The sequence below is a fragment of the Vaginisenegalia massiliensis genome, assembly GCF_900604935.1.
In the GTDB taxonomy this organism is placed as follows: domain Bacteria; phylum Bacillota; class Bacilli; order Lactobacillales; family Aerococcaceae; genus Vaginisenegalia; species Vaginisenegalia massiliensis.
This window is the reverse complement of record NZ_UWPC01000011.1, coordinates 1-57671: the sequence shown is the minus strand read 5'-3', so window position 1 is coordinate 57671 and position 57671 is coordinate 1. Positions and strand designations below refer to the sequence as shown.

Here is a 57671-nt window from a genome sequence, read left to right as displayed (position 1 = left end):
ACATTTTAAATCATCCTTCAATTTTGGCTGTAGGAGGTTCATTTATTATTTCAGAAAAATTGGTATCCCAGGATAAGGGGATGACTGCTAGTAAACATTTGGCAGAATTAAAGAATCTATTAGGATAGTTAAAAGAGCCACATAATCATAAAAAATACCCGATTATTTCTTGAAGATAAGAATAATCGGGTATTTGTGTGTCTAAATAGATAATTAGTGACGGAAAACAATTTAAAGACGGGTGATTTTTAATGCTGACCTAATTCTTTCTAAAGATTGAGAGCTTTGCTCCTCATTTCTATACATAATAATTGTATAAATTATATCCATAACTGTAAGATACAGAATTCGAGAAGTTAAACTTTCGGTACGAAATTTTGATTCTTCTGAAAAGATTATAAATGTTTCATCTGAGTAGTCTATTAAATGACTCGTTGGGTTTCCGGTTAAAGAAATAATTTTGCAACCTGTTTCCTTCAATATTTTAGCTAGTTGTAAAGTTTCTTGTGTATCACCGGTGTGTGAAAAGAGGAAGGCGCAATCATGCGGGCCTAATTTTGTTGCATATGAGAGTTGGATGTGATAATCCGCAATATAGTTGCAGTAATACTGAGATCTAATAAACTTGTGATAAGCATCAAAAGCAACAACAGAGGATCCGCCTTGACCAAAAAAATGAATTGATTTAGATTGATCCAAAAGTTGAAGTGTACCTTCTAAAGTTTGCTTATCTAAAGAATTAATTAAATTAGCTAATGACTCTTGGTTAAAATGAATAATTTTTTGCGCAACATCCCATGAAGAATCTTGACTAGTTATATCAGAAAATGCTGAGATTGTATTTTGATGTTGCGTTTGCGCGTCAGAATTACTTGCCAATTCAATTTTAAATTTCTGAAAACCTGTAAAACCTAATTTTTTAACAAAGTTAAAAATGGTTGTTTGGGATATTCCAGATTCAACTGAAAGTTCGGATATAGTCTTATTGATTAGGTCCTTTTCGTTTAATGAAAGAAAATAATCAGCTAAATTTTGTTCTGAAGATGAGAATTTTGATTTATGTTGCTTAATTAGATTGCGTAAATAAGCATTTTTCATCTGGTAAATCCCTCCTTTTAAAATACAGTATAACGCTTTCAGCTCTAAAAATAAATGATTTTTGAAAAAAATTCTTTTTTGAAAGCCTTTACTAAAAAATATTTTAATGGTATTCTTTGGTGGAAGGATAAAGAAAGGAGAAGAGGATGAAGATTCTATGAAATGATCATCGAAAGAGTCATAGAATAATACAAGTTAGAGGGTGATGTAATGACAAAGAATAAAATCGCAATTGTCAATTCTAGTAGTTTTGGAAAAATTTTTCCACATCATATTTCCCAATTAAAAAAAATTGGAGAGGTGAATCATTTCCGTTTTGATCAAGATATTCCAGGAAAGGACTTAGCTGAAGCTTTAAACGGCTATAATATGATCATTTCGAGTGTAACACCTTTCTTTACTCAAGAGTTTTTTGAACATAAAGACGAATTAAAAATAATCTCTCGCCACGGTATTGGTTTTAATAATATCGATTTAGAAGCCGCAAGAAAACATAATACCATTGTTTCTATCATTCCTGCTTTAGTGGAACGAGATGCTGTTGCTGAACAGAATATCACGAACTTATTGAATGTTATGCGTAAAGTCAGTCAATCAACAGCTCGTGTTAAGGAAGATAAGTGGAGTGATCGAGCATGTTTTGTTGGACACAGTTTATATAATAAAACTGTTGGAATCATTGGTATTGGAAATACGGGTTCATGTGTAGCACAGACTTTACGCTATGGCTTCCGCTGTAGGGTCATCAGTTACGATCCAAACAAAAGTAGTTTAGACATGGCTCAGTTTGGTGCTGAAAAAGTGTCTTTTGAAGAATTATTAAATCAGTCGGATGTTATATGCTTAACAGCTAATTTGACAAAAGATTCGTATCACATGATTGATCAAAAGGCAATCTCACAAATGAAGAATCATGTTTATATCTCGAATAGTGCGCGTGGAGCTTTGGTTGACGAAGAAGCTATCATCACAGCATTAGAGAGTGGGAAAATTGCTGGTTACGCTACAGATGTCTTAGAATCTGAACCGGGTTCAAAAGATCATCCATATTTAAGTTTCGACAATGTTATAATGACCCCTCATACGGCTGCCTATACAATGGAATGCCTTGAAGCGATGGGTGATAAATGTGTTCAAGATATTGAGGATATGGCACAAGGGAAATTGCCAGTTCGTTCAATTCAAGCAGAGAGTTGCTTCATAAAATAATTATTTATAGATAAGGAGGAAAAAACATGCAAACATTAACTATGACTCAAAGTTTGTTAATTGCCTTATGGACTGCAGCAGTTATGTCTAGATGGTTAGGAGGAGGAGCGACTTTAACTTTACGTTTTTCTCCATTAATGACAGGTTTAATTTGCGGTATCGTGATGGGTGATGTAGTAGAAGCTATGAAAATAACAGCTGCTTTGCAATTGATTTATATGGGAGTTTTCTCACCTGGGGGAACAATGCCACAAGAACCAGCCATTGCTGCCGCTATCGCAGTACCAGTTGCTTTGCTTGGGAATATGAAGCCTGAGGCGGCTATTGCAGTGGCGGTACCAGTTGGTCTTTTAGGATCATATTTATATCAATTCCGTTTCTTCTTAAACACTTTTACAGGGCGAATGATTGATAAAGCGGTTGAAAATCTTGATCATAAGGCAATTGGTCGCTCAGTTATCTGGATTCCAACCATTACTTCATTTGTGCTCTTTGTTCCATTAGTCTTCGTTGCACTATACTGGGGTGCTCCAGTCGTTGCTGATTTTATTAAAGGTTTAGAAGGTACTGTCTTTATTCATATACTAGAAGTCTTAGGTGGTGGATTAGCAGCTATCGGGATTGCTACAACAATCTATGTTATCGGTCGTAAAGACCTGCTTGTCTTTTTCTTTCTTGCCTACTTCTTATCGGTTATCTTTAAACCACTTGAAGTAACGATGGTTACTTATGCTGTTCTAGGGGCAATTTTTGCAGGAATTTATGTGTTATTAAAACAGGCACCTACTGTTGCGTCAGCTAGTGCAAATACACTAAATGATGATGACGATGATGATTTTTAATAGATAGGAGGAGAAAAGCATGACTGAAGTAAAAAACACTACATATTTACCGGAAGAAATTACTCAAAAAGATGTGACAAAAGCATATTTAAGATGGCACTTTGCTAATGAGATTCCACATTCATTTGATCGTTACTTAGCTCCCTCATTACTATATGCAATGACACCAATTTTGAGAAAATTGTATAAGTCTGATGAAGCATTAAAAGCAGCATATAAACGTCAACTTCTATTCTTTAATACTCAGTTGACTTGGGGTGGTGGCGTTATTACTGGTTTAATGTCATCAATGGAACAAGCTCGCGCTCAACAAGAAGTGAATGGTGAAGAAATTACCATGTCTGATGATTTGATGTACAATACCAAAGCAGGTCTTATGGGAGCTTTAGCTGGAATTGGAGATGCAATTGACTCAGGAACAGTTCAATATATCTTTATTGCAATAGCGGTGCCTTGGGCTCAACAAGGGTCTGCTTTAGGTGCACTCTTCCCATTTATTGCTTTTGCGTTGTATCAATTGGCTGTGGGATTATTCTTTTCACGTCAAGCTTTCAAAATGGGCCGGAATGCAACAAGTTTGATGGCTGATTCAAGTATTAAAAAAGTAATTGAATTTTTATCCGTACTTGGTTTGTATATGATGGGTGTTTTAGCAGGTAATTATATTAAACTTAGTTCAAGTTTAGCCTTTACAATTTCCGGAAAAGAATTTGTCATGCAAGAAATTTTGGACAAGATTATACCAGGGATTATTCCTCTATTAACGGTTATGGGTGTTTATTGGTTCTATAAGAAACATGGATTAAATGTCATGAAGGCTATGCTCTGGTTAACAGGAGTACTAGTTGTGCTTGCAGCAATCGGAATATTATAAGAAAGTAGGAGTTAGAATGGGAGAAATTAATTTAGCTCGGGTTGACGAGCGCTTAATTCATGGACAAGTAATGATCACTCTGTCACAAAGATCGGGAGTAAATTCGATTTTTGTGGTGGATGATGTCGTAGCTAAAGATAAATTCATGAAAGATTTGTATAAGAGTGCTGGTGGCCGCACAGGTCAAAAAACAATTGTCATGTCGACAGATAAAGCTAAATTTTATTGGGATGAATATCAATTCAAGGATTATTCTGCCATTCTAATTAGTAAAAATGTAGAAACAATCTATGAGCTAGTTAAACATGGCATTCCAGTAAAAGAATTGAACTTAGGTGGTATAGCTCGTAAAACTGATGAAGATAAACAGGTAACGAAGACGGTCTATCTAAATGAGGCAGATGCTCGTAAATTAAAAGATATGAAAGAAAATTATGGTGTAGTTAATATTTATTTTCAAGCGACACCATCTGCAGAGAAAACAGGACTAGACTCAGTGTTATCAATGTTTAATTTATAGCAGGTGATTGAAATGGACTTAAATGAGTATCAAGCAGACTGGTTTTTACGATACGGACACATTTGTAGAAAACGACAGACAGATCAGCAAAAAGCAAGATTTATTCACAGTTTGTTGATTGATTTGCAACAAATACGGTCTGATATTCGCATAGTTGAAGCCAGAAATGTTGATTCAAATGGGGTTTTGAGTCGTAACATATATGTGGGAGATGTCAAAAACGCTTCTGTAATTTATGCGACTTATTATGATACTCCACACTATCATTTAGGTCCGTATTTCTTTATGAACCGAGCCAAACAATCCAGACAAACATTGGTTTTGAATTTCATTAGTAGTTTGGGGCTTATATTAATAGGAGTAGTATTTACACTAAAAATAGCCATTCCATATATGAGTCGTGATGAACACTTATGGTATACATGGGGAATAATGGCCACAAGTTATTTTGGAATTACGTGGTTAATTGGTAAATTGGCAACAGGAATTCCTTCACGGTATACGCTTATTCGCAATACATCGAGTCTTTTATGGTTATTAAATTTTATTTCCTTAAATAAAAGCAGCCATATAGCATTTGCATTTTTAGATAATGGTGTAACAAATGAGCATGGTTTACAGAGTTTACTTATTTCGACTCAGAGAAGAGCAAAGATTGTGCACTTTGATTCAGTTGGAGCGAATGCTCCGCTGTATGTAGAAACGAATGGGAGATTACAAGTTTTGGATGAGGCAATTCATCAATATCAACACGGATTAATAAGGGTGATGGCAGGTCAAGCCGAAGGCCAAACTATCAGACTTAGTCAATCAATGTTGAAAGATACTAACTTGAATCAAAATAACTTGAATCTTTTAACTAAATTATTTACAAAGGAGGATGAAAAATGATTGGAATTGTAATTGCTACTCATGGGAAAATGAGTGATGGCATGAAAGATGCGGTCAATACTATTGTTGGCTTATCGGATCAAATTGTTACTTGCAATTTGGTAAATGGTCAATCTGTTGAATCCTTAGGTCAAGATATAAAAGTAGCCATAGAATCAGTAGATGAAGGACAAGGCGTTATTGTGTTTACAGATTTAGTCAGTGCCAGCCCATATAATCAGACAATAATGGCAATTAGTCGCCTTCCAGAAACAAAAAAAGCGGAGGTTTATATTTTAGGTGGAGTAAATCTGCCGATGGTATTAGAAGCTGTAAATCATCGCTTATTAAACACGGATATTTCAATTGCCGTTCAGTCTATCATGCAGCAAGGTGCAACTAGCATGGGCACGTGGAATGTTTCCCAATTGGAAGAGTCAACAGATGTGGAGGATGATGACTTCTAGAAAGGAGTAATCAATAATGAAAGAATTAATTATTAAACCAGGGCCTCAATATTATCACTATGATGAAGGTGCAATTGATACTATTCCGAAGATGTTGAGAGAATATCATGCTAAACGAGTGCTGGTAATCCATGGAACAGTTTCCTGGCATAAAGCTCAAAAGTTCTTTGAGAAAGTTTTGAGTTCAACTGATTTTGAGTTTATTTTAGAACAATACAATGGCGAATGTTCATTTGATGAAGCTGAGAGGATTTCTAAACTTATTAAAGACAAAGCAATAGATTTTGTTATTGGCGTTGGCGGAGGGAAAATGTGTGATTTGACCATGTTAGCGTCATCTTATACTATGACTCCATTTGGAGTGGTTCCAACTCTTGCGAGCAATTGTGCTCCTTGGGCTGCTCTGTCAGTTATGTATAAGGAAAATGGTATGGCTGAAGGTCGTTCTGCACATCAAAATCATAATGCAGCATTCTTGATTACAGATCCTTATTTGGTTGTGGATTCCCCGGTTCGCTACTTCATTGCAGGCATCGCGGATACTCTGGTGAAATGGTATGAATCCGATCTGGTCACTTCCCAAATAGAAATAAAGGATGCTCCCTTGATTCAGATGGGACGTTTTGCAGCGAAAATTTGCCAAGATGCAATTTTGAATGATTCTTTAGCTGCCGTTGAAGATATGAAAAATGGGCAAGTAACCAGTGCATTCATCAATGTTTCTGAAGTAGTTATTGTTATCTCTGGTTTGGTTGGCGGGTTAGCAGGTAAATATGCCCGCAATACAGCTGCTCATACAGTTCATGATGCACTTTCAGCTGTATTACCAGGGCTTCATGATTATTTGCATGGTGAGAAAGTGGCGTATGGGACTTTCTATCAATTAGCTTTAGAAGGAAAATGGAGTGAAATTGATCGATTGATTCCATTTTATAAAGCTTTAGACTTACCTTTGTCTTTGACTCAAATGGGCGTATATCCCTTTGAAGATAATCAAATGGAAGAAATAGTGACAATAATGAATGCTAAAGAAAAAATTCACTTACTACCCTTAGAAATTAATGAAGCAATTTTGAAGCGAGTTTATGTTGATTTAGAAAGTTATTTAACAAAGTATATTGTTTAATAGAGAGGTGAGTCCACATGATGAAATGGACGTTTAGATGGTATGGGCAGGATGATCCTGTTAGTTTGGACAAAATTCGTCAAATTCCTAATATGTATGGTGTTGTTGGAACTTTAGTTGGGAAATTGCCAGGTGATATTTGGACGATTGACGAGATAAAAGGACTTCAACAAGAAGTAGAAGCAAAAGGTATGAAATTAGCTGGAATTGAAAGTGTTTCAGTTCATGATTCGATAAAGGCTGGGACTTCAGACCGTGATATTTATATTGAGAACTATAAAGAAACTGTACGGAATCTTGGTAAATGCGGTGTTGGGGTTATTTGTTATAGTTTTAAACCTATTTTCGGTTGGGCAAAAACCAACTTAAACTATCAATTGCCAGATGGGTCATTTACTTTGGAATATGACGATGCAGTTGTTCAACAAATTGAACCAAAACAAATGTATGGTTTGATTTCAGGTCAAACGTCAGGATTTCAATTATCCGGTTGGGAGCCAGGTCGGTTAGAACGCTTTAATGAATTAGAAGCAATGTATGAAGGGATTACAGAGGATAAATTATTTGATAATCTTAAATACTTCCTTGAAAGAGTTATTCCTGTGTGTGAAGAAGTAGGAGTTAAGATGGCGATTCATCCGGATGATCCACCGTTTGATATGTTTGAATATCCACGCATTACTAAAAATAAAGAAGATATTCTTAAAATTGTAAATGCAGTTGATTCACCATGTAATGGTGTGACTTTCTGTACTGGATCATATGGAGCGAATCCAGAAAATGACTTAGTGGATATGATTCATGCCTTGAAAGGGAAAATCCATTTTGCACATTTACGAAATGTGAAGATTTTAGGTCATCGTCACTTCCTAGAGTCTGCTCATTTAAGTAGTGAAGGATCTTTAGATATGTATGAAATTGTTAAAGCATTAGATGAAATTGGCTTTGATGGTATAGCTCGACCTGATCACGGTCGAACAATTTGGGGTGAAGTAGCGCGTCCAGGTTATGGACTATACGATAGGGCTATGGGCATTACCTATTTGCAAGGTCTTGAAGAAGCAGTCGAAAAGGCTAAGCATTAATGTGCTATAAACACTAATTTATAAATAAAATTGAAAATTAAAAAGGGCAAACCAATGTTGAAAGATCTAATCCAGAGATGATTTGGAAATAGTCTTTAGCAGGGGTTTGCCATATTTTTTGTATGCTGAAAAAGATATTTACGGATTAAATTATTTCCTTTTTTAAAATTATCATTCTTATTTTTGGCTCAGTCGTTCAGCGAAGGGGATATCAACTGGAGCCCAGTCAAGATTCATCAACCCATCTTTATCAATCCATTTAGCTTGAATGTGTTCAGTTAATTGAAAATAATCTTGAGCGAGGCTGGCTAAATAAACTTGCATTGTGACTCTACCGAAGTCATAAATATGTGAGTTTTCCCCTAAGTAGGAATGAATAGTGAGTTCGGCATGGAGTTCTTCCTTTATTTCGCGGATTAAGGCTGATGGAGCATCTTCTCCTTTTTCAATTTTGCCGCCGGGAAATTCCCACAGATTAGCTAAAGCCCGTCCAGGGCCACGCTGGCAGCAGAGGATTTGTCCTTGGTCATTTATTATTGCCGCGGCCACAACATGGATTTCTTTAATCATATTTTTCATCTCCAGGATCTATAATCTTATATAACGATTCATTATAATGATCTTATCATAAGATTGGTGGGGGTTAAAATGGAAAAGGAAACGACGGCTGAATATTTATCCTACCTCGAGGATTCGATTAAATATGGATTTATACATAATATACAATATCAACACACGGGTTATGCTCCTAAGCTATTACTGAATGATGGAGCAACGGGTCAAACAGTATTAACAGATATTCAGAATGAACTGAAAAAAGCCAATACTTTTTGTTGGAATGTAGCATTCGTGACAGAAGCGGGTATCGCGATGATTAAGTCTCAGATACTAGATTTTGCTCGTCGAGGCGGTCAAGGAAGAATATTAATTTCACCCTATCTAGGCTTTAATTCTCCCAAAGCGTTAACAGAGTTATTAAAACTACCCAATATTCAAGTCCGAATGACTAAGGCAGAATTGAATAGTCATGCCAAACTCTATTTGTTTGATCACGGATTAGAAAAGGCTATTATTATTGGTTCATCCAATCTAACACATAATGCCTTGAAGCTGAATTATGAATGGAATATAAAATTATCTTCTGCTCAAGATGGGGACTTTATTCAGCGAGCTCAAGCTGCTTTCAATCAAATCTGGGAACAGTCCGATTTGTTAGATCCGATTCTCATAGAGCAATATGCTAAGCAAATATTTAAACCAACTGTTTTTAGCAAAGATATATTACAAGAAAAGCAAGTTGAATATCAGCGCCAAATCCAACCCAATAGGATGCAAAGGGAAGCCCTTAAAGGGATTGCGCAGCTACGGAAACAAGGGGCTAAGAAAGCTCTCGTTATATCTGCAACGGGAACAGGTAAGACCTATCTGTCCGCCTTTGATGTTCGATCCTACCGTCCAAACCGCTTTATTTTCATTGTTCACCGCGAACAGATTCTAGCTAAAGCAAAAGCGGACTACCAAAAGGTCATTGGGTTTAGAGATGAGGAAGCATGTATTTATCGGTCAGGACAGGATCTTTCTTCCTATCGCTATGTTTTTGCTACTATTCAATCTCTTTCACGTATGGAAAACCTCAACAAAATTGATCCAACTTGGTTTGATTATATTTTAATTGATGAAGTTCATAAGGCGGGAGCTCCGACTTATCAGAAAGTAATGAATTACTTTAAACCAAACTTTATCTTAGGTATGACAGCTACCCCCGAACGGACTGACGGCCAAAATATTTATGAATTATTTGATTATCAGGTGGCATACGAGATTCGTTTACAAGATGCGTTAAAAGAAGAAATGTTGTGTCCATTTCTATATTTTGGCGTGACGGATATTTTAGTTGATGGTCATGCCGTTGACGAGGAGACTTCTTTTGCTGATTTAACCTCACATGCCCGGGTGCAACATATTTTGGATAAAGTCACTTATTATGGCCACGCGGGAGACCAAGTGAAAGGCTTGATTTTTTGCGCGAATAAGGCTGAAGCCAAAGAAATATCACACCAGTTGAATGGCTATGGATACCGAACAATAGCCTTAACAGGAGATGATAGTCAATTAGTTCGTCAGCAAAGGGTGAATGAGTTAGAAACAGGCAAGCTAGATTATATTTTGACAGTGGATATTTTTAATGAAGGAATTGATATTCCGAGTATTAATCAGGTTGTCTTGTTACGGAATACAGAATCTAGCATTATTTTTGTGCAGCAGCTAGGTCGAGGTCTTAGAAAACATCCGAGCAAGGATTTTGTGACAATCATTGATTTTATTGGAAATTACCGAAATAACTATTTAATTCCGGTGGCCTTGTTTGGCGATCAGTCAATGAACAAGGATAATTACCGGCGCGAATTAGTCAATCGTAACCAATTAATGGGTTTAACTACCATTAACTTTGAAGAAATTGCCAGTAAACAAATTTTTGATTCGATTAACCGAGCAAATTTAACCAACTTGCAGATTTATCGTGAGGCTTATCATGAGCTAGCTAATCGCCTTGGTCGTGTTCCTCTTTTGACGGATTATATGCAACAAAATAGTTTAGATCCAGTCGTATTCTTTGAAAAAGGGTATGGCCATTATGGACAACTCTTAAGTAAATTCGGGATAACAGATTACCAGTTTGAACAAGACTATGGTGATAAAGTGTTAACATTTTTAGCTAAAGAATTACTTGAAGGCAAAAGACCCCATGATATCTTATTGTTGCAGCAATTAAAAGCGTGTGGTGGACATTTGAACCGGCAAAAATTCTGGCATGATTTACAGGTAGACGGTTTATACGTTGATGACAAGATTCAAAACGCTGTTGAAAATTTTGTCAGCTTAAGCTTTTTCAAAGAAGCTGACCAACTTAAATACGGTCAAGAAATTTTGCTAATGAATCATGAAGACTATTATTTATCTCCAGAGCTACTAAACTGTTTAACAATACCAGCCTTTGCTGTGCTGTTTGATGATTGTTTGCAGGCTGGGTTACTGCGATCTAAAAGATATCGAGCGGGTTATCAGCAGGACCAGATTGAAATTGGACAGAAATATTCGCGTAAAGATGCTTGTCGCCTGTTGGGTTGGGAACGAGACGAGTCGTCAACGATGTACGGTTACAAGACCAAGCATGGAACGACTCCAATATTTGTTACCTATCATAAGCGAGAAGATATTTCGCAATCGACTCAGTATGGAGATGAGTTCATTAATGAACAGATTTTTCATTGGTATACACGGAGTAGACGACATCTAGAATCAAAAGAAGTTGTGGAAATTGTTAATCATCAAACAAATGGGAATCAAATTCACCTGTTTGTCAAGAAAGAAGATGGAGAGGGACGTGACTTCTATTATTTAGGCCCTGTAAGTTTAGTCCCAGATTCTGCTCAGAATAGTCAGATGTTTGACAAGGGGCAACCGGTTTCCGTTGTCACGATGGATCTAAAATTAAGTCATCCTATGACATATGATTTATACCACTATTTAGTGGAAGCTTAAATAAATTTGGAATAAGACTGTATTGTGAAGATCACAAATAAATTATTTAGCTGAAATAAGATAACTAGAGCAAAAGAATTTGGTGCATTCTTTTGCTCTTTTTTATATGAAAAAAATTCAGATTATATTGCTTTACATTATTTTTACATTGAATTTACTGAGAATTAATGAATCCGCTTTATACTGGTTTTATTGACAGATAAAGGAGTGTAATAAATGAAATTATCAACTTTTGCATCTAGCGCCTTGCTTTTAGCCTTGGTTGCTGGCCAAACAGTCGTACATGCCCAAGACGTTAAGATTAAAGACGTGAAACACTTTGATGTTGAAGTCGGCCAGGATATGTATGTTCCTTATAAAGGTAAGACAGAACAATTTAAAGATGGTTTTGTAACGGGCTTCGGTTCAGCTATTACCTTTAAAGGTTTGGACAAAGATGGCAACCCAGAATTTTGGGGCTTAACTGACCGTGGTCCTAACCTTGATGCGCCAAATTATGAAAAAGGTGAAGACGATGTCTTAACCAGTAAAATTTTCCCAAGTCCAGATTTCACCCCTGAAATTGGTTTGATCTCGTTAAAAGATGGTAAAGCGACAGTGACCCAAACGATTCCTTTGCAAGATAAAGAGGGTAAGAATATTACAGGTAAACCGATTGAACCAGGTAAAGTAGGTTCTTCTAACGAAGTCGCGCTTGATGAAGAACTAAACGATTTAGGCTACGATGAACATGGTATGGATACAGAAGGAATTGCGGTTGATAAAGATGGTAATTTCTGGATCTGTGATGAATATGGACCATTTATGACCCAATTCGATAAAGATGGTAAGCAAATTAAGCAATTGGCTCCGGGTAAAGGCTTGCCTGAAATCTTAGCCCAACGGATTCCTAACCGTGGTTTTGAAGGTTTAACCATTACGCCAAGTGGTAAAGTTGTCGCAACTGTTCAAAGTGTGTTAGATGTTGAGGGAGAAACCTCTAAAACAGCGATGTTTACTCGTGTGGTAGAGTATGATCCTCAAACTGAGAAGGTTCGTATGTTTGCTTATCCAGTTAATAAAGATGACTATAAGAAAATCAAAGATTGCAAAATTGGGGATATCTTTGCTGTTTCAGATACGAAGTTCCTAGTCATCGAGCAAGGTAAAGATGCTCAAGGCGAGATGATGAATAAAGTCTTCTTATTCGATACTGAGAAAGCGACTGATTTAACCGATAAGAAGGTAGACGATAAAGAGTTAGAATTCGTTGAGAAAGTTGAAGATCTTGGTGATATTACCATGGGTACTAAAACTGAGTTAGTAGACCTTCGTAAAGAAGGATGGACAGCTGAGAAGGCAGAAGGTTTAGCCTTATTCAATGACAACAAGACCCTTATTGTAGTCAATGATAATGACTTCGGTATCAAAACGGTAACTAAAGACGAGTCTTTAAAAGATCCAGACATTACCGACTATACGTACAAGCCAGAAGATAAGACTTTTTCATACAAGGTCAAAGATGTGAAACCAGAAATTAGTATGGAAGCTAACGATGAGAAATCTCAAGTTTGGACAATTGAATTCGACCAAGTCATTAAATAATAGAAGAATCTAAGTGAATCAAGATCCTCATACCGTCTAGTGTGCCTGTGAGCAACTAGACGGTTTTTTGTTAAATAAACTCAAATCAAACACACATGAATAGCGTATAATAGTCTTAACATCGAAGAAAGTAGGGAAGAGAAATGACACAACGCATTCTATTTATGGAAGATGAAGATACCATCCGAGAAGTTTTGAGTGAGTATCTAAAGATTGCGGGCTATCAAGTTACTCAAGCGGCGGATGGCCAAGTTGCCTGGCAATTCATTCAAGATCAAGAATTTGATTTAATCATTTTGGATATCATGGTTCCCCATATTTCTGGTTTAGAGATTCTTCAGCGTTTACAAGAGCAAGCCAATGATTGTCCAGTGATCATGCTAACGGCTTTAGGCGACGAGAAGATTCAAGTTGAAGCCTTTAATCATTATGCGGATGATTTTATCATTAAGCCGGTGTCGCCACTCATTCTGCTAAAACGGGTGGAGACCGTCTTAAGAAGAGCAGCCAATCGTAAGAAACCAGTAGAGCCAGCGTCTTCGACACAAGCTACAGATAGACCTGATTTGGTGCTAGACGATTTGGCTTATAAAGCCACCTATCAAGGGCGAGATTTGGACTTGACCCTGTCGGAATTTCTGCTCCTACAGTTGATGCATGCGCATCCGGGGCAGGTCTTTACTCGCGATCAATTAATTAATCATGTGTTTGGCCAAGATTATATCTGTACCGATCGGATAATTGACACCCACATTAAAAATTTACGTAAGAAATTACCGATAGCCTGCATTAAAACAGTCATTGGCTTGGGTTATCGTTACGAGGTGACTTATGAAACTAAATAAGAAGACCTTAGTCTATAGTTTCGTATTGACCCTCAGTTTGGCTACTTTTATTTTGACCTATTTAATTTGGCTCTTACCTAATCTCTATCTAGATAATGTAGTTAAATCCAATACTCAAGCCAGTCAAGCTTTTCACGAAGCCTATCTTGAACACAAAAGCTTTCCTGTAGACAAAGCTCCCAATATGTCCGGTTCTTTAACGGTCTTTTGCCCCCGTGATAAGCAAGAAATACAAATTGGCTCTGCCTATGGAACCTTAACTCTTGTCGTGAAAGATCCCCAGATGCGGTCTTTTCTTAACTATTTAAAAACCGTCGACTTTAGCGATCCGGATTTCAAATTTGATCCTACTTACAGCTCGAAGGAATTCTCCCAAAAACTTTTAAATCAGTTGGAACGGGAATTCGAGGTTAAGCTAAGCCGGAGCAAGATGAAATTCGACGATAGCAAACAGCAAAATCAGATTATTCGCAAGAAAAACTATGTTTTACTAGTCAGTTCAGTTGATGACAAGAAGGCCCTCTATTCAAATACAATTGGCTTTAGCCAGACCAAGGATGGTTTGCGTTTATCTTACACCCCCTTTTCAATGTCCAAGATGGATGATATTCAACAAGTTGTCTGGGGCAGTTTGCCGATGATTCTATTAACGTTAGTCCTATTTACCTCATTAGCGAGCTTGTTCTTTGCGCGCACTATTATTGAACCGATTCAACGCTTGGCCACTCATGCTCAACAATTAAAAACCAGTCAGTTACAAGTCAGAGCGCCTTTACAAATGAAATCAAAAGACGAGATTCAGGACTTGGCTGCCAGTGTAGACGAGATGTATCAGAGTTTGCAACGGACCTATCAGGCTTTACAAGTAGCTTATGATAAACAAGAATTATTCTTGCGAGCTTCGTCACATCAGCTTAAAACCCCAGTCGCGGCGTCCTTATTACTGATCGATTCCATGATTGATGGGATTGGTAAATTTAAAGATCATGAGGTTTATCTACCTAAGTTGAAGGAACAAATTCAGTCCTTACAGCGTCTGATTGATGAATTGCTCATCCTAAATCGACCGGCTAATGATCAAGAATTTCAACCTGTGGCTTTGAATGATTTACTGGCTGGCTTGGTTGATTCCTATCAGATTTCTGCTCAAGCTAAGGGATTAACCTGGCAAGTCAGTCTAGATCAACAAATCATCACCACTCAAGTGGATCTATTAATCAAACTCATAGACAATCTAGTTGCTAATGCCGTAGAGCATTCGCCGAAGCAGTCGGCTATTCAGGTGTCCTTAGCAAAGGGTGTCTTAACGATTCAAAATGATGGGCAGATTGATGAAGCGATGTTGGATACGATTTTCCAACCTTTTACAACAAGTAAGAGTCATCTCCAATCAGGCGGTTTGGGTCTTTATATTGCGCAACGATTTAGTCAGACGCTAGGTTTTCATCTGAGTGTACGCAATCTTCCTGGTCAAGTTGAAACGCGACTTGATTTTAATCAAGCTCACATTGACCACAAATCAAGTTCACAAGGCTAGACTATACTAAGTTTATAGAAAAGGAGGAAGAGATGAATGATTCATATTGATCAACTTAAAGTGACTTATGGGCAACAAGTTGCCCTGAATATTCAAGAGCCGATTGATATTTTGCCAGGACAAAAAATTGGCATCATTGGTAGCAATGGAGCAGGTAAATCAACTTTGATTAAAGCTTTGCTTGATCTGATTCCCTATCAAGGGCAAATTAGATGTACACTAAAGCCTAGTCAAATGGCGGTCCATTTACAGTTCAATGAATACGTTGAGACGATGTCTTGTCGTCATATCATGGAGACCATTCTCCAAACCACTCTTAAGGATAACGCTGACTTAAGAGAACTAGTGGCCTATTTTGAAATGGAGGATCAACTTAATAAGAAGTATAAGCATCTATCGGGTGGTCAAAAACAACGTTTTACCTTAATTATGGTTTTGTTTCATAAGGCGCCAGTTACTTTCTTTGATGAGATGACTTCGGGTTTGGACTTCGAGACTAGACAGAAACTCATGACCAAGATTCAAGATTGGTATCAAGATTCTTCTGCTACATTCTGCTTGGTTTCGCACTACTATGAAGAACTCGAACAACTCGTCGATATCATCTTGTTATTGGATCATGGTCAAGTGGTGGCTTATGGCGACAAACAAGCCTTGTTCCAAAAATATTGTGGTCGTCGGGTCGTCTTGATTGATCGTACACCGAATAATGAGCAAGTCGTTCAATCCCATCCTCAAATTGTGTCCGCATCGCATCAGATCGCCATGCCAGTCAATTCAATTCAAGAAGAATCAGAATTAATTCAAAGTCTGATTCTTGCGGGAATAGATTATCAGTGCACGAGTCATGATATTGAATTAATGACCTTAAATGCTAAAGCAGCCTATAAGCAAAGAAAAGAGGTGCCTTATGCAAGCTAGATTATTAAAGTATGAAATTCGTAATATTTTGGGTAACTTCTTTATTCCTTTATTTGGGATTATTTTTCCAATCTTTATGGGAATTATCATTCCGGCGTCGGTCGTTGAAGAGGTGCCTAAATTAATTCGGCAAGAAGTGTTGAATTCGATTATTTTAAGTATGAGTTTGATGATTCCCCTTTGTGTAGGCTTTATCGGTTACGCTGCTTCCTACGCGCAAGAGAATGAAAAGCAAATTCCCTTGCGTATGAAGTTGTTTGGGATTTCGAATAAGCGCTTTATAGTGACCAAAGTCTTGGGCCAATTCTGCGTTATTTCAGTGACCTTCTTGGTTTACTTTGTCACCATGCATTTTGTACATGGGTTTACCATTAGTAACTTTAAGGGAATGCTGATCTTCTTCGCTTTTATGTATTTGTTTACAGCTGCCTTTTTGATGATTTCTCATGCAATTGCCGATTTAATTGGCAAGTTTGGTCCCACCTATGGCTTGGTCATGTGTATTTACTTCTTCCTTTTATTTATCTCAGGCTCCATGGGGATGCGGTACGAGGATTTCCCACCATTCTTACAGAAAATCGCCGATCAGATTCCGCTAACCCCCTTTGGACAACACGCTTATGATATATGGCGTGATAAACTAACCAACTATAGTAGCCTCATCCAAACTACGATTTCCTTATTGGCAGTAGGAGCCTTGTTACTTATCTGGTCAAATTATAAGAAGAAACAAGCCATTTAATCATAGCCTTGAGCCGACATTTGAAATGTCTGCTTAAGGCTTTTTTTGTGTGAAAGGGGCATAATCAACATAATAGTATGTCATGTTGATTTTAAAAAATTCACAATTTGAAGTCTCCTTAAATTCGTATGAAAGCTTGCTCTTATCCACTTTTCTTTTTTGTTAGCGAAGCGTCTTAATTAATTATTCATAATCGAGCCTATATAAAGCTTTTTATAAAAAAGTGTTATCCAAAACTTCATAGATATTTCGTAAATCGCGAAATGAAAGTTCACAGTCGGGTGTTATTCTTTGAGTATAGAAATGAGACAACAAATTTTAATAAAAAAGGATGATGTAAAATGTTCAACCAAACAAAATGGAATTCAAAAGCTCAATCGTTTAAAGTGGCTTCTTCTTGTGCTTTGCTTTTATTAAGCCCAGTAGCCTTGGCTATGCCTAATGTGGGATCATTAACGGGAGGCCTTCCACAAGTTTATGCTCAAGCAGCCAACCAACAAGTAACAATCAATGCTGTTGCTCAAGGTGATACGACTGTTTCAGGGACAGCTGCTCAAGGTACAACCGTAACCGTTCAATTTGCCGATGCAAGTAAAGAAACAGTGGATACTGCAGCTGACGGAACTTGGAAGGTTACCGTACCACAAGGAACAAGCCTAAATAACGGTGAAATCGTCAAAGCGACTGCCGGCGATCCATCAGGTGATTTTACCTATCAAGAAGTAACGATTGGCGCAGGCGCGGACACCACGACACAAGCTGGCAATGTTGATCACTTTATCAAAACGGATGAAGTAAAAGAAAATGCTAAAAGCATAACAGGAACAACCAGTCCTAAAGGAACCGTAACAGTTCGTTATGAAGCAACCGGTGATAAATGGACAGTAGATGCCGATGCGAGTGGTAAATGGTCGATTGATTTACCAAGTTCAATCAGTCTTAAAGCAGGGGAAACCTTGCAAGTAACAGCTGGTTCAACTGATCAACAAATGAAGACTGAGACTATAACGGTCGTAGCTGACACTCAAACACCGGCTACAAAACATTCAGTAACAATTAAACCTGTAGTAGAAGGTGCTAAATCGGTCAGCGGTACAACGTCTCCTAAAGCAACTGTGACCGTTTTATACCAACCAACTGGTGATAAAGTAACCGTGGACGCTGATGCTCAAGGTAATTGGACAGCTAACTTAGATAGTTCAATTAGTCTTAAAGCCGGTGAAGTGCTTGGTGTAACCTCAAACTCAACTAGCAACGAACAAGCTTATCAAGAAGCGACTGTCGAAAAAGTGGATGGTGCAACAACCGAAGCTAAAGCTCAAAAGAATTTTGTTAAAGTAAACCCTGTTAGTGTAAACGATAAAACAATCAGCGGAACGTCTACTCCTAATGCAACTGTCTTAGTACAATTTGATAAGACGGGTGATAAGGTTGCTGTTGATGCGAATGCTAAAGGTGAATGGACCATTAATGTACCAAGTACCATTCAATTAGCTGAAGGGGATGTTTTAAATGTTACTTCAAATTCAACGAGTAACGAACAAGCTTTCCAACAAGTGAAAGTTCAAGGCGCTGCTACTACACAAGCAAATAAAACTAGTGAAAAAGCTAAATTACCATCTACAGGTGAAGCAGCACAAAATCTAGGTGTGGTTATCGTATCCCTTCTTGTCTTAGGTGGCGTTCTCTTCTACTTCGGTAAGAAGAAAAGTGAAAACAAATAATTAACTTCTTAATCTCGTTCTCTTCCTAAGCAAGGTCCAGACTCTGTCTGGGCCTTTTTTTCTTGACCATAGATTGATATTCTTCTATATTGATAAGTGTCGATAAAATGTGAGGTGAGAAAAATGAATTATGAAGATACAGCTCAGATTCTTAAAGCATTAGCGGATCCAACGCGTTTGAAAATTATCTCATTATTAGGAGATAGACCATTATGTGCCTGCCAACTATTGGAACATTTTGCGTTAAGTCAACCTACCATGTCACATCATCTGAAGATTTTAGAGAAAGCACATTTAATTCAAGTTGATAAGCAAAGTCAGTGGCATTATTATTCTTTGAATTATGATCAGACCTTTGACTTGATACAACAATTAAATCAGATGGTGACTGAAAAGACTGTAGAACTATCACTAGAAGAGGAGTAAGAAAATAAAATGACATTTGCTCTAGAAATTAAAAATTTAAGGAAAGTATACGCCACCGGAGTAGAGGCCTTGAAAGGTATTGATTTACAAGTTGAAGAAGGTGATTTCTATGCCTTATTAGGACCGAATGGGGCAGGTAAATCAACCACGATCGGGATTATTACGTCCCTAGTCAACAAAACTTCTGGTCAAGTGAAAGTATTTGGTCACGATATCGATACGGATCTCGTATTAGCTAAACAACAAATTGGCCTGGTACCGCAAGAATTCAACTTTAATCCTTTTGAAACAGTACAACAAATCGTGGTGAACCAAGCGGGCTACTATGGTGTTCCACGTAAAGAGGCTCTGGCTCGTAGCGAGAAATACTTGAAGCAATCGGATCTATGGAACAAGCGCCACCAAAAAGCCCGAATGTTATCGGGCGGGATGAAGCGACGCTTGATGATTGCGCGGGCCTTGATGCACGAACCAAAATTACTTATTCTTGATGAACCGACGGCCGGTGTTGATATTGAGTTGCGCCGTCAAATGTGGGATTTCTTGCGTCAATTGAATGAAGCGGGAACGACGATTATATTAACCACCCACTATCTTGAAGAAGCAGAAATGTTATGTCGTAATATCGGAATTATTCAACAAGGACAGCTTATCGAAAACACGTCCATGAAAGCCCTTTTAGCTAAATTACAGTATGAAACCTTTGTTTTTGATTTGGACCAAGCGGTCAACCAGCTAGAGGTTCCGGGTTATCAGGCACAGTTAGTTGATGCGAATACCTTAGAGGTTGAGGTTGAACGCAATCAAGGGGTTAACGGGATTTTCCAGGCTTTAAGTCAAGCCGGAATCAAGGTCTTATCGATGCGTAATAAGACGAATCGTTTAGAAGAATTATTCTTGAAATTAACTGAGAAAGCTCAGACTGACAAGGAGGAAAGCCAACATGTTTAATCTCTACTGGACCGCTTTAAAAAGTCTAGCCTATAAGGAAACGAACCGTTATTTACGAATATGGATTCAAACCTTAGTGCCTCCGGTGATCACCACGTCTTTATACTTTATTATCTTTGGTAACTTAATTGGTCGACGGATTGGGGACATGGGTGGGTATTCCTACATGGAATTTATCGTTCCAGGCTTGATTATGATGTCAGCCATTACCTCATCTTATTCCAATGTAGCTTCGTCCTTCTTCTCACAAAAATTCCAGAAGAATATCGAAGAATTGTTAGTAGCGCCCGTGCCGACTCATGTTATTATGTGGGGCTTTATCGCGGGTGGCGTCGGTCGTTCCCTCTTGGTCTCGACTTTGGTGACTATGATTTCCTTATTTTTTGTTCCCTTACATGTTCATTCGTGGTTTATGGTAGTTGTGACCCTTCTGATGACAGCTATCCTATTTTCTTTGTTAGGCTTACTCAACGGTATCTTTGCCCAATCCTTTGATGATGTGTCAATTGTACCAACCTTCGTTCTCCAACCCTTAACCTATTTGGGTGGGGTCTTCTATTCCATCAGTATGTTGCCACCGTTCTGGCAAGCCGTGTCAAAAATTAATCCGATTGTCTATATGATCTCTGGATTTCGTTATGGCTTTCTAGGAACGAAAGATGTACCCGTCGTTATCTCCATGTCAATCTTGGTCGCCTTTATCTTTGGCTTGTATCTAGTCTCATGGCAATTAATTGAAAAAGGCCGCGGGTTGCGTAGCTAAACCTTTTGATAACAAAGGAGCCTTAAATGTGCTAAATAAAAAATAACTTAATCAAGATATTTTACATTTGGCCGTGCCGGCCACTTTAGAAAATATATTACAAACCTTAGTAGGCTTTATCGATGCCTTTATGATTGCGAAAATTGGCTTGGTCGCCGTTACGGCGGTTGGTTTGGCCAATACGATTCTTAATGTTTATTTGGCGGTCTATATTGCTCTTGGCGTCGCAGCGACTGCTTTGGTGGCAGAACGTATTGGGGCTAAACAAGTGGAGTTAGCTCAAACATACGGAGTGAAAATCCTCCAGATGACGACTCTGATTGGTCTAGTATTAGGTGACATTTCTTGGGGCTTGGCCCGACCATTTCTGCAATTGATGGGGGCTGATGCTCAGGTCTTGCCACAAGCTAGTCAATTTTTTGTCTGGGTCGGGGGCTTTACACTCTTAATGGGTTATCATACTATTCTTGGGACGCTCTTACGGGCCAACGGTGATAGCTTAACACCCATGAAAGTGAGTCTCTTGGTTAATTTCCTTAATGTTGGCCTAGACTATCTCTTGATATTCGGTTGGGGACCCATTCCACGATTAGGTGTACTGGGAACCGCTTTAGGAACCGTGATTTCGCGGGCTATCGGTGTACTAATCCTCAAAGTACGACTAGATCAGACGTCCTTAGCCTTTAAGTGGCGATCTGTGCTTGCGATGCAAGCCGACAAAACAGTGTGGCAGTTGGCTTTGCCAGCGGCTTTAGAGCGTTTGGTCATGCGTCTAGGACAAGTCTTGTACTTCTCCTTAATTGTGATGATTGGTAACAAAACCTTTGCGGCTCACTCGATTGCGGCAAATATCGAAGCCTTTACTTATATGCCGGCTCTCGGTTTGGGATCGGCGGCGGCTGTTCTGGTGGCTAATGCGATGGGGGAAGGGAATCCGCAGAAGAATCGTTTTGTCACCTATCGCTGTATTCAATATGGGGTGGGGCTTATGACCTTTATGGGTGTCATTCTATACTTTATTGCGCCATGGGCAGCTGGCCTATTCACGCAGGATCTTGAGGCACTCAATCAAGTGGTGACGGCCTTGCGGATTGATGCCCTTGGGCAACCGGTCGTGGCGATTAGCCTCATTATGGCCAATGTCTTACAAGGAATGGGCGATACCAAAACGCCATTAATCTCAACCAGTGTGGGAATGTGGGCGGTTCGAGTCTTAGGAGTCTACTTCTTAGGCGTCATTCTTGAGTGGGGCATCGCTGGTGTTTGGTGGGCCATCTTAATTGATCTCAGCCTACGGTCCATTGTGCTTTATGGGCGCTACCGTCAGCATCTCACCCGCTTAGAGTCAATCTAATGACATTGTCCAACAAGTTACCGTGATTCTTTCCCTAGCGGTGGGTGGACTACTAGGTAAGTGGCCTCCACCTCTTTTTGGATGAAAATGCTTAGTAGCATTATTTGGCTTACTTAATGGACTTAGTTTATAATAAATAAGCTGAGAAAAAGGAGGAGTTCCATGTTAACTATCGCTTATATCGGGAATGGCAAGTCTACCAATCGCTACCATATCCCTTTTGCCCTAAAAAGTGGCCGCTTTAAGATTAAGACGATCTACTCACATTCGGCTAATACCGATTGGCTACCTTTGGAAGGAGTACATTATACGCAAGATTTAGACGATATTTATCTTGATCGTCAATTAGATTTGGTGGTTGTGGCGACGCCAAATCAGTGGCATTATCATTATGCAAAAGCCTGCCTCGAGCACGGACACAATGTCCTCGTTGAGAAGCCTTTCACAGCGACTTTGGCTCAAGCACAAGAATTATTTGCTTTAGCTGAACAGAAAGATCTCTTTATTCAAGCTTATCAAAACCGGCGTTTTGATGCGGATTTCTTAACCGTGCAAAAAGTGATAGAGAGCGGTCGCCTAGGGGACTTGTTAGAATTAGAAATGCACTTTGATTATTTTAGACCGCAAGTGCCTTTAGCAACAGACCATTATTCACGTGAGGAAAGCTATCTCTATGGTCATGCTTGTCATACAGTTGACCAAGTAATCAGCTATTTCGGTCGTCCTGACTCTGTACATTATGATGTTCGACAATTACTAGGCAAGGGGCGGATGAACGACTATTTTGATTTGGATTTCTACTATGGGGCCTTGAAAGTGTCAGTCAAATCTTCCTATTTCCGGATTAAAGAACGTCCTAGTTTTGTCGTTTATGGTAAACAAGGCATGTTCGTTAAGGCCAAGAAGGATCGACAAGAGGCTGATCTCAAGCGTTTCTATATGCCAACTCAGGCTGATTTTGGTTTGGATCAACCCGAAGATTATGGGGTTTTAACCTATCAAGATGAAGCGGGTCAATTCCATGAGGAGACGGTGGTTTCACAAGTTGGAGATTATAGTCGTTTTTATGAGGCAATCTATCAAAGTATAGCTCATGGGGCACCTAAATTAGTATCTGATCAAGAAACCCTATTACAGATGGAAATACTTGAACAAGCTATTAGCAAATTAGAAGCTGACCAGTAAGTTTGTCTAGCCTGATAAAATTTTTGCCTCGAAGCTTCTCGCTCGAGGCAAAATTTATGGTAAAATAGAAGTTAGTTTAATTGTAATCGAATTTAGACGATCCCTTCCCATAGTATAATGGATATTACAAGGACCTCCTAAGTCTTAGATGTAGGTTCAATTCCTACTGGGAAGATTATGAACGCCGAGGAATTTGGCGTTTTTTTAGTGGTATAAAGGAGCTAGCAAGATGTCGAATGATCTTAAACGCTATAATACGTGGAATAATCACTTGAAAACTACTTTTGGTGAGAAAGTCTTTAAGGTATCGTTGGATGGAGGCTTTAATTGTCCCAATCGTGATGGAACAGTGGCACATGGCGGCTGTACCTTCTGCTCGGCATCGGGCTCCGGTGACTTTGCAGGAAGTCGCTTGGATCCCTTGCCCATCCAGATGGTCAAAGGAATTGATAAGCTACACGGTAAATGGCCTCATGCCCATAAATATATCGCCTATTTCCAGAATTTCACCAATACGCATGCCCCTGTAGAGGTTTTGCGGCATCGGTTTGAACAAGTCGTTAATCAACCAGGCGTAGTGGGCATAATGATAGCCACTCGTCCTGATTGCTTGCCAGCGGAGACCGTTGACTACTTAGCCGAGTTGAATCAACGCTACTATATGTGGGTCGAGCTAGGCCTACAAACCGTTCATGATCAAACCAGTCAGCGAATTAATCGTGCCCATGACTATGCGACTTATTTGGACGGCGTGGCTAAATTGCGGGCGCATAACATTCCAGTTTGTACCCATCTCATTAATGGTCTGCCAGGCGAAACCTATGACATGATGATTGAAAATGTTCGCCGCACTTTTCTTGATTCGGATATTCAAGGAATCAAGATTCATCTCTTACATTTGATGCGCAAGACCAAAATGATGTTGGACTATAAAGCAGGTGACTTACAATTGATGGAGATGGATGACTATGTCAATCTAGTGTGTGATCAGTTAGAATTAATTCCGCCAGAAATTATTATTCATCGCTTAACCGGTGATGCCCCCCGCGACACTTTAGTTGGGCCGATGTGGAGTTTGAATAAATGGGAAGTCCTCAATGCCATCGATGATGAGTTGGCTAGAAGGAATACTCATCAAGGTGCAAAGAATTGTCGATTAACGAAATAAGCAAAAGCTCTCTTTCGAACTAGAAAGAGAGCTTTTGTCTTTTAGGTATAATGTTTGATATGAAGGGTATTGTAAAGCCATTGTAAGTTGAGCCATGGGGTAATTTCTCGGTGCTTGTAAGCTTCAAGGAAGGCTAGACGATGAGCTTGAGCACGTTTAAGAATAGTAGGCGAGAAGCGAGTTTGATCATGTGAAGTATAGTCGTCATCGTTAGCATTATACTTAACCAATTGGTTATTTTGATCATAATAAAAGACTTCGTTGTCAACGATGAGGACAGCTAACTGGTCATCGTTATCAATAAAGAAGATGGGGTCCGCCTGAGATGAGGACTCGTATGTCGACTCTTCCACTGTATCTTTTAGTCGATAATAGCCTTTGATGTCAGGTTTTACCTGCATGGCTGCCAAGATATTGTCATTCGCCAAACTTGACTGATTGAGATGGCGTTGATAATAGTCGTTATGAATGACGAAATTAGATAAGATTAGACATCCACCGCCAAAAATCACAAATAATAGAGAAAAGACGTGTTTAAACGGATTCATGGGTATTCCACTCCCTTTCATAGCGGTCATTTTTAGTCATTAAAGCGCTAGGATGATTTAGCTAGTTGGCTGAAATTATAGAGCCACTGCAAATTGACATAGGGAGCTTTGATTTTCTTAATTTCTTGCTGAATGAAGCTGTTTCGATAGTGATTACCCGCTTGTTCCATTTCTGGTGTTAAAGAATCGGTCTCTTCTGAATCAAAATTATCTTCCTGATTTTGGACGTCGATTAAGAGGCCGTTAGATCCGTAGGTGTAGATGGTTTGGTCTATAAGAAGGATGGATTGATCAGATACTTCATCATAGGAATAGGATAGGTTGTCATCTAAAGCGTAAAAATAATCATCATCGGCGATATCATCACTAAAGCGTTGATGATCTTTGATGATATATTTTAGAAGAACAGGACCTTTGATCGGTTTTTCTATATGTTGGCAATAATAGAGCGAATAGTCATAGATATTTATGGAGCTAAAGAGGATGCCAGCTGAAATAAGGAGAAAAATCAAAACATATTTTTGGACTTTGGACATGAGCTAACCTCCTAGTGACTCAATGGTTTAATGGCTAAGAGCCAATTAAAACTCAACATAAAGAGACTAAAAGAAAAGACAGCAAAGAGGATGCCATAGCGCCAAGCTTCAAGGGGTTTAAGTAGGCGAGCAAGTGTAAGTCCTGACCAGCCTGTAAGTACGATGACGAACCAAGCAGAAAGAAGGCGCTTAGGAGTCGGACCATAGTTCAAAATATAGACGCCGCAAAGTTTCCAAGCAGCAATCAAGGCAAAAGCAGTTGTGAAAAGGAAAAGAATCGCCAAAGCAAGTCGCGTTCCAGGTTGGTCCCAGAGAGGTTCTTTAGCAATCAGATAGAAGATGGCAAGTACAATAAAGTTGACAATTGCGACACGAACCAGTTGCCAGAAGCCAGTGACAGCCAAGGTTGACGCCGCTTGGGGTGTCAAATGTTGGAGCGTGATACGGAAGATGTCATTCATGGCTAAACAGATAAACAAGGCATAGACCGCACATAAACTGTAAATGACCAAATAGACGGAAATTTTAGGAAAGATGCGCATAGGTAAGATTCGTTTCATCAATTTTTGGTAGCGGTCGTGATAAGAAGTAGAACGCAATGACCCAACCATTAACCCAAAGATTAACATACCAAAAGGAAGCGAAAGGATTAGATAACCAATATCATTGCTCAAGTCGAAGGCTCCGAAGATTTGGTGGAACAAGCGACCGATGAGGTTGGTAAATTGGCTTGTCTGCGTGGCAAAATTTTGGGAGACTTGAGCCAATTGACTCCAAACGAAAATCAAAATGGGTACAAGTCCGCACAAGGTGATCAAAATAAACTTGATTGGAAAAGTAGGCTTTTTAATCAGCGAATCGATATGATTCGTGACTTTGGTTCTAGCTAGGGCTAAACGTGTAAACATATTTTCAACCGGAAGTTCAATCATACCTAACCAAAGTTCTTGATAAAGCATGATTCCCAATTTACCTTCGATTAACTTCCCATTGCGAGCTAAGATATAGAAAACCAAACAAATGTGTAAAGCCACTATCTGAATCAAATCAAAGGGATGATGATAGCCAAAGACGGACAAGGCTAAAGCTTGTATCAGGCTCGAAATAAGGAAAAACCAGCTCTCTAATTTAGGGATCGAGGTGGAATTAACCTGATTTGATAGGATGACTCGATGTAAATATTCAACTAGAAAGATGATGGCTAAAGTGACCGGAAAGTAGAGATGGGGACGGTTGTTAAACAAGGTTAATACATAGAAGAAAGCTAACGGATAGGTAAATAAGCTAGCTAGTTTAAGTTGGGTGTGATCTTGTGGATTGAAAGTCGCGATCTGTTGATCAAGATTAATTCCAAAGAAAGTTTTTGGCTTTGGTTGTGTTGGAGACTCAGGTGTGTTTGTTAGCTGAGTCGGGGTTAGATTTTGAGTCATGATTGTCTTCCTCCAATAGTTGATCGCCAGGGTCGGGAAGATATTCGATTATGTCTCCCGGCTGGCAATTCAGCTCTCGACAGATGGCATTTAAGGTCGAGAAGCGAATCGCCTTGGCTTTATTATTCTTGAGAATAGACAAATTAGCAGACGTCAAATCAATCCGTTCGGCCAATTCTCCTGCACTCATATGACGCTGAGCCATTACTACATCTAAATTAATTTGGATCATCGTAAGCCCTCCTATATGGTGTAAGTTAGTTCATCTTGCATTGCGACCGCTTTGCCGAAAGCATTGCGAACGACACGCAGAACTAAAACCATAAAACCGCCGGCCACTGCAATAGCAAGTAAAGGAAGATAGCAAGTGAGGCCCATGATTAAAGCAATCAGGGTCACTACTTGGATTTCCCAACCAATATAGCGCAAGCAAGTGACGTTTTCCGATGTGAAGACTTGGTCTCGACCAATTCGATCGATTAAGCGGTAGAAGCTTGAGATAAATAGAAGGGCCAAGCCACCACATATATAACCGCTGAGCAGAAGTAAATTTCGGCGTAAGTCTCCTCCAAATAAAGGGGTAGAGCGGCCATCAAATTGGGCAACCAAGTAAGGACCATTGAAAAGCATTAGAATGGCAACGATGAAAAAAATGGCTAAGCAAATCTTAGTGAGTAAGATACTGGTATTCTCGTGATTCATTTGTTGTTGCTGATTTGTCTCGTTCATAAAATTTTCCTCCATGGATTAAGAAATACAGAAAGCGTCCTTTCTGACATGCTAAATATAACACCTTAATTATTGAAAAACAAGATATTTTTATCGAAAAACGATAAAAATATCTTGAATAGCGATAATGTATAGTTTGATGATTTTTAATAATAATTCATATTAAAAATATCTTAACAAAGCTTAAAAAGGTGCTATAATCGGTTTATAAACGCTTTCATTTGATGGAGGGAAAATATGTATAGTATTGGACTTGATCTCGGTATAGCCAGTGTCGGCTGGAGTGTAGTGAATGAAAAAAACGGATTTATCGAGGATTTAGGGGTACGTATTTTTACGGCTCGAAATAGTGATCAGAATAAGGATAGACGTACCGCGCGGAGCACCCGCCGTTTATTGAGACGTCGCCATACTCGTTTAGAAGATGCGAAACGCTATTTAGAAAGTCAGGGTTTTACTAATGATGTTTCATTAAAGCATGTTTGCCCTTATGAATTAAGGGTAAAGGGGCTAGATCAAGCCTTATCGAAAAGTGAAATCTATAAAGTAGTTCTTCATATAATAAAAAAACGTGGAATTAGCTACTTGGATGAAGACAGTGTTGAAGCAGCAAGTGAAGGACAAGCCTATAAGGATCAAGTGTCCAAGAATGCTATGCTATTAAAAGAATTTACCCCGGGACAAATTCAGCTACACAGGCTACAAGAAAACGGAAGAGTGAGAACCGGGTTAAATGCTAAAGGTGAGTATCAACTAAACGTATTTACGGTGAGGGCCTACGCTCAGGAGTTAGAGCGAATTTTACGTTGCCAAAGCCAATTCCATAGTGAAATTACCGAAGATTTTATTAATTTCTTTGTAAAGAAAGGAACTGGTCAAGAAGCGGGCTTGGTTTATCGCAAAAGACCCTATTATCATGGACCAGGAAATGAAAAAAATAATTCACCTTACGGGCGTTGGGCAAATTATTCTTTCGATGGTAAGCCAGCTGAAAATATCTTTGACCAATTAATTGGTAAAGATATACGAGGAAACTTGAGAGCTAGTACGATGGGCTTAACCGCACAAAAATATAATCTCTTAAATGATTTAAACAATTTGACTATAAAACGCGAGGAAAGTAAATTGACGCCAGCAGAGAAAGAGGACGTTCTTTCTTATTTAATGACGCAAGATGTTAAACAATTCGGACCAAGTACTTTATTAAAAATTTTGAATCTTAGCAAAGAAGATGTAAAAGGCTTTCGTATCGATAAGAATGAAAAACCTGAATTACATACAATGAAAACATATCGAGCATGGCGACAAATTTTTGCTGAAAATGGGCTTGAATTAAATGATATTCCAGAAGATACAGTCAATATGTTGGGTCGAATCATAACACTAAATACTGATATTGATGCGGTCGAACATACGATTGATGTTGAATTACCGGATCTTGAGCTAGTAATTAAAGAAATTGTACTTAATAATTTTGCTAAATTAAGAAGTAAAGCAAGTCAAGCTTCTTGGCATAGTTTTTCAGATGAATTAATGAAGGAATTAATTCCGGAATTATTAAATACGTCCGATGAACAAAATACAATACTGGAACGGATGGGTATCAAGAAAGAGCTGAGAGGTCATTATGCCCAATATAGCCACTTGCCAGTTGAAGAAACGATTGAGCAAATTTTTAATCCGACCGTAGCCAAAACAATCAAGCAGGCCTTCAAAGTAATGAATGAATTGATTGATCGCTATGGAAAAGACAATATCAGCTACGTAACGGTTGAGATGCCCCGTGATAAAAATGAAAAGGATCAAGTAGATACGATCAAGAAGATTCAAAAGGACAATTTGAATCGAAAAGATGCGAGTCAGAAATATTTCTTAGAAAAATCAGGTTGGACAGAAGAACGTTTTAATTTTGAAATGCGTAAACCGAAATATGCTAAAAAACTTTTATATTACTATGAACAAGATGGTATTTGTGCTTATTCAGGAAAACCTATTTTACCTGAAGAAGTCTTCTCTGACCGAACTGAAGTCGATCATATTATTCCCTTGTCTATTTCCTTGGATGATTCATTAAATAATAAAGTCTTAGTACGTGCTGAAGCTAACCAAGAAAAAGGTCAACGTTCACCATATCAAGCTTTCATGGATGGTGCTAAATTAGGGCAAACATGGGATCAATATGTAGCTTGGGTTAAGTCTCGACCATACAAGAAATATAAGAAGCAGAATTTGCTGGAAGAACGTGATATCTTTAATCCAGAGATTCGCAAACGTTTCGTTGAGCGTAATCTGAATGATACTCGTTACTCAAGTCGCGTGGTAATGAATACCTTGCAAAGTTTCTTTTATGAGTCGGATACTAAGGTCAAAGTAGTGAGTGGTAGTTTCACTCATACACTGAGAAAACGCTGGATGTTAGATAAAATGAGAGAGACTCATCATCATCATGCAGTAGATGCGACGCTTTGTGCTGTATCTCCATTTGTAAAAATTGAACCGTATGAGTACCGAATTGTTGATGACAAACCGGTTATGATTGATTTAGCTACTGGCGAATTTATAGATTATCGAGAATATAAAAAACGCAAATATGACGATAAAAAAGCTTATAGTTTAGATCAGTGGCCAGACTTTATTGCTGATTTAACACCACTCAAACTGTATTCTCGAATTAAGTTTTCTCATCAAGTAGACCACAAGTGGAATCGAAAAGTCAGTGACGCGACGCTTTATTCGACGCGTAATCGAATTACCTATACGGTAAAGAAAGGTAAAGAAGTCGAAAATAAAGAGGTCTATACAATTAAGAAAATTAGCGACATTTATTCAGAAGATGGTTGGGAAGAGTTCAAAAAGCATCAAGATGACTTGTTAATGAAAGACATTGATCCAAAAACTTATGAAATTTTACTTGAAATTGCTGCAACATATCCTGATTTCAAAGAAGTTGAACAGGCAAATAATAAAGTAAAACGAATTCCGCAATCACCATTTAAAAAGTATTGTGAAGATCAGGCTATTCCAGGTATTCAGAAATATTCAAAAAAAGGCAATGGTCCGATTATCCGGTCCTTGAAATACTATGATAAGAAACTAGGCTCTCATTTAAATATTACGAAGACGCCAAGTGGTCAGCCAATTGAAGAAACGGTCAATGGTCGACGAGTTATTTTGAATCAACTGAATCCGTGGCGGACCGATGTTTACTATAGTCCATCTCGTGATTGTTTTGAATTGGTTGGCATTAAGTATAATCATTGTCAATATATTAATGGACAATATGGGGTACCAAAAGCCACATATGAGCAATTATTAGTTGATGAGAAGGTATCGTCAGATAGTGAGTTTAGATTCTCGCTTTATCGGGGAGATCGGATTCAAATTCAATATGGTGATGAGATGGTGGAAGGATTATATCAATCGAGAACTACCAATAATGTAAATTATTTTGAATTGAAACCTATTACTTCAACTCAATGGGAAAAGGAAATCCTACCTGTTTTAGGAAAACCATCAAATGGTCGTGCTATTAAAGGACTCAAAAAAGGTATGAAGGTTTTAAAAATTCATACAAGCTATTTAGGCAAGAAATACTATATCACACGCGAAAAATTAAAAGGAATTTTATAAGGAAGGGTTTACATTCTCGTTGGACATGCTATAATGGTAACTGTAATCGACGGGTTACCGTGTCCGACGGGACATGCTTTTCTAATATTTTTATTGATAGGAAATTATTAGAGAATCTGCAAAAATAAGGCTTTATGCCGAATTCAACCACCCTTTTGGGTGGTTTTTTTTATTTAGGAGGACAGGGTTATGTCATTTAGAACGGTCTTTATTAAGAATGGTGAACGGCTGAAATTACAGTTGGATAATCTTGTAATTGTAAAGCAAGGCAAAGAAATTAGAGTACCCTTATCGGATATTGGCACGATTCTTCTAGAAGGAGATTGCACAGTCATTACGACTAAACTACTAGCGCAATTAAGTCGACACCAAATAGCGGTAGTATCGTGTGATAATCAATTCTTGCCTTGTGGTATATATCTAGCCATGGGCCAATATCATCGAACAGCAAAGCGTAATATCTGGCAATCTCAATGGTCTGACTTATTGAAGCAAAATGCTTGGACTGAAGTTATAAGGATGAAGATTGCTAATCAGATGGTCCTCATGGAGAAGTTGGGAATTGAACAAGAACGTGTAGCCTTGATGCAAGAATTGTTAGATAATCTGATGTTGGGCGACGCAACCAATAGAGAAGGCCATGCAGCAAAAGTATATTTCAATTCTTTATTTGGTATGGGTTTTACTCGTGAAGATGCCTGCTATGCTAATATCTGCTTGAATTATGGTTATAGTATTATCAGAGCTCAGGTAGCACGTTGTGTTGTGGCATTAGGGTTGATACCCTCATTGGGTATCTTTCATAAGAATGAGTATAATGCATTTAATCTTGTAGATGATTTAATGGAACCCTTTCGACCTTTAATGGACCAGTATGTATATCAGCATATTATTAACGACAAAGAGGACTTTCTAACCTATGATAAGCGGCTGGCGATTATTGAATTTTTAAATCACCAAATTTTGGTAAAAGGTAAGAAAGAATTTATTGATTCTGCTATCTATGACTATGTCAATTCGTTTATTCGGGCAATGGAGAAAGAAGACTTTTCTAAGTTAAATTCTATTAGTTTAGAAAATTATTTGGGAGCGATAAAAGGTGAGGTTTGAACAAGTGAGATTATTATGTATGTTTGATTTGCCGTTTGATACGGCAAAGGAACAAAAAGAATATCGTGTTTTTCGAAAACATTTAATTGAAAATGGATTTACTATGTTGCAGTATTCAATCTACTATCGAAGTCTACCAAATCGCAGTTCTTTAGCAAAATACGAATCGATTCTGAAAAAGAAAATCCCAAGTAATGGCAATGTAAGATTAATTTATGTCACAGAATCTCAATTCAAGTCGATGGTTCTGTTGGTTGGAGAAAGAAGTATGCAAGAAGAAGTTGTGGGTGCCAATCGTTTAGTGGTGATCTAGATGCAAGTGAAAATAGAATATAGTGACAATCAATTTATAGAATTAATGTTAGACGATTTTGTATTGTTGACAGGAGGCAATCATCGCCTTTTAAGGCAGGTATATCAGTCATTAAGGTTATTTAATGGAAAAATATCAGGATTAGAAAATAATATCTATGGTGAAAATGGTATTCAATTAGAAGTTGATGGTAAAGAATTAAAAAGTAAGGATTTAACCATTCTTGCAATAGAAAATCAAGCAAGTCTGGTTCAAAATTTAACTCTGAATAAAGGAACAATTTTATTTGATTTGTTAAAAGACTTGAAGAATGATATAGAAGTAACTCGATTAATTGAGCAAGTTAATGATCAATTACTTCAATTAGAAAGTGTGTTACAACGTAAATTAGGAAATCAAAATGAACTAATTCAGTATCACTTATTGCCTATTCAATTTGAGGATTTGATTAAGAATAATATTCGTATAGGGTATTTTTATAATGATCTAGAAGTTCCAATTGCGTATGTAGATACAGAGGATATTTTAGAAATTTATTTAGCCCATCTTGCTAAGTACATTGAAATAACGGGTAAGCCCATCTGGCTTGTATTAAATCAACCTGAAACCTTTTTAAGTGCAGAATTTATCGAGCAATTTATTCAAAGAATTTCAATATTGTCTCAAGAGACTAGATTAGTGCATCTGATTGTAATCACTCACCATGTAATTTGGGAAGTAAATCAAGGTTATTTACCCAGAACAGTGGTCTGTTATGATGATATTTTGCAGATGCCTATATTAGGAGATTATAGGACTAGTTTACAGAACCATTATCCAGATGAATTTCGTTATTCTGATGAAAAATTAATTAAAGCCACATTTCGACTAATTCATTTAATTGGCTTGCCGATTAAACAGGCGCTTCTCATAAGCCCTAAGGATATGGTATTATTTGTAGTGATGAAAGAATTATTCGAGGATTATTCTGATTTTGAGACGTCAATTGAAGAATTATCTGAGATTGAATATAATTTTTTGATCAAAAAGGGGATTTTGGGTTAGAAAAACCGAAATTTGAGGTTTTTGCACTCTCTATAATTTCCTATCAGTAAAACTTTGAGTTGATACCTCCGCGTTGATTTGGCGTTTTTGCACTCTCTATAATTTCCTATCAGTAAAACGGGAATAAAAGTAATCAATTTCCCCATCTTGTTTTTGCACTCTCTATAATTTCCTATCAGTAAAACTTTAAAATGCAAAGGAGATTCAATGGAGCCGTTTTTGCACTCTCTATAATTTCCTATCAGTAAAACATAAATCATTAATGCTAATATCAAGTGCATGTTTTTGCACTCTCTATAATTTCCTATCAGTAAAACGTTTTGGGAATTGATGCTGATAAAATTAGAGTTTTTGCACTCTCTATAATTTCCTATCAGTAAAACGTAACGATTTTTATTACAATTTAAATCTTTGTTTTTGCACTCTCTATAATTTCCTATCAGTAAAACCGCAATGAAACAAGCTAAGAAAACGATGTTGTTTTTGCACTCTCTATAATTTCCTATCAGTAAAACCAAGGGTTGAAATAGAAAAGAGTCAAAGAAGTTTTTGCACTCTCTATAATTTCCTATCAGTAAAACAACGTGATTTAATGTTCTTAAATGAGAAAGGTTTTTGCACTCTCTATAATTTCCTATCAGTAAAACAACTATCAACCCATTTTCTAATAACTATCCGTTTTTGCACTCTCTATAATTTCCTATCAGTAAAACTAAGTCCATGAACTTTAAAACATTGGCTTCGTTTTTGCACTCTCTATAATTTCCTATCAGTAAAACAACAACTATGAAAAATGAAAATGGTTCAAAGTTTTTGCACTCTCTATAATTTCCTATCAGTAAAACAAGTGGAAACATAGATATGGCAATCGAGTTGTTTTTGCACTCTCTATAATTTCCTATCAGTAAAACAGGAACAAGCGAGATTGCAAGCTGAAATAGGTTTTTGCACTCTCTATAATTTCCTATCAGTAAAACGATTCATTAGCTATTACCTCGTTAACTCCGGTTTTTGCACTCTCTATAATTTCCTATCAGTAAAACGAGAAGCCCTAACCGAGTTAACCGAGCTGTGTTTTTGCACTCTCTATAATTTCCTATCAGTAAAACAATTTTTTGTTTGCTTAACGTGTACTTTGTGTTTTTGCACTCTCTATAATTTCCTATCAGTAAAACCGACAGATTGCTTGCAATCGTTTTGAATCCGTTTTTGCACTCTCTATAATTTCCTATCAGTAAAACCCTATATTTATGTGTATATCTCTTGAACCTGTTTTTGCACTCTCTATAATTTCCTATCAGTAAAACTTAGGCAATCCTAAAACCTCACAAGGGTCTGTTTTTGCACTCTCTATAATTTCCTATCAGTAAAACTTATCTTATCTGTACCGTCACGTGACGTCAGTTTTTGCACTCTCTATAATTTCCTATCAGTAAAGCTATGTAGGCGATTTGTTTAATTAAATTGAAGAAATGGATGAATTATTTAGTTGTACAAATTTTAATTAATTTACAATTTACTTGGTGTACGCAATCCTGTACATCATAATATATGTAGAGGTGATGAAAATGGAAGAAATTGTAAACCCTACAAAATTTAGGCAAAACTTATTTGACGTACTAAAGCACGTAAACGACTCTCACAAAGAGGTCAAAATTATTGGCAGTAATCCTAATACAAACGCAGTGCTTATTTCACTAGATGATTGGAACGCAATTCAAGAAACGCTTTATCTTGAGCGAACAGGAACGATGAGTTTTGTTCGTGAGCGTGAGAACGATAATAGTGAGCTGATTGAAATTGACAATATTGACAATTTAGATTGGAATAACTTGGAGGAAGAATTATAAAGTTAAATTAAAAAGCAAGTTAAGAAAGACTTGATGAGACTTAAGTCTAGTCATGTGTAGAAATTTATAAGACTTTAGAAAATAATCCGTATGAGCATAGCCAAAGTTTTGAAAAATTATTTCCAAAAGAACAAGAATTCTATTCAAGAAGAATAAATATTATACACCGAGTAGTCTATAAAATAGATGAAGAAAACAAACTAGTGATTATTTATTCAGCTTGGACGCACTATGCTTTAGAATAATACAACCTTACCTTATTGCCAGACATAGTTCTGGCTTTTTTGTTTTCTTTTATCATCGTGATAAAAAATTATAAAATGTAATAAAAGAAAGCTTTTTCATTGGTTAAAGTATAAAAAGAATAGGAATTTCTTAAGGGTATTGCTATAATAATCTTGAGAATATTTTTTAGGAGATGAGATAATGAAGAAGGAGAATCGAGGCAACTTTTGGTTGAGATGTCTTCTTAGTTTATTAGTAATAGTGGGGAGTGCTATTACTTTATTAATAACGAATCAAGTAGAAGCTCAGACAGGAGTAACCAAAACAGCCGTATTCAATGTAACCGATGCCAATGGACAGCCTGCATCGGGAGTGAGTTATACGATTCAAGACATTTCAACTGATCCATTTGGATTGCCAATAGAAGGACAGAATTTTGCTCAAGAATATGTGACGGATGCAAATGGTCAGATTCAGGAAAACCTGCCAGTAGGCAAATATGTGATTCGATTAACGGACTCGAATCAGTATTCGAGTCCAACCGAAATTCAATTTTCTGTAACAGAAACGAGTCAAGACCCTTTGACTTTTGACCTACAGTTTTATAAAACATTAACCGTATTCAATGTAACCGATATTAATACTGGACAGCCCGTACCGGGAGTGAGTTACACGATAAAAGATGTTTATAACGATCCGAGTGGTTGGAATAGGGAAGGCGATAAATTTTCTCAAGAATTCGTGACGGATGCTAGTGGGCAAATTAAGGCAAGCCTGCCAGAGGGCAAGTACACTATTAAATTAACGAACGCGGATCAGTTTTCGCTTCCAAGCAACCTTCAGTTTTATGTAACAGCAACGAATAATGATAATAATACTTTTGATTTGCAGGTTTCTAAAACATTAGAGGTGACCGTTCAGCTAGCAGAACTCTCTTTTCAACAAATAAATCCAACCTTGATTAAACAAATTACCGATGTGACTTTAAGTGAAATCATCATAGATGAAACCACCGGAAATCAAACCCCCGGTCCAAGTCAGACCTTTACGACGGATGCAAATGGGCAGGTAAAAGTTACGTTAGAAGCAGGTAAAGTATATAACCTAGTTAATAAGCAATTAGACGGTTACCAACCACCAACTGGGATGATTCTAGATACTCGCCGGCCAGTGCCTACCCAGATAGATCTAATGAACTTGAAAGCTTCAGGAGATTCGAGTAACGGTCAACCAGTTCCCTTTAAAATTGTTAAAACGGATCAAGATACGGGCCAACCTATAGGGTGGAGTTCTCTGTCTATACGATTAATCCGCCCACTCCGGATAGCCAGCCTGAAGTAGTCGGTATGTACTTTGTATATAAATTAGGAACATTTACGACGGATGCCAATGGTGAAATTAATTTTGATGCATCGACTGTGCAATTGTATGACAGTCCGGCTAATTATATTTTTGCCGAGACGCGTTCTCTTGATGGTTATTTTTCTAATCAGTCAGTCTATACGAACTACAGTGACCCAGTCTTAAGGGTTACTAACAAAAAAATTCCAACCGATTTTCAGTTTAGTTTGTTCAAAAAGGATGGATCTAATGGACAGCCTTTAGCCGGAGCGCAAATAACCGTATATAAAGAAGTCACCTCTGATTCTGAGCCAATCTACTTTAGCCAAAACAATAAAAATTATACCGTTTTGGACTACTATACTTCCGAGGCCGATGGAAACTTTAATCTACCTAACCTAGATCCAACGTTATCTTATTACTATCAAGAAAACTTGGCTCCAGATGGATATAGTGAAATCTGGGGTGCTCAGCCTCTGGATCTTGCTGCGGGAAGCCAGGAAATCCTCAACTATCCGCTGAATTACCTTCCAATAGAGGTTAGTTTTAAGGCTTTATCTAATAATTTAGCATTGCCTCCTTCCATGACCGGTCTCGTTGGACGTTTTGAAATTTTTGATGAGGCTGGAGTCAGCATGGGACAATTTGATATTAAATCCAACGGAAATTATTCCAGTCCTAAGTTGCCCCAAGGAACTTACACCATTAAACAAGTAGGGACTATCGATGGTTTCCAACCGAGTCCGGTTATAACCGTGAATACAGCAGAGACTAATTTTGTAACTCTATATAATACTCAAGATCCAATGGATGTTACCATTAATAAAACCGATTCAAAAACTAACCAAGTTCTTGAAGGAGCTCGCTTTGCGATTTATCAATCCGCAACCCTTGTAGGGGGTGTGGGACCAATGGCAGCCATAACAGCTGGTCCAATGGCTGCTCCTCAACCGGTGGTAGCAGCAGATTATTATAACTACGGTGGAATGGTATGGACCAAAGTTGGAGAATATACAACCGATCAAATGGGGCAAATTATGACCAAGCTGCCAACGGTTGCGCCTGGAACCAACTCATTTAATTATTATGCCTATAACTATATTGTTGTTGAAATAGAAGCGCCCAAAAATTATAAGATAGATAATAAAGTAACGCCAATTGTTCCAGGTCCTTCAGCAATGGTAGATATTACTAATACACCACTAACGAGGGACATTTCTGTTGTGAAAAATTGGGTTGGCCCTAAAGCACCTAATACTACCATTGAATTATTAGCTAATGGGACCCTTGTTGAAGGTAAAACCTTAACCTTGAATGACACTAATAAGTGGTTAGACTCTTTTAATGATATACCGATAAATGATGCTTCAGGTAATCAGATTACCTATACTATTCGAGAAAAAGGAACAACCAATAATAATGAAGTGACCCTGAATAATATTGTCTATCAAGTGGCCATTACAGGTGATATGGATAAAGGCTTTACAGTCACCAATACCAATGAAGAAACAGTGGACATTCCAGTTACCAAGAAATGGCAAGTTCCTGCCGGAGATTCTCTACCAGCCACAGCAGATATTCAATTGGCTAAGATTTTACCGGATGGAACCGAGCAGATGGTTGATGGTAAAATCTTAACTCTTGATCAAGCGGGTAACTGGCAAGGCAAGTTTAGTGGCTTGCCGAAGTACAACGACGATGGTAGTCTTATCAAATATACGGTCCATGAAGTCCCAATTACAGGGTATAATTCAACCGTTTCGGGAAACAGCACAGATGGTTTTGAAGTTATCAATACTAAAGAAGGCAAGGTAAGTATTGGCGTATCGAAAGAATGGATTGGGCCAAAAGCAAGTGAAGTAACAGTTAGTCTATATGCTGATGGGCAGCTAGTTAGTGGACAATCATTGACATTAAATGACGCCAATAATTGGGCCGATAGTTTTGTAGATTTGCCGCAGTATTCTAACGGTACAAGTGAAATCGTGTATACAGTTAAAGAAAATCAAGTGACGGGTGTTAGTCCAGCTGATTATCAAACAGAAGTGACCGGTTCGGTTACGGATGGATTTGTAATTACGAATAAAAATATCGAGACGATTCAAATTCCAGTCAACAAGGTATGGGTTGACGGTCAAGGCAATTCGGCCACTGTTGAATTGTGGGCAAATGGTCAAAAGCAACAAGAATTGATTTTGGATGCAAGTAAATCTTGGCAAGATCGTTTCGCTAATTTACCAAAATATGATGATTTGGGAAATTTAATTGACTATAGTATTAAGGAAGTTCCAATTGCAGGTTATACCACTCAAATTAGTGGGGATAGTGCGACAGGTTACACGGTCACCAATACCAAAATTCAACCAGTCAGTCTGCCAGTTGATGTAGATAAAGTATTAACTGGTCGGGTAACCCCGTTACAAGCTGGAGAATTTACCTTTGAATTACTGGATTCGACAGGTAAAGTGATTCAGACGGCTACTAATGATGGCAATGGGGAGATTGGCTTTGCTGATTTAACCTTTGACCAAGCGGGTACATATACTTACACAATTCGTGAAGTTGCTGGTGATTCTAGCGCAACGCATATTGAATATGATCCTTTAGTGGTTAATTTGGAGGTTAATGTCGAAGAAGTAGACGGAGCGTACGTGGCTACTCCAATTTATAATGGGATTACGCTATTTAAAAATATCTATAAAGCACAACCCGTTTCAGTTAGTCTATCAAGCATTAAAACACTGAATGGACGACCTCTTGCTGATCAAGAGTTTAGCTTTGACTTGATTGATGGTTCTGGAACGACTATTCAAACAGTAGGTAACAGTAGTGATGGTCGTATATCTTTTGCTCCAATCATTTATTCTGAAGCCGGAACCTATCAGTATCAAATAAGAGAGAACATACCGGCAACTCCAAAACAAGGGATAACTTATGATCAGACACCAGTCAATGTAACAGTGCAAGTAACGGATGTTAATGGTGTCTTACAATCGAAGGTTACAACGGATAAAGACGCTGGATTTGTGAATGAGTATACTCCGGAATCGACCACCACAACAGAAACAACAAGCACAACAGAGTCTTCGACGACAACGGAAACTATGACGACGTCTGAGTCTTCGACAACATCGGAAGCAACAACGACGACTGAAGCTTCGACAACATCGGAAGCAACAACGATGACTGAGACTTCGACAACATCGGAAGCAACTACCACGACTGAGTCAACGACAACAACCGAATCAACAACGACGACTGAAGCTTCAACTACGTCGGAAGCAACAACGACGACTGAGTCAACGACAACAAGCGAACCGACAACGACGACTGAAACTCCAACAACAGAAACAACTACCACGACTGAAGCTTCAACAACAACAGCAACAACGACCACGTCTGAAGCTTCAACGACAACGGAAACCATGACGACGTCTGAGTCTTCGACAACATCAGAAGTAAAAACAGAGACAAGGACGACCGAAGCTTCTACTACGGGGGAACCTGCTACGACCCAAGAAGTGGTAACTCCTGAGGTTCCAGCGGTTTATGATGTGGCGATACTGAAATCTGATGCTAAAACAAACCAAGCATTAGCAGGGGCCAAATTTGATTTATATCAAGTTAAGAAGACACTTGATACAGATAGTATTAGGTTGGTATTGAAAGATCAGACTGACAACTCAAGCCTCGGTAGCCTTAAGGTTGACCTACAAAAAGATGGTCAAACCATTGAGGGCATCACGCTTTCGAGTCAAAAACCGACCGTTTATTCCTTACCTAAGGATGGAGCGGGAACTTATCGACTAAGTTTTGAGGCTCCAACGGGTATTAAACTGGTGGTAAGTAAGGATGACCAAGGTCTTGTTGTGACAGCTTATTCACAACAAACGAGTACGACAAATCAGGCTAATAATCAGCAGATTCAAGAATTGCAAGCTCAAATTGCCCAATTAAAAGCTGATTTACCTGCTCAAGAAACAAGTAATCGAGTTGTAGGAACAACCGAAGTGGTTATTCAAGATGCCGTCCTTGATGAGGCAGGAAATCAAATTAGTCCGGCCGTGACATCTATTTCTGAAATAACAGAAGTGGGAACTCAAGATTCAACGCAAAGACAGAAACTTCTATCTGAAATAGCTCAGCTTGAAGCCCAATTAGTTAGCTTGCAAGCACAAACTAATTCAGAAGTGGGTGCGACACAAGCGGGAGTAATTGAAAATGAAGTAACGTTCTCGGTTGCCGAAACGGAAGAGGAAATGAAGTTAGATTCATTCACAACAGATGGCAAAGGGGCCATTGCTTTAATCGAATTGGCAAAAGGGGATTATTACGTTATTGAAACGAAGGCTCCTCAAGGGTACATAGGCGATCTCACTAAGAAATATTTCTTCAGTCTGCCTGAGGATAAAGGAAAGATTCTTAAGGTAACCAACCAAGCAGAGGATGGTCCTACTAGTCAAGAGTCAACAACTTCATCTTCTGAAACAAGTCAAGAGTCTCCTATGACCTCTGGAGAGAATTCACAAGATAACTCAACCACTCAACAACAGCCAAGCGGTAAAGGTGGATCTTCAGGAGGCTCAGCTTCAGCTGGCGGTGGGGTCTCAAGTCCTAGCGCAGGTTCACTACCTAAAACAGGTGAATTCAGTCAATTTATGGACCTCATCCTAGCAAGTATTTTAGCAATTAGTGGTCTAGCTATCTTATGTCATGATAAGTTAGCTAAATCATAGATAACCTCAAAACAGGAGCTTCTTTAAAAAGCTCCTGTTTTTGACTTTCGGCTTATTTAGTTTATGGGTTGATGAATAACTTTAGGGGATTCTAAGCAAATAATTTACATTTATTACTACTTTAGTTATACTTGAAGTGAAGATAATGACAGATGACAGAGGAGGAAATCAGATGCTGTTAGCGCCTGGATTAAAAGCTATGCCCGCGGTGATTTTCGCTCTTCAAGCCTTGTTTGTCGCTTCTTCAAATGCTCAGCTTGTCTTCGCTTTACTAGCGGATAGTGATGTTGACCTTCCAACACAATTAACGGGCTTTGATATCTAGGGATATCGAGGCTCTTTTTTTGTAGCATTGCTAGACTCTGGATTTGCGATGAATTTAAAGGAGGAATTCAATGAACTTATTTGGTAATTCACGGACTCTCTTTTCCTTTGAATACAGTTGTTATTTGGTCTTTGATAGTGAGATTAAGGATGCTGGCCTTTTAGTTACATTTGATCATCGTTCACAACCTCCCGATGAAATCTGCTAAAGAAAGGTAGGAATTAGAAAGGGGGAGTTAACATGATGAGAAGAAATGTTACGAAAGGGTACGGTGATCCAATGCTGAAATATGCTGTATCTCGCTATTAGGCGTAACCTAATACAATTAATCTGAGCTCATACTATTTACATAAGATGATTTTTGAGAACCTCGGTAGAAGCCGAGGTTTTTTATCGTCAAACAAGTTGAAATGTTTGAAATAAATGGACAAGGCATTGCTTTTCCTCAACTATCAGCCTAAAATGGTACTGTTGGCATTTTATCAAGTCAGTTTTAAAGGATTAGGTGAATGAATGACAAATGAGGTGCTAGAAAGAAAATTGGGTCTCAGTAAATTTAAGCTTAGGGGTCTAATCAATCGAGATCCCCACAGTAGCGAATTATTAAGCTTGGTTACCGAGTCTGTTGAGTCTTTCGATTGGGATGCCGTCTACGATGCAGTATGGGTTCATGTCTATTCTTTGGAAGAGATGCGACAAACCTTATACGACTTATGGGAGCACGGGACGATCGGTAAAGGGGGAGTTTGTTTCTTAGTTTACCCTAAATTAAAGAACCCCTATTATCCAAGAATCCATCGGGATGAGATATTTCCGACTTTGGGGGTTGAAGACGCTTTAGGCTATCTGCCCGATACTCACTTTAAGTTTAATAAGATGATTTCCTTAAATGATGTCTTTACGATTATTGGCATCAAACACGTGGAACCAGATCGTCAAGCAAAGCGCAGGCAAGCTAGTTCGGGACGAGTGGGTGATTATCTTCATTTTATACCTGAACTCATTGAGCTCTTAGAGCGTGAAGATCCTGTCTTAAGCCAAGCTTTTGTTGAACTGACACCCGGTCGTCAACGCCAATGGGCGAGACATATTTATAGTGCCAAGACAGAAACGACCAAGATAAAACGACAAACTGAGCTGAAACAGGCTCTGAAAAATGAATAAATGAGGTGCAAAATGTTTGAATTTGACCAATTAGCCGATCGGCGAACAGACCATTCTCGTAAATGGGATCGTAAATTTGTTGAAGCAATCTATGGGCCACTACCCGAAGATTATATTTCGATGTGGATTGCTGACCTTGATTTTCAAGTGGCGCCTGTGATTCAAGACTGCCTTCAAGAGATTGTGGCTAAGAAAACCTTAGGTTATGTCTATACTTATGACGAGTTCTATCAAGCCATTCAATATTGGCAAAAAGATAAATTAGGTCTGGATATTGACCGTGAACATATTCTCTTGGACTATAGCGTTGCGATTTCTTTATACCATGCGGTCCGTGCTTTTTGCCAAGCTGATGACTGTATTATGATTCAAAATCCTGTTTATAATCCGTTTCGAATGGCAGCGCAAGAGAATGATATTCGTGCAATTGAAGTAGATTTATTGTTGGATCAAGATGGACGCTATCAAATGGACTTTGCAACAATTGAAGCGCAAATGATTCAACACCAGCCTAAGCTTTTTATTCTATGTTCGCCTCATAATCCTGGTGGACGCATCTGGTCAAAAGAAGAGATAACACGCTTAGCTCAGTTGTGTTTAGACCATGGCGTTATTTTAGTGGCAGATGAAGTTCATTCAGACCATATTTATCAAGGTGAATTCTTCTCAACTTTAGCTTTAGATGAAGCTTATCGTCAAAATCTAGTCTGGTTTAACTCTGCTAATAAGGGCTTTAATTTTGCTGGCCTTAAGACAAGTTATGCCATCATTCCTAATGACCAATTGCGAGCTCAGTATCAAAAATTGATGTAGCTGAACATATTGTTGAACCTAACTTATTTGGTATTGCGGTTCTTTGCGCAGCTTATTCACCAGCAGGAAAAGAATGGCTCCAAGAATGCTATGCTTATATTTGTGAAAACTATGAATGGGTAAAAGCATTTTGTCAAAAAGAATTGACATCACTTCGCTTGATGGAGATGGAGTCTTCCTATCTGATTTGGGTGGATGTGTCAGCTACTGGCTTGACGGATGAAGAATTTACCCAACGATTAGCACAAGAAGCGGGCGTATTAGTCCAAGCGGGAACCTGTTTTGGTTCGGCTGGTGCGGGCTATGTTCGGATAAACTTAGGAACTTCGCGGGCGCGAGTTCAAGAGGCTTTCCACCGCATTAAAGATTGGCTTAATGCCTTATAAGGAGGAACTATTTTGAGTAAATTACCTGCAGCAATTGGACCTTACGCTACCCATCGGCTAGTAAATGGTCTATTATTCACGTCAGGACAAATTCCCTTAAATCCTGAAACAGGGGACTTAGTAGGTCCTACTATTGAGGAACAAACCCAACAAGTTCTTGCAAATTTAAAGGCTGTTCTTGCATTGGAAGGTTTGGACTTTAGCTCAGTTATCAAAACAACAGTCTTGTTGACAGATATGGCTGATTTTGCTCAAGTGAATGCCGTTTATGCAGAGCATTTTAGTCAACCCTATCCTGCTCGCACCTGTTATCAAGTGGTTAAATTGTCCAAGGATGCCAAGATTGAGATTGAATTAATCGCGCAAGTAAATTAAGTCAAAGCAAAATCCGATCGGGAAAAGTCAATACAAAGAGGTCGCCAAATTTTGGCGGCCTCTTTGTATATTGAAAAAACTTTGCTACCCTTTTATTTTTCGCAAATAAAAAAGCGACCCCCAAACAAGTTAGGAATCGCAGTATATAAATATGAATGGGCTGTGGGGGGCTCGAACCCTCGACCCACTGATTAAGAGTCAGTTGCTCTGCCAACTGAGCTAACAGCCCGATTTGTTAACAAAAGATACTATACGCCTATTCATATATCTTGTCAATATTTCAAATGAAAATCCTCAGTTAAAAAATTTTATTTTTATATCCATTAGTATTTAATATAGCAATCGTATATACTAACATTACAGAGACCCGATGATAGATAAAGGGGACCAATATATTAACAAAAGTAGGCGATAATATGTTAGAAAATAAGAAGATTGGCTTTTTTATTACCGGTGGGATCGCAGCTTATAAGATGGCTGAACTCGCACGAATGCTTATTCGTCGGGGTGCCCAAGTCAGAGTGGTAATGACCCAACATGCTCAAGAATTTATTACGCCTTTGACTTTTCAAGTCTTGACCAAGCATCCTGTCTTGATTGATACATTTGATGAATCGACGCCGGCTTGCGTCCAACATGTAGCTATGGCTGATTGGTGTGATTTGGCCTTGGTGTGTCCAGCTACGGCTAATATTTTGGCCAAGATGGCCCACGGCATAGCTGATGATGTAGTGTCAACTTGCCTATTAGCGACAAGTTGTCCTCGCCTGATTGTTCCGGCCATGAATGTCAATATGTACGGCAATGTAGCAACTCAACGAAATATTGAACAACTGCGCCAAGATGGCTATGAAGTGATGGAGCCTGATGAAGGCTTTCTGGCTGAAGGCTATGAAGGCAAGGGGCGCTTGCCAGAATTAGAAGCCATTGTTGAGATGGTCGAAATGGTGCTTGCTCAGGCTGAATTCCCTCAAGTTTTAGCTGGCAAACGCGTGGTTATTACAGCAGGCGGAACCCGAGAACGGATTGATCCTGTTCGATATATTACCAATGATTCGTCAGGAAAAATGGGCTATGCCTTAGCGCAAACAGCGGCTTGGTTGGGGGCCCAAGTTGATTTGATTTCAACTACCCATCAATTAGCTGAGCCAGCGAATTGTCAGATGCATTTTGTGGAAAGTGCACAGGAAATGGCGGACACTATAAAAGACTGTTTCAGTCATGCGGACATTGCGGTGATGGCAGCAGCTGTCAGTGATTATCGGGTGGCTAATCAAGCGGATCAAAAAATCAAGAAGCAAGTAGGGCAATTAGGTTTGATCTTAGAGCTCGTTGAAAATCCTGATATTTTGGCTTACTTGGGCAAAAATAAAAAGCGTCATCAAACAGTGATTGGTTTTGCGGCTGAAACATCTAATCTGCTAGAATATGCTCATGATAAGTTGACCCGTAAAAATGCGGATTGGATCGTCGCTAATGATGTTTCCCAAAAGGGGTCTGGTTTTAATAGTGATACTAACCAAGTCACTTTGATATCGCGAATGGGGCAAGACTATCCTTTACCACAGATGAGCAAGCAACAGACTGCCTTATCTATTTGGCAAATTATTATGACGCAAGTGTAAGCAGAGCGCGACGAGGAGGAAAGACAGAATTGGTCTTAAAAGTACATAGTTTATACAGCGGTTATCGACAAGTTCCTATTATTAAAAATGCCCAATTTGAAATTAAAGCTGGCGAAATCGTGGGCTTAATTGGTTTAAACGGGGCAGGAAAATCGACTTTGCTCAAGACCATTTTAGGGTTGTTGACCCCTATGCAAGGGCATATCAGTCTAGGGGATATCACGATTCGCCAAGATCATCAGGCTTATGCGCGTCAAATTGCTTATATACCTGAAACACCTATTCTTTATGATGAACTGACCTTGAAAGAGCATATCGAGATGACAGCTTTAGGTTATGGCTTAAGTGAAGAAGAGGCGATGAAACGTGCTCAACCTCTTTTAAGTTTATTTCGCTTAGACCAGCACTTAAATTGGTTTCCGGCGTATTTTTCTAAAGGAATGAAACAAAAGGTCATGGTGATTTGTGCTTTAATTACCGATGCCAAGTTGTTGGTTATTGATGAGCCTTTCTTAGGCTTAGATCCCTTAGCAATTAAACACTTCGCTGATTTATTAGAGCAAAGGGCAGCTCAAGGGACGGCGATTATCTTGACCACCCATATTTTAAGTATCGCTGATCAACTGTGTGACCGCTTTTTATTCTTAAGTCAGGGACAGATTGTGGCCCAAGGGGATAAAACGTCCTTGCAAACACATTATCATAAACCAACAGCGACTTTAGATGACCTGTATTTAGCCTTGGTGGCAGGTGATGCAAATGAATCGTAATTTGCAATCCATCTGGCAGCAACGCTTTCAGCATTTTTCTCGAGAAGTGGGTAAGTACAGTCGCTATATTTTCAATGATCATTTTTCGGTTATTTTGCTAGTTATGTTAGGCTTTGCCGCTTTTTATTATCGGAATCAATTAGAGCTTTTACAAACGTTCCCTAAAGCAAGTCTACATGATCCCATCTTACTTGGTATGGCTCTGTGGTTAGGTCTTGTTTTTCAAATGGGGCGGCCCGTTTGGTTTACCAAAGCAACGGATAAAAGTTATTTATTTCCTTTAGGGCATGAGTGGCGTATGTTTTGGTTAAAGGGCCTCGGCTTAGGCCTTGTCTTACCCTTAATAGCGCTAGTTGGTGCCGTCTTTCTGGTATATCCCTTTGTAAGACTGATCTCCCACTGGTCTTTAAACCAAATGTGGGCATTAGTTATCTTATCTTGGCTACTCAAATTGACTAGTTTTTTCTTGATTTATCTCGACCAATTTAATGTCGTTCCTTTAAAGGGTCTCTTGAATCGGACTTGGTTTCATAGTGTGGTCTATATGGCCTTACTCTTGGTTGTCTTCTTTGTTAAATCCCCTTGGGATTTTACTCTTGTGTTGGTCTGCCTGGGCATAATTGCCGGTGGATTGCTGTGGCTTTATCATTTAAGTAAGCATGGTCAAATGCAATTTGACCAGGTGGTGGAGTTAGAAACACACCGTCAAGCTCAGGTTTATAAATGGGTGGCTGTTTTCACCGATGTTCCTAATCGTCCTAAAACTTTGCGCAATATCCGTTTGTTCGATGGTTTGATTCAAGTCTTGCGCCCCCTAATGAGGGATCGATTTAGTTTCCTTTACATAAGAATGTTATGCCGAAATTCGGCTTATTCAGGTGTTTGGTTGAAAGTGATCTTGTTTATCGGTCTACTATTAGCCTTGTCTCCGCAAATTTGGCTCCAAGCTGGTCTAGGTTTAATCGGATATGGCTTGACCTTAATTCAACTCTTACCATTGATGAATGCTTACGATCATCATCCTTTGCAACAAATTTTGCCAAAAGAAACAAAGCAACAGTTAAGAGCTTTTCAAAAAACGGTGGCCATCATTTTGGCCATCCAAACCTGTGTAGATAGTCTTATCCTTCTGCTTTGTCATCCAATAAGTGGGGCTACTTTGATTGTCATTCTGGGTTGGTTTGTCGCAGTTGTTGTCATGGTAGGGATTTATCTGCCTTTTTGGGGACATAAGCAACCGGAATTATATTAAGCTTGGCAGAAGTGTAGAATGATAAATAATGCGGATCAGCTTTGTAACAGAAAGCTGATCCGTTTTTACTTGCGAACGATAAAAGTTTAAAAAGGAATTGTTTTTTAGTCGGTGGGTCAATCGGTCGATTATCGTGAGCATATTGTTTGACAAAAATGTTCCATACACATTCTTTAGCTTCTGGTCTGAGATTGTCGGGACAATTCTTGTGAAAAATCGTTAATCTTATGAATGGACTATGAAACAATTCCCCATGGCCACTAGTTTGGTCCCTATATATATGGTAAATTATATCCAGTAACACAATATCTTGTGTATTTAAATGTGGTTTCGCTTGGAAACTAGATTTAAATGCACAATTTTTGTGCCATGAAGGAGGAAAAAAGATGGAAGTCATGTCATCACAACGCGCGCGAATGCCTTATCAATTACAACGTCTTTTGGTGGTTAAACGCGACGGTCGCCAGGTCCCATTTGATAATCAAAAGATTTATCAAGCAGTGGCTAAGGCTGTTCAAGAAGTCGAGGGTCAGGTAACACCTGAACGAGCTGAGCAAATTGAACAGTTATTGTTTGCTGTTGAAGAAGAAATCTTGGGACGTTTCCATACCGATATCAAGATTTATGAGATTCAATCAATTGTCGAGCACCAATTGCTCGAAGAAAATATGGGCGAGATAGCCAAAGCTTATATTCATTATCGGACCCAACGGGATATTGAACGGGCCAATGCCACCAATATCAATTACCGGATTCAGGATTTGATGATGAAGGAAGCGACCATTGTTAATGAAAATGCTAATAAGGATTCGCGTGTGTTTAATACACAGCGGGATTTAACGGCAGGAATCGTCGCAAAATCGATTGGTTTGAAAATGATGCCGCCGCATGTAGCCAACGCGCATCAAAAAGGACAAATCCATTATCACGATTTGGACTATCATCCCTATGCTCCCATGTCAAATTGCTGCCTAATTGACTTTAAGTCCATGTTTGAACAAGGCTTTAAAATCGGAAATGCGGATGTTGAATCACCAAAATCCATCCAAACAGCTACGGCACAAATGGCCCAAATTATTGCCAATGTTGCAAGTAGCCAGTACGGCGGCTGTAGTGCCAATCGGATTGATGAAGTATTGGCTCCATATGGTGAATTAAATCGCCGCAAGCATCAAAAGATGGCAGACCAATGGATTGAAGACCCAGCTAAGCGCGAGGCTTTTGTTATTGAACGGACCAAGAAAGATATCTATGATGCCATGCAAAGTTTGGAGTATGAGATTAATACCCTATATACCTCTCAGGGACAAACCCCCTTTACCACTTTAGGCTTCGGACTGGGAACTTCTTGGATTGAACAAGAGATTCAAAAAGCGATCTTAAATGTTCGGATCCAAGGTTTGGGCCAAGAGCATCGGACAGCTATCTTCCCTAAATTAGTCTTCACCTTGAAAGACGGGGTTAATTTACATCCAACTGACCCCAACTATGCGATTAAACAATTAGCCTTAGAATGCGCGACTAAGCGGATGTATCCAGATGTGCTTATGTACGATAAAATTGTCGAATTAACCGGTAGTTTTAAAGTGCCGATGGGATGTCGCTCCTTCCTACAAGGTTGGCGTGATGAAAACGGCCAAGAAGTCAACGATGGACGGATGAATTTGGGTGTGGTTACCTTGAACTTGCCTCGGATTGCGATTGAAGCTAACGGTAATCAAGAGACTTTCTGGAAAATACTAGATTCACGCTTGGATATTTGTGAGGACGCTTTGGTTTACCGTGTTGAGCGGGTCAAAGAAGCAAGTCCAGAAAATGCACCTATCCTGTATAAATATGGCGCTTGGGGAATCCGCTTGAATAGTGAAGATTCAGTTGATAAATGTTTCCGTAATAAACGGGCAACGGTGTCCTTAGGATATATTGGTCTATATGAAGTCGCGGCTGCGTTCTATGGCCCCGAATGGGAAACGAATCCGGAAGCTAAGAACTTCACTTTAGCGATTATGAAACGCTTGAAACAGCGGGCAGACCAAATGGGCGACCAATATGGTTATCACTTTAGTGTTTACTCGACTCCTTCGGAAAGTTTGACCGATCGATTTTGCCGAATTGACCGCCAAGCCTTTGGTTTGGTTGCCAATGTCAACGACAAGGATTATTACACTAATTCCTTCCATTACGATGTCCGTAAGAAACCGACTCCATTTGAAAAGATTGATTTTGAAAAAGACTATCCAGCCTATTGTTCGGGTGGCTTTATCCATTATTGTGAATACCCTAATTTACGTCAAAATCCAAAGGCTTTGGAAGCGGTATGGGATTATGCCTATAGCCGAATTGGTTATCTTGGGACGAATACACCCATTGACCATTGCTATGAATGCGGCTTTGAGGGTGACTTCTTGCCAACAGAACGGGGCTTTGAATGTCCACAATGCCATAATAATGACCCTAAAACCTGTGATGTGGTCAAGCGAACCTGCGGCTATTTAGGCAATCCACAATTGCGGCCGATGGTACGCGGACGTCATAAGGAGATTTCTTCTCGAGTGAAACATATTGATGATGCGGGTCGTTTTTTAGCACAGGTGGATGCGGATGAATAATCCACGTCCCCAAGAATGGCTAGCCAAGGATTGGAGCCGAGGCAAGATTGCGGATTACAAACCTTATAATTTTGTCGATGGACAAGGTGTCCGCTGCAGCTTATATGTAAGTGGGTGTCTGTTTGCCTGTGAAGGCTGTTATAACAAAATCATCCAAAATTTTAATTATGGGCAAGTCTATACTCAGGAATTACAAGAGCAGATTTTACAAGATTTAGCTGCCGATTATTGCCAAGGTTTAACCCTATTAGGTGGAGAACCCTTTCTCAATACGCCTACCTTAATTCCTCTCTGCCAAGAAGTTCGCCAACGTTTTGGTCATGACAAAGATATATGGGCTTGGACCGGTTATACTTGGGAAGAGATGATGCAAGAGTCTGATGACAAGTTGACCTTACTATCACTAGTCGATGTCTTAGTTGATGGACGCTTCATCAAAGAGCAGATGGATTTGACTTTGCGTTTTAGAGGGTCTGCTAATCAGCGTATTATTGATGTGCCAGCCAGCCTTGCGCAAAAACAAGTTGTTCTTTGGTCAGATGCTTTTACAGAATAATTCGTCGTGCTTATCTACGTAGAGATACGTAAGTAAGCACTTTTTTTATGCCATTTACTAGAAATTTGGCGAACAAAGGGCTAGAATGATGGAGTATGGCTCATATGAGCTCAACAAGCTAGTTTGAGAGGAGAAAGAAGCAATGGAAGATGCATTATTGTTTAAACTTACTGAACTTAATGGAATTGCCGGTAATGAGGGGCAAATTCGTCAAGCTTTCAAGGAAGAGACTAAGGAATGGGCAGATGATTATCTAGAAGATGGTTTAGGATCTATCTTTGCTCACCACGTGGGTAATGAATCAGGACCAAGAATCATGATGGCAGCTCATATGGATGAAGTCGGCTTTATGGTTAGCCAAATCACGGATAAAGGCTTTATTAAATTTGTGCCAATTGGTGGTTGGTGGAGTCAAGTTGTCTTGGCCCAACAAGTCACGATCACTACTCGGGAGGGTAAAGAATACCGCGGTGTGACTGGCTCGAAACCTCCTCATATTCTTAGCCCAGAAGCGCGTAAGCAACCGGTTGATTTAGCCGATATGTTTATTGATCTTGGTGCTTCGTCCAAAGAACAAGTGATGGAATGGGGCATTCGTCCTGGCGATATGATTACTCCTTATATTCAAAGTCAACGCATGAATGGAACGCCGTTTTTATTAGGTAAAGCTTGGGACAATCGAATCGGTGTGGCAGTAGCCATTGAATTACTTAAAGAAGCTCATAAACAAGGACACGATACTCAACTCTTCGTTGGAGCCAATGTTCAAGAAGAAGTTGGTTTACGAGGAGCTAAGACGGCTACTTATATGATTAAACCGGATTTATCAATTGCATTGGATACGGGTATTGCTGGGGATACACCAGAAATTAAAGCTTCTGATTCTGATAGCGAATTAGGCAAGGGTCCACAAGTGATTATTTATGATGCATCAATGATTCCTCACCGTGGGTTACGTGATTTTGTCGTTAAGGTAGCTGAAGATAATCAAATCCCATTCCAATTTGCCTGGGTTAAGGGTGGCGGAACCGATGCGGGTTCTCAACACCAAGCGTTAGATGGGGTGCCATCGCTTGCGATTACAGTTCCTGTACGCTATTTACACTCACATACATCAGTGATTCACGAGGATGACTTTAAAAACACAGTGAAATTAGCGGTTGCCCTCTTAAAAGCTCTAAATCAAGAAACGGTTCAGGAAATCCGGGCTAATGCCTAGATAATATCAATAATTGAATCAATCGTAGGAAAGAACCATTTGCAGCTAACGACTAAAGTGAGTTAAGGAGAGATGAGATGTACTTTGTAGACAACCAAAATAATTATGATGCCAGTGTTAATATTGCTTTAGAAACTTATTTAGTAGAAAATCGTTTGGTCGATGAACCCATTTTATTATTCTATATTAATGATCCATCGATTATCATTGGCCGTAATCAAAATACGATAGAAGAAGTCAATCAACCTTATGTTGAGGATCATCAAATCCGTGTCGTTCGCCGCATGTCCGGTGGTGGAGCGGTCTACCATGATCGCGGCAATTTCTCTTTCTGTTTCATCAAAGACGATGATGGTTCATTCCGTGATTTTGCTTCCTTTACTCAACCTGTTATCGAAGCTCTTCATAAAATGGGTGTTGAAGGGGCTGAGTTGCAAGGGCGGAATGATTTGTTGATTGATGGCAAGAAATTTTCAGGAAATGCTATGTATGCGAAAAACGGTCGCATGACCGCTCATGGGACCATCTTATTTGATGCGGATTTAGATGAAGTCACTAACGCTTTAAAACCGCGCAAAGAAAAGATTGAATCAAAAGGGATTAAATCGGTTCGCTCGCGGGTAACTAATATCAAGCCTTACGTTGATGAACAATATAAAAATCTTTCAACTGAAGAATTTCGTGATTTACTCTTGTTAGCCATCTTTGGTGTCGAAGATCGGAGTCAAGTAAAGGAATACCGTCTTACGGATGAAGATTGGGCTGAAGTAGAAAAAATTCGTCAAGAGCGTTTTGGCAATTGGGATTGGAATTATGGACAATCGCCTGAATTTGCCATTGAAAAGAGTCAGAAGTTTCCTTTTGGTTTTGTCGACTTCCGTTTCAATGTTAAACAAGGGTTGATTGACCAAGTAAAAATTTATGGTGATTTCTTTGGCTTGGGCGAAATCGCTGATGTTGAGCAAGCACTTGTAGGTACCAAGTTCGATCGACAAGCTGTTGAACAAGTGCTCGAACAATTAGATGTATCGGCTTATTTTGGTCGCGTGACCAAAGAAGAATTGTTAACGCTAATATTTGAATAATTTAGACGTTAGATGAGAATCTGACTTATGAAAACCCTCTATTATGAGGGCTTTTCTTATATAACTGGATGATTTTTTGAGCATATTCTTACTTGTCCCTCAAGATGCTTTAATACCTACTTGCTATAATGCTTGTGGAATTAAACGAGAAGGAATGGAGGGGAAATCAATGACCAGTTTAATTAATATTATTAGCAATTTTGAAGCAGTCGAAACGATTCGTCAAAACGATTTGAATATGAAACATATTGAGCAACCTCAATTAGTCGTAAGTCGTCGTCAGTATTTAGCAGAAATGAAAGCAGCTAAAGGCCAAAAAACGCGTCAAAAATAAGCCAATTAAAATATAATATAAAAAGGATGGTCGCATTTTATGCGGCCATCCTTTTTTAGCTGTAAGTTTAATTCTTTTGCCAAGGGTATTCAGGATAAAGTTGCTGTAAAACATATAGGGATAGCGGTTGAGCTTGGCCTTGCCCTGGGAATAAGTGAATCATCATCGCAGGGTTGAAGTTGGCTTCGATGATACCATAGTCGGTAGTTGAATGAACTGCTTGTCGGTAGTCTTTAATGATGATATCGACCCCACAGAAGTTTGCCCCTAAAGCTTTAGCGGCTTCTTGTGCTAGCTTGAGGTAATCAGGGTGGACATCTTGTGTGCGATCAATTGAAACACCGCCGGTTGAAATGTTTGAATTTTCCCGCAAGAGGACTTTTTCGCCGACTTTTGGCACAGAGTCGAAGTCATAACCTTGATTGCTTAGTTGAATTTGTTCAGTGGTCCCTTTGGCTAGCTGGGTCAAAGGGGCATGATGTTTTGGACCCCGTAGAGGTTGACTTTCATTTTCTATGTCGATTAATTGACCGATAGTATGGTGACCATCGCCGATGACGTGAGCGGGCTGACGCTCTAAGACCGCTTTGACTTCTTGGTTTTGGACATAGAAGCGTAATTCCGTTCCTTCGATATATTCTTCTACGAGGACGGTTTGGTCCTCGGCTAAAGCATTATCAACGGCTTGATTAAAGAGGTCTTGGTTAGGCTTACTTTTAAAGATAGAAATTCCTAAGCCGTAATTGGTGTTCTTGGGTTTGATGACAAACCGATCGAAAGGCAATTGGTGGTAAAAAGCTTTAGCAGCTTGGGCGGAAGAAAAACTTGATCCCGAAGGGACATGTAAACCTTGGCGAGCCAATAATTCTTTGGTAGCCACTTTGTTTTCCATCAGATAATAAGAAATCAAACTGTCCAAACGAGTCATGTTGCCATTTTTGACGAATTCTTTATGACCAAGATAATCGAATTCAAGTAAATTTTCGTTAGCATCTAATACCTTCACTTGAATGCCGAGACGAATCGCTTGTTTGACTAAGTCTTGGCTAGAAATTTCAAGAGCCTCAAAACCGTGCAAGGTATAGGCTTTGGTTAGATAGCGGTCTAGGTGTTGCCGAGCCAATTCCAGTCCAGAGGTGTGCCAAGTAGCCAAATCTGGAAAATCATGGAAGACACGTTGAGCTAAAATAGGTTTTTCGCCTTTAATTTCAGCTAGCTTGTCTGCAACAAGTTTTTCCAAGTAATGGTCTGGATAGTAAATGTTATCCAAAAGTCGGGCATTGTCCCGAACCAATTCTAAAATGGCTAAGGCTTCGTCCTTGTCTTGGCAAGTATCACCTGGATGTGATTCGGCTGTGGCTAAGTGTAAGTCATTGCCGAAATCGATTGCTTGGTCGGTGCGACAGTCTTCTATATATAGGAGACTGAGAATAAATAGTTTCACAAAATCAATATCTGCTTGGCTCATTCCATAAGGTTGATAGGGATTTAGATCGAAATTACGAAATTCGATGTATTGAATACCATGAGTTAATAAACCGCGAGCAGATTTAGCCCCTCGTAAACGAACATCGCGGTAGAGTTCTTTTTCCAAAGAAAGATTGCCCTTAGCAACTTGTTGTTCAAGGCTTTCGACAAATTGAGGAAGAGATTCATAAGACACAGTAACATCAGAATGATTGCGGTACCCGTAGCGGCTCTGGCGAACGGACTTCATTGGTTGTTGATGAGGTGTGCCATAATATTGGGTTTCATATTCTGATGGAGCTAATGGGCTGGAACTTAGCAAATGGGTCAGAATCCAACGATAACGCAAGAAATTACGAGCTAAGTGCATGTAAATCTGATTGTTTGCTTCTATTGATGACGTTTTAGAATCGGAAGTAATCACTTGATCCATTATTAACGGATTAAGTTGAAGATTATAATGGATCCCCGAGATGAGCTGAACTTTTTTGCCGTAATTTTGGGCCAACTGTTCGCGATAAGCCCGCTCGCTTTCCTTTTCGAGTTGGGCAACCTTCATCGTTTCGATATCTTGGGGCAAATGAAGAGGCATAGAAAAGGGCCATAATAGTTCGCCTTGATCACTGACTGTCGACCCTACAATTTGGTGGATACTGGCCAGCCAATTTAAAACGTCGTGTGAGCTAGAACAGGGTGGAGTAATCAATTCCAGTTGAGCTTCGGCGAAATCGGTTTGAATATAAGGTTGATAGGAGCGACTGCCCCATGATTTAGAGTGTTCTTGTTGGGAAAGTTGACCACTCGGATCAAGACGCAAAGATTCCTTCTCAAGTCCGATAGTGCTTTGCCATAAAGCCGCTAAATGATCTTTATTAAATAGTTTGGTTGTTGTATTCATTATTTTCCTCCACTATTGAAAGGGTAACTTACTTATTTCTATTATATGCTAAAATTCAAATCCTAGGTTAATGATAGGTTTAAGTAGCTTTTATATTCTAAGGGAAATTGGAATAATTGCAAAGGAATATTGCTTGGATAAAATATATCAAGAAAAACAAAAAGAAAATAGGAAAAGGTGTTGACACTAGACGGTAAGCCGTGCTATATTATCTCTTGTCCTCACGAGGACGGCATTACAAGCGCTTCACAACAAGTTGAAAGAAATAAAAAATATTTCAAAAAACTTGTTGACAATAAGAAGAAGCGATGGTAATATATAGAAGTTGTCAGCGTAAGATGCGAGACAGCAACGCTCATTGAAAACTGAACAAAGACAAACACCAAGATGTGTAAGGGATCTATTCAAACGAGTAGATACAACCCGAATATAATTCGAGAACAGGAAGCAAACCTGTCAAAAAAATA

51 protein-coding genes, 1 tRNA gene and 1 CRISPR repeat array (1 of these 53 running past the window's edge) are annotated in these 57671 nt (G+C 38.9%); of the genes, 43 read left to right on the top strand and 9 right to left on the bottom strand.

The window, feature by feature from the left end; all coding sequences use genetic code 11:
• A protein-coding gene (locus EIH20_RS07470; protein ID WP_124059321.1) for a bifunctional 4-hydroxy-2-oxoglutarate aldolase/2-dehydro-3-deoxy-phosphogluconate aldolase crosses the window boundary here: on the top strand, nucleotides 1–128 show its final stretch. Its footprint begins 502 nt before the window's first position; only the last 128 of its 630 coding nucleotides appear in the window; its start codon lies off the left edge, out of view; it ends in the stop codon at nucleotides 126–128.
• A 103-nt stretch (nucleotides 129–231) separates the two neighbouring features.
• Here the strand turns inward: EIH20_RS07470 and EIH20_RS07465 are convergent, their stop codons facing one another.
• On the bottom strand, nucleotides 232–1098 hold the full coding sequence (locus EIH20_RS07465) for a MurR/RpiR family transcriptional regulator (RefSeq protein WP_124059312.1): 867 nt from the start codon (nucleotides 1096–1098) through the stop codon (nucleotides 232–234).
• A 210-nt stretch (nucleotides 1099–1308) separates the two neighbouring features.
• Here EIH20_RS07465 and EIH20_RS07460 point away from each other — a divergent pair, with 210 nt between their 5' ends.
• The 8 genes from EIH20_RS07460 to uxuA are packed head-to-tail and all read left to right on the top strand — an operon-like array spanning nucleotide 1309 to nucleotide 8091.
• A complete protein-coding gene (locus EIH20_RS07460; RefSeq protein ID WP_124059310.1) occupies nucleotides 1309–2307 on the top strand; it encodes a D-isomer specific 2-hydroxyacid dehydrogenase family protein in 999 nt (332 codons plus the stop codon).
• A 26-nt stretch (nucleotides 2308–2333) separates the two neighbouring features.
• Nucleotides 2334–3149: a PTS mannose/fructose/sorbose/N-acetylgalactosamine transporter subunit IIC gene (locus tag EIH20_RS07455; protein WP_124059308.1), complete on the top strand. Its 816-nt coding sequence runs from the start codon at nucleotides 2334–2336 to the stop codon at nucleotides 3147–3149.
• Nucleotides 3150–3168: 19 nt separating this feature from the next.
• Nucleotides 3169–4023, top strand: a complete 855-nt coding sequence (locus tag EIH20_RS07450; RefSeq protein ID WP_124059306.1) for a PTS system mannose/fructose/sorbose family transporter subunit IID — start codon at nucleotides 3169–3171, stop codon at nucleotides 4021–4023.
• A gap of 16 nt (nucleotides 4024–4039) precedes the next feature.
• Nucleotides 4040–4543: a PTS sugar transporter subunit IIB gene (locus tag EIH20_RS07445; RefSeq protein WP_124059304.1), complete on the top strand. Its 504-nt coding sequence runs from the start codon at nucleotides 4040–4042 to the stop codon at nucleotides 4541–4543.
• Nucleotides 4544–4555: 12 nt separating this feature from the next.
• Nucleotides 4556–5434 (top strand): hypothetical protein, encoded by an 879-nt coding sequence (locus tag EIH20_RS07440; protein WP_124059302.1) that lies wholly within the window; start codon nucleotides 4556–4558, stop codon nucleotides 5432–5434.
• Nucleotides 5431–5880, top strand: coding sequence for a PTS sugar transporter subunit IIA (locus tag EIH20_RS07435; protein ID WP_124059300.1), 450 nt, complete (start codon nucleotides 5431–5433; stop codon nucleotides 5878–5880). The genes EIH20_RS07440 and EIH20_RS07435 overlap by 4 nt, the downstream gene beginning before the upstream one ends.
• A 13-nt stretch (nucleotides 5881–5893) precedes the next feature.
• Nucleotides 5894–7006, top strand: a complete 1113-nt coding sequence (locus tag EIH20_RS07430) for an iron-containing alcohol dehydrogenase family protein (protein ID WP_124059298.1) — start codon at nucleotides 5894–5896, stop codon at nucleotides 7004–7006.
• Between the two features lie 20 nt (nucleotides 7007–7026).
• Complete coding sequence (gene uxuA, locus EIH20_RS07425; protein ID WP_124059319.1) at nucleotides 7027–8091, top strand: mannonate dehydratase; 1065 nt, start codon at nucleotides 7027–7029, stop codon at nucleotides 8089–8091.
• A gap of 177 nt (nucleotides 8092–8268) precedes the next feature.
• Here uxuA and EIH20_RS07420 read toward each other — a convergent pair whose 3' ends face one another.
• Nucleotides 8269–8661 carry a (deoxy)nucleoside triphosphate pyrophosphohydrolase gene (locus EIH20_RS07420; RefSeq protein WP_124059296.1) on the bottom strand — a complete coding sequence of 131 codons (393 nt, stop codon included), beginning with the start codon at nucleotides 8659–8661 and terminating at the stop codon, nucleotides 8269–8271.
• Nucleotides 8662–8739: 78 nt separating this feature from the next.
• Between EIH20_RS07420 and EIH20_RS07415 the strand changes: the two genes are divergently transcribed.
• From EIH20_RS07415 to mnmL, 13 genes are all read left to right on the top strand, one after another.
• A complete protein-coding gene (locus EIH20_RS07415; RefSeq protein WP_124059293.1) occupies nucleotides 8740–11634 on the top strand; it encodes a DEAD/DEAH box helicase in 2895 nt (964 codons plus the stop codon).
• Nucleotides 11635–11850: 216 nt separating this feature from the next.
• Nucleotides 11851–13218, top strand: a complete 1368-nt coding sequence (locus EIH20_RS07410; RefSeq protein WP_124059291.1) for an esterase-like activity of phytase family protein — start codon at nucleotides 11851–11853, stop codon at nucleotides 13216–13218.
• A gap of 143 nt (nucleotides 13219–13361) precedes the next feature.
• Nucleotides 13362–14063, top strand: a complete 702-nt coding sequence (locus EIH20_RS07405; protein WP_124059289.1) for a response regulator transcription factor — start codon at nucleotides 13362–13364, stop codon at nucleotides 14061–14063.
• The gene (locus EIH20_RS07400) at nucleotides 14050–15600 is read left to right on the top strand and encodes a sensor histidine kinase (protein WP_124059287.1); all 1551 of its coding nucleotides are present in this window, start codon (nucleotides 14050–14052) and stop codon (nucleotides 15598–15600) included. The genes EIH20_RS07405 and EIH20_RS07400 overlap by 14 nt, the downstream gene beginning before the upstream one ends.
• A 36-nt stretch (nucleotides 15601–15636) precedes the next feature.
• Complete coding sequence (locus EIH20_RS07395) at nucleotides 15637–16521, top strand: ATP-binding cassette domain-containing protein (RefSeq protein ID WP_124059285.1); 885 nt, start codon at nucleotides 15637–15639, stop codon at nucleotides 16519–16521.
• Complete coding sequence (locus tag EIH20_RS07390; RefSeq protein WP_164470910.1) at nucleotides 16511–17263, top strand: ABC transporter permease; 753 nt, start codon at nucleotides 16511–16513, stop codon at nucleotides 17261–17263. Before EIH20_RS07395 ends, EIH20_RS07390 begins: the two co-directional genes overlap by 11 nt.
• 341 nt (nucleotides 17264–17604) lie before the next feature.
• Nucleotides 17605–18987: an LPXTG cell wall anchor domain-containing protein gene (locus EIH20_RS07385; RefSeq protein ID WP_124059281.1), complete on the top strand. Its 1383-nt coding sequence runs from the start codon at nucleotides 17605–17607 to the stop codon at nucleotides 18985–18987.
• A 123-nt stretch (nucleotides 18988–19110) separates the two neighbouring features.
• Complete coding sequence (locus EIH20_RS07380) at nucleotides 19111–19413, top strand: ArsR/SmtB family transcription factor (RefSeq protein ID WP_124059279.1); 303 nt, start codon at nucleotides 19111–19113, stop codon at nucleotides 19411–19413.
• 9 nt (nucleotides 19414–19422) lie between these two features.
• On the top strand, nucleotides 19423–20364 hold the full coding sequence (locus EIH20_RS07375) for an ABC transporter ATP-binding protein (protein ID WP_124059277.1): 942 nt from the start codon (nucleotides 19423–19425) through the stop codon (nucleotides 20362–20364).
• Nucleotides 20357–21127 (top strand): ABC transporter permease, encoded by a 771-nt coding sequence (locus EIH20_RS07370; protein WP_124059274.1) that lies wholly within the window; start codon nucleotides 20357–20359, stop codon nucleotides 21125–21127. The genes EIH20_RS07375 and EIH20_RS07370 overlap by 8 nt, the downstream gene beginning before the upstream one ends.
• 73 nt (nucleotides 21128–21200) lie before the next feature.
• The gene (locus EIH20_RS07365) at nucleotides 21201–22481 is read left to right on the top strand and encodes an MATE family efflux transporter (protein ID WP_338133175.1); all 1281 of its coding nucleotides are present in this window, start codon (nucleotides 21201–21203) and stop codon (nucleotides 22479–22481) included.
• Between the two features lie 162 nt (nucleotides 22482–22643).
• On the top strand, nucleotides 22644–23666 hold the full coding sequence (locus tag EIH20_RS07360; RefSeq protein ID WP_124059270.1) for a Gfo/Idh/MocA family oxidoreductase: 1023 nt from the start codon (nucleotides 22644–22646) through the stop codon (nucleotides 23664–23666).
• 229 nt (nucleotides 23667–23895) lie between these two features.
• The gene (mnmL, locus tag EIH20_RS07355) at nucleotides 23896–24834 is read left to right on the top strand and encodes a tRNA modification radical SAM protein MnmL/YtqA (RefSeq protein ID WP_124059268.1); all 939 of its coding nucleotides are present in this window, start codon (nucleotides 23896–23898) and stop codon (nucleotides 24832–24834) included.
• A gap of 41 nt (nucleotides 24835–24875) precedes the next feature.
• Here the strand turns inward: mnmL and EIH20_RS07350 are convergent, their stop codons facing one another.
• From EIH20_RS07350 to EIH20_RS07330, 5 genes are read right to left on the bottom strand one after another with little or no spacing between them, the layout of a single operon-like run.
• A complete protein-coding gene (locus EIH20_RS07350; protein ID WP_124059266.1) occupies nucleotides 24876–25382 on the bottom strand; it encodes a hypothetical protein in 507 nt (168 codons plus the stop codon).
• Between the two features lie 47 nt (nucleotides 25383–25429).
• A complete protein-coding gene (locus tag EIH20_RS07345) occupies nucleotides 25430–25918 on the bottom strand; it encodes a hypothetical protein (protein ID WP_124059264.1) in 489 nt (162 codons plus the stop codon).
• 11 nt (nucleotides 25919–25929) lie between these two features.
• Entirely contained in the window at nucleotides 25930–27348 is a 1419-nt protein-coding gene (locus tag EIH20_RS07340; RefSeq protein ID WP_124059262.1) for a DUF4153 domain-containing protein, read from the bottom strand.
• Nucleotides 27305–27580: a helix-turn-helix domain-containing protein gene (locus EIH20_RS07335; protein ID WP_124059260.1), complete on the bottom strand. Its 276-nt coding sequence runs from the start codon at nucleotides 27578–27580 to the stop codon at nucleotides 27305–27307. Before EIH20_RS07335 ends, EIH20_RS07340 begins: the two co-directional genes overlap by 44 nt.
• An 11-nt stretch (nucleotides 27581–27591) precedes the next feature.
• On the bottom strand, nucleotides 27592–28077 hold the full coding sequence (locus EIH20_RS07330) for a DUF2975 domain-containing protein (protein ID WP_164470909.1): 486 nt from the start codon (nucleotides 28075–28077) through the stop codon (nucleotides 27592–27594).
• Nucleotides 28078–28314: 237 nt separating this feature from the next.
• On the opposite strand from EIH20_RS07330, the gene cas9 reads away from it, so the two are divergent.
• The 13 genes from cas9 to EIH20_RS07270 all read left to right on the top strand — a co-directional run bounded on the left by cas9 (nucleotide 28315) and on the right by EIH20_RS07270 (nucleotide 45389).
• On the top strand, nucleotides 28315–31707 hold the full coding sequence (gene cas9 / locus EIH20_RS07325) for a type II CRISPR RNA-guided endonuclease Cas9 (RefSeq protein ID WP_124059256.1): 3393 nt from the start codon (nucleotides 28315–28317) through the stop codon (nucleotides 31705–31707).
• Nucleotides 31708–31896: 189 nt separating this feature from the next.
• Nucleotides 31897–32817: a type II CRISPR-associated endonuclease Cas1 gene (cas1, locus tag EIH20_RS07320; RefSeq protein ID WP_124059254.1), complete on the top strand. Its 921-nt coding sequence runs from the start codon at nucleotides 31897–31899 to the stop codon at nucleotides 32815–32817.
• Nucleotides 32807–33130, top strand: coding sequence for a CRISPR-associated endonuclease Cas2 (cas2, locus tag EIH20_RS07315; RefSeq protein WP_241152411.1), 324 nt, complete (start codon nucleotides 32807–32809; stop codon nucleotides 33128–33130). The genes cas1 and cas2 overlap by 11 nt, the downstream gene beginning before the upstream one ends.
• Entirely contained in the window at nucleotides 33131–34174 is a 1044-nt protein-coding gene (csn2-St, locus tag EIH20_RS07310) for a CRISPR-associated protein Csn2-St (protein WP_124059250.1), read from the top strand.
• Nucleotides 34175–34191: 17 nt separating this feature from the next.
• Nucleotides 34192–35613: a CRISPR direct-repeat array (repeat unit 36 nt; unit sequence GTTTTTGCACTCTCTATAATTTCCTATCAGTAAAAC).
• Between the two features lie 129 nt (nucleotides 35614–35742).
• Nucleotides 35743–36024, top strand: a complete 282-nt coding sequence (locus tag EIH20_RS07305; RefSeq protein WP_124059248.1) for a type II toxin-antitoxin system Phd/YefM family antitoxin — start codon at nucleotides 35743–35745, stop codon at nucleotides 36022–36024.
• Nucleotides 36025–36086: 62 nt separating this feature from the next.
• The gene (locus EIH20_RS07300) at nucleotides 36087–36269 is read left to right on the top strand and encodes a Txe/YoeB family addiction module toxin (RefSeq protein ID WP_124059317.1); all 183 of its coding nucleotides are present in this window, start codon (nucleotides 36087–36089) and stop codon (nucleotides 36267–36269) included.
• 181 nt (nucleotides 36270–36450) lie between these two features.
• Nucleotides 36451–37590: an MSCRAMM family protein gene (locus tag EIH20_RS07295; RefSeq protein WP_124059246.1), complete on the top strand. Its 1140-nt coding sequence runs from the start codon at nucleotides 36451–36453 to the stop codon at nucleotides 37588–37590.
• Nucleotides 37533–42326: a Cna B-type domain-containing protein gene (locus EIH20_RS07290; RefSeq protein ID WP_124059244.1), complete on the top strand. Its 4794-nt coding sequence runs from the start codon at nucleotides 37533–37535 to the stop codon at nucleotides 42324–42326. The genes EIH20_RS07295 and EIH20_RS07290 overlap by 58 nt, the downstream gene beginning before the upstream one ends.
• A gap of 172 nt (nucleotides 42327–42498) precedes the next feature.
• On the top strand, nucleotides 42499–42651 hold the full coding sequence (locus EIH20_RS08570; protein ID WP_164470908.1) for a hypothetical protein: 153 nt from the start codon (nucleotides 42499–42501) through the stop codon (nucleotides 42649–42651).
• A 513-nt stretch (nucleotides 42652–43164) separates the two neighbouring features.
• On the top strand, nucleotides 43165–43815 hold the full coding sequence (locus tag EIH20_RS07285) for a YdeI/OmpD-associated family protein (protein ID WP_124059242.1): 651 nt from the start codon (nucleotides 43165–43167) through the stop codon (nucleotides 43813–43815).
• 12 nt (nucleotides 43816–43827) lie between these two features.
• On the top strand, nucleotides 43828–44628 hold the full coding sequence (locus tag EIH20_RS08660) for a MalY/PatB family protein (RefSeq protein WP_164470907.1): 801 nt from the start codon (nucleotides 43828–43830) through the stop codon (nucleotides 44626–44628).
• Nucleotides 44598–45014 (top strand): aminotransferase class I/II-fold pyridoxal phosphate-dependent enzyme, encoded by a 417-nt coding sequence (locus EIH20_RS08655; RefSeq protein WP_124059238.1) that lies wholly within the window; start codon nucleotides 44598–44600, stop codon nucleotides 45012–45014. Before EIH20_RS08660 ends, EIH20_RS08655 begins: the two co-directional genes overlap by 31 nt.
• A 12-nt stretch (nucleotides 45015–45026) precedes the next feature.
• On the top strand, nucleotides 45027–45389 hold the full coding sequence (locus EIH20_RS07270; RefSeq protein ID WP_241152410.1) for a RidA family protein: 363 nt from the start codon (nucleotides 45027–45029) through the stop codon (nucleotides 45387–45389).
• Nucleotides 45390–45545: 156 nt separating this feature from the next.
• Here EIH20_RS07270 and EIH20_RS07265 read toward each other — a convergent pair.
• Nucleotides 45546–45618, bottom strand: a tRNA-Lys gene (locus EIH20_RS07265).
• Between the two features lie 187 nt (nucleotides 45619–45805).
• On the opposite strand from EIH20_RS07265, the gene coaBC reads away from it, so the two are divergent.
• From coaBC to EIH20_RS08565, 8 genes are all read left to right on the top strand, one after another.
• Nucleotides 45806–47014 (top strand): bifunctional phosphopantothenoylcysteine decarboxylase/phosphopantothenate--cysteine ligase CoaBC, encoded by a 1209-nt coding sequence (gene coaBC, locus EIH20_RS07260; RefSeq protein ID WP_124059233.1) that lies wholly within the window; start codon nucleotides 45806–45808, stop codon nucleotides 47012–47014.
• 29 nt (nucleotides 47015–47043) lie between these two features.
• On the top strand, nucleotides 47044–47784 hold the full coding sequence (locus EIH20_RS07255; RefSeq protein ID WP_124059231.1) for an ABC transporter ATP-binding protein: 741 nt from the start codon (nucleotides 47044–47046) through the stop codon (nucleotides 47782–47784).
• Nucleotides 47774–49036 carry an ABC transporter permease gene (locus EIH20_RS07250; RefSeq protein WP_164470906.1) on the top strand — a complete coding sequence of 421 codons (1263 nt, stop codon included), beginning with the start codon at nucleotides 47774–47776 and terminating at the stop codon, nucleotides 49034–49036. Before EIH20_RS07255 ends, EIH20_RS07250 begins: the two co-directional genes overlap by 11 nt.
• A gap of 386 nt (nucleotides 49037–49422) precedes the next feature.
• The gene (gene nrdD / locus EIH20_RS07245; protein WP_124059226.1) at nucleotides 49423–51645 is read left to right on the top strand and encodes an anaerobic ribonucleoside-triphosphate reductase; all 2223 of its coding nucleotides are present in this window, start codon (nucleotides 49423–49425) and stop codon (nucleotides 51643–51645) included.
• Nucleotides 51638–52201 carry an anaerobic ribonucleoside-triphosphate reductase activating protein gene (gene nrdG / locus EIH20_RS07240; RefSeq protein ID WP_124059224.1) on the top strand — a complete coding sequence of 188 codons (564 nt, stop codon included), beginning with the start codon at nucleotides 51638–51640 and terminating at the stop codon, nucleotides 52199–52201. The genes nrdD and nrdG overlap by 8 nt, the downstream gene beginning before the upstream one ends.
• Nucleotides 52202–52343: 142 nt before the next feature.
• A complete protein-coding gene (locus EIH20_RS07235) occupies nucleotides 52344–53420 on the top strand; it encodes a M42 family metallopeptidase (RefSeq protein ID WP_124059222.1) in 1077 nt (358 codons plus the stop codon).
• Between the two features lie 77 nt (nucleotides 53421–53497).
• Complete coding sequence (locus EIH20_RS07230; protein ID WP_124059220.1) at nucleotides 53498–54505, top strand: lipoate--protein ligase; 1008 nt, start codon at nucleotides 53498–53500, stop codon at nucleotides 54503–54505.
• Between the two features lie 169 nt (nucleotides 54506–54674).
• Nucleotides 54675–54839: a hypothetical protein gene (locus EIH20_RS08565; RefSeq protein ID WP_164470905.1), complete on the top strand. Its 165-nt coding sequence runs from the start codon at nucleotides 54675–54677 to the stop codon at nucleotides 54837–54839.
• A gap of 67 nt (nucleotides 54840–54906) precedes the next feature.
• Here the strand turns inward: EIH20_RS08565 and gshAB are convergent, their stop codons facing one another.
• Complete coding sequence (gene gshAB / locus EIH20_RS07225; protein WP_124059218.1) at nucleotides 54907–57204, bottom strand: bifunctional glutamate--cysteine ligase GshA/glutathione synthetase GshB; 2298 nt, start codon at nucleotides 57202–57204, stop codon at nucleotides 54907–54909.
• Between the last annotated feature and the right edge of the window lie 467 nt (nucleotides 57205–57671).

Coding starts and splice junctions, on each gene's coding strand:
- EIH20_RS07340 (WP_124059262.1), bottom strand. CDS start 27,348: ATGACTCAAAATCTAACCCCGACTCAGCTAACAAACACACCTGAGTCT.
- gshAB (WP_124059218.1), bottom strand. CDS start 57,204: ATGAATACAACAACCAAACTATTTAATAAAGATCATTTAGCGGCTTTA.
- EIH20_RS07435 (WP_124059300.1), top strand. CDS start 5,431: ATGATTGGAATTGTAATTGCTACTCATGGGAAAATGAGTGATGGCATG.
- EIH20_RS07380 (WP_124059279.1), top strand. CDS start 19,111: ATGAATTATGAAGATACAGCTCAGATTCTTAAAGCATTAGCGGATCCA.
- EIH20_RS07330 (WP_164470909.1), bottom strand. CDS start 28,077: ATGAACGAGACAAATCAGCAACAACAAATGAATCACGAGAATACCAGT.
- EIH20_RS07285 (WP_124059242.1), top strand. CDS start 43,165: ATGACAAATGAGGTGCTAGAAAGAAAATTGGGTCTCAGTAAATTTAAG.
- EIH20_RS07395 (WP_124059285.1), top strand. CDS start 15,637: ATGATTCATATTGATCAACTTAAAGTGACTTATGGGCAACAAGTTGCC.
- EIH20_RS07360 (WP_124059270.1), top strand. CDS start 22,644: ATGTTAACTATCGCTTATATCGGGAATGGCAAGTCTACCAATCGCTAC.
- EIH20_RS07420 (WP_124059296.1), bottom strand. CDS start 8,661: ATGATTAAAGAAATCCATGTTGTGGCCGCGGCAATAATAAATGACCAA.
- EIH20_RS07295 (WP_124059246.1), top strand. CDS start 36,451: ATGAAGAAGGAGAATCGAGGCAACTTTTGGTTGAGATGTCTTCTTAGT.
- EIH20_RS07305 (WP_124059248.1), top strand. CDS start 35,743: ATGGAAGAAATTGTAAACCCTACAAAATTTAGGCAAAACTTATTTGAC.
- EIH20_RS07345 (WP_124059264.1), bottom strand. CDS start 25,918: ATGTCCAAAGTCCAAAAATATGTTTTGATTTTTCTCCTTATTTCAGCT.
- EIH20_RS07445 (WP_124059304.1), top strand. CDS start 4,040: ATGGGAGAAATTAATTTAGCTCGGGTTGACGAGCGCTTAATTCATGGA.
- EIH20_RS07455 (WP_124059308.1), top strand. CDS start 2,334: ATGCAAACATTAACTATGACTCAAAGTTTGTTAATTGCCTTATGGACT.
- csn2-St (WP_124059250.1), top strand. CDS start 33,131: ATGCAAGTGAAAATAGAATATAGTGACAATCAATTTATAGAATTAATG.
- cas1 (WP_124059254.1), top strand. CDS start 31,897: ATGTCATTTAGAACGGTCTTTATTAAGAATGGTGAACGGCTGAAATTA.
- EIH20_RS07335 (WP_124059260.1), bottom strand. CDS start 27,580: ATGATCCAAATTAATTTAGATGTAGTAATGGCTCAGCGTCATATGAGT.
- EIH20_RS08660 (WP_164470907.1), top strand. CDS start 43,828: ATGTTTGAATTTGACCAATTAGCCGATCGGCGAACAGACCATTCTCGT.
- EIH20_RS07465 (WP_124059312.1), bottom strand. CDS start 1,098: ATGAAAAATGCTTATTTACGCAATCTAATTAAGCAACATAAATCAAAA.
- EIH20_RS07410 (WP_124059291.1), top strand. CDS start 11,851: ATGAAATTATCAACTTTTGCATCTAGCGCCTTGCTTTTAGCCTTGGTT.
- EIH20_RS08565 (WP_164470905.1), top strand. CDS start 54,675: ATGACCAGTTTAATTAATATTATTAGCAATTTTGAAGCAGTCGAAACG.
- nrdG (WP_124059224.1), top strand. CDS start 51,638: ATGAATAATCCACGTCCCCAAGAATGGCTAGCCAAGGATTGGAGCCGA.
- mnmL (WP_124059268.1), top strand. CDS start 23,896: ATGTCGAATGATCTTAAACGCTATAATACGTGGAATAATCACTTGAAA.
- cas9 (WP_124059256.1), top strand. CDS start 28,315: ATGTATAGTATTGGACTTGATCTCGGTATAGCCAGTGTCGGCTGGAGT.
- EIH20_RS08570 (WP_164470908.1), top strand. CDS start 42,499: ATGCTGTTAGCGCCTGGATTAAAAGCTATGCCCGCGGTGATTTTCGCT.
- EIH20_RS07440 (WP_124059302.1), top strand. CDS start 4,556: ATGGACTTAAATGAGTATCAAGCAGACTGGTTTTTACGATACGGACAC.
- EIH20_RS07415 (WP_124059293.1), top strand. CDS start 8,740: ATGGAAAAGGAAACGACGGCTGAATATTTATCCTACCTCGAGGATTCG.
- EIH20_RS07250 (WP_164470906.1), top strand. CDS start 47,774: ATGAATCGTAATTTGCAATCCATCTGGCAGCAACGCTTTCAGCATTTT.
- EIH20_RS07370 (WP_124059274.1), top strand. CDS start 20,357: ATGTTTAATCTCTACTGGACCGCTTTAAAAAGTCTAGCCTATAAGGAA.
- coaBC (WP_124059233.1), top strand. CDS start 45,806: ATGTTAGAAAATAAGAAGATTGGCTTTTTTATTACCGGTGGGATCGCA.
- EIH20_RS07390 (WP_164470910.1), top strand. CDS start 16,511: ATGCAAGCTAGATTATTAAAGTATGAAATTCGTAATATTTTGGGTAAC.
- nrdD (WP_124059226.1), top strand. CDS start 49,423: ATGGAAGTCATGTCATCACAACGCGCGCGAATGCCTTATCAATTACAA.
- EIH20_RS07460 (WP_124059310.1), top strand. CDS start 1,309: ATGACAAAGAATAAAATCGCAATTGTCAATTCTAGTAGTTTTGGAAAA.
- EIH20_RS07400 (WP_124059287.1), top strand. CDS start 14,050: ATGAAACTAAATAAGAAGACCTTAGTCTATAGTTTCGTATTGACCCTC.
- EIH20_RS07375 (WP_124059277.1), top strand. CDS start 19,423: ATGACATTTGCTCTAGAAATTAAAAATTTAAGGAAAGTATACGCCACC.
- EIH20_RS07235 (WP_124059222.1), top strand. CDS start 52,344: ATGGAAGATGCATTATTGTTTAAACTTACTGAACTTAATGGAATTGCC.
- EIH20_RS07450 (WP_124059306.1), top strand. CDS start 3,169: ATGACTGAAGTAAAAAACACTACATATTTACCGGAAGAAATTACTCAA.
- uxuA (WP_124059319.1), top strand. CDS start 7,027: ATGAAATGGACGTTTAGATGGTATGGGCAGGATGATCCTGTTAGTTTG.
- EIH20_RS07350 (WP_124059266.1), bottom strand. CDS start 25,382: ATGAATCCGTTTAAACACGTCTTTTCTCTATTATTTGTGATTTTTGGC.
- EIH20_RS07405 (WP_124059289.1), top strand. CDS start 13,362: ATGACACAACGCATTCTATTTATGGAAGATGAAGATACCATCCGAGAA.
- EIH20_RS07385 (WP_124059281.1), top strand. CDS start 17,605: ATGTTCAACCAAACAAAATGGAATTCAAAAGCTCAATCGTTTAAAGTG.
- EIH20_RS07230 (WP_124059220.1), top strand. CDS start 53,498: ATGTACTTTGTAGACAACCAAAATAATTATGATGCCAGTGTTAATATT.